This window comes from Glaciimonas sp. GG7, assembly GCF_052976905.1.
This window is the reverse complement of the sequence record NZ_JBRIIQ010000026.1, coordinates 1-48,154: the sequence shown is the minus strand read 5'-3', so window position 1 is coordinate 48,154 and position 48,154 is coordinate 1. Positions and strand designations below refer to the sequence as shown.

57 protein-coding genes and 2 pseudogenes are annotated in these 48,154 nt (G+C 49.8%); 13 read left to right on the top strand and 46 right to left on the bottom strand.

The features are described from left to right. Window positions 1–51: 51 nt before the first annotated feature. Window positions 52–615 (bottom strand): annotated as a pseudogene (locus tag ACVBEF_RS08785) (cation:proton antiporter domain-containing protein); the annotation flags it as partial. Window positions 616–920: 305 nt separating this feature from the next. On the opposite strand from ACVBEF_RS08785, the gene ACVBEF_RS08780 reads away from it, so the two are divergent. The 7 genes from ACVBEF_RS08780 (at window position 921) to hpf (ending at window position 6,492) form a co-directional block, all read left to right on the top strand. Next, on the top strand, window positions 921–1,940 hold the full coding sequence (locus tag ACVBEF_RS08780; RefSeq protein WP_447123557.1) for a KpsF/GutQ family sugar-phosphate isomerase: 1,020 nt from the start codon (window positions 921–923) through the stop codon (window positions 1,938–1,940). Further along, a complete protein-coding gene (locus ACVBEF_RS08775; RefSeq protein ID WP_447123556.1) occupies window positions 1,940–2,509 on the top strand; it encodes a KdsC family phosphatase in 570 nt (189 codons plus the stop codon). Before ACVBEF_RS08780 ends, ACVBEF_RS08775 begins: the two co-directional genes overlap by 1 nt. Before the next feature lie 16 nt (window positions 2,510–2,525). Continuing rightward, entirely contained in the window at window positions 2,526–3,125 is a 600-nt protein-coding gene (gene lptC / locus ACVBEF_RS08770) for an LPS export ABC transporter periplasmic protein LptC (RefSeq protein WP_447123555.1), read from the top strand. A 65-nt stretch (window positions 3,126–3,190) separates the two neighbouring features. Further along, a complete protein-coding gene (gene lptA, locus ACVBEF_RS08765) occupies window positions 3,191–3,730 on the top strand; it encodes a lipopolysaccharide transport periplasmic protein LptA (RefSeq protein ID WP_447123554.1) in 540 nt (179 codons plus the stop codon). 1 nt (window position 3,731) lies between these two features. Further along, window positions 3,732–4,481: an LPS export ABC transporter ATP-binding protein gene (gene lptB / locus ACVBEF_RS08760; RefSeq protein ID WP_447123553.1), complete on the top strand. Its 750-nt coding sequence runs from the start codon at window positions 3,732–3,734 to the stop codon at window positions 4,479–4,481. Between the two features lie 72 nt (window positions 4,482–4,553). After that, window positions 4,554–6,041, top strand: coding sequence for an RNA polymerase factor sigma-54 (locus ACVBEF_RS08755; protein WP_447123552.1), 1,488 nt, complete (start codon window positions 4,554–4,556; stop codon window positions 6,039–6,041). 100 nt (window positions 6,042–6,141) lie between these two features. Continuing rightward, window positions 6,142–6,492, top strand: a complete 351-nt coding sequence (hpf, locus tag ACVBEF_RS08750; protein ID WP_447123551.1) for a ribosome hibernation-promoting factor, HPF/YfiA family — start codon at window positions 6,142–6,144, stop codon at window positions 6,490–6,492. Between the two features lie 175 nt (window positions 6,493–6,667). Here the strand turns inward: hpf and ACVBEF_RS08745 are convergent, their stop codons facing one another. The 8 genes from ACVBEF_RS08745 to ACVBEF_RS08710 all read right to left on the bottom strand — a co-directional run bounded on the left by ACVBEF_RS08745 (window position 6,668) and on the right by ACVBEF_RS08710 (window position 15,795). Beyond that, window positions 6,668–7,363 (bottom strand): DUF4197 domain-containing protein, encoded by a 696-nt coding sequence (locus tag ACVBEF_RS08745; protein WP_447123550.1) that lies wholly within the window; start codon window positions 7,361–7,363, stop codon window positions 6,668–6,670. A 151-nt stretch (window positions 7,364–7,514) separates the two neighbouring features. Further along, entirely contained in the window at window positions 7,515–8,669 is a 1,155-nt protein-coding gene (locus ACVBEF_RS08740; RefSeq protein WP_447123549.1) for a deoxyguanosinetriphosphate triphosphohydrolase, read from the bottom strand. After that, entirely contained in the window at window positions 8,666–10,441 is a 1,776-nt protein-coding gene (aroKB, locus tag ACVBEF_RS08735) for a bifunctional shikimate kinase/3-dehydroquinate synthase AroKB (protein ID WP_447123548.1), read from the bottom strand. Before aroKB ends, ACVBEF_RS08740 begins: the two co-directional genes overlap by 4 nt. A 100-nt stretch (window positions 10,442–10,541) precedes the next feature. Beyond that, window positions 10,542–12,845: a type IV pilus secretin PilQ gene (pilQ, locus tag ACVBEF_RS08730; protein ID WP_447123547.1), complete on the bottom strand. Its 2,304-nt coding sequence runs from the start codon at window positions 12,843–12,845 to the stop codon at window positions 10,542–10,544. After that, on the bottom strand, window positions 12,842–13,390 hold the full coding sequence (locus ACVBEF_RS08725) for a pilus assembly protein PilP (protein ID WP_447123546.1): 549 nt from the start codon (window positions 13,388–13,390) through the stop codon (window positions 12,842–12,844). The genes pilQ and ACVBEF_RS08725 overlap by 4 nt, the downstream gene beginning before the upstream one ends. Next, a complete protein-coding gene (locus ACVBEF_RS08720; protein ID WP_447123545.1) occupies window positions 13,387–14,046 on the bottom strand; it encodes a type 4a pilus biogenesis protein PilO in 660 nt (219 codons plus the stop codon). The genes ACVBEF_RS08725 and ACVBEF_RS08720 overlap by 4 nt, the downstream gene beginning before the upstream one ends. A gap of 40 nt (window positions 14,047–14,086) precedes the next feature. Then, entirely contained in the window at window positions 14,087–14,716 is a 630-nt protein-coding gene (locus tag ACVBEF_RS08715; protein WP_447123544.1) for a PilN domain-containing protein, read from the bottom strand. Beyond that, entirely contained in the window at window positions 14,716–15,795 is a 1,080-nt protein-coding gene (locus ACVBEF_RS08710) for a pilus assembly protein PilM (RefSeq protein ID WP_447123543.1), read from the bottom strand. The genes ACVBEF_RS08715 and ACVBEF_RS08710 overlap by 1 nt, the downstream gene beginning before the upstream one ends. Window positions 15,796–16,343: 548 nt before the next feature. Here ACVBEF_RS08710 and ACVBEF_RS08705 point away from each other — a divergent pair. Continuing rightward, on the top strand, window positions 16,344–18,659 hold the full coding sequence (locus ACVBEF_RS08705) for a penicillin-binding protein 1A (RefSeq protein WP_447123559.1): 2,316 nt from the start codon (window positions 16,344–16,346) through the stop codon (window positions 18,657–18,659). 95 nt (window positions 18,660–18,754) lie between these two features. Here the strand turns inward: ACVBEF_RS08705 and cyaY are convergent, their stop codons facing one another. After that, entirely contained in the window at window positions 18,755–19,087 is a 333-nt protein-coding gene (cyaY, locus tag ACVBEF_RS08700) for an iron donor protein CyaY (protein ID WP_447123542.1), read from the bottom strand. 62 nt (window positions 19,088–19,149) lie between these two features. Here cyaY and lptM point away from each other — a divergent pair, with 62 nt between their 5' ends. Together lptM and lysA are read left to right on the top strand one after the other, a co-directional pair. After that, window positions 19,150–19,362 carry an LPS translocon maturation chaperone LptM gene (lptM, locus tag ACVBEF_RS08695; RefSeq protein WP_447123541.1) on the top strand — a complete coding sequence of 71 codons (213 nt, stop codon included), beginning with the start codon at window positions 19,150–19,152 and terminating at the stop codon, window positions 19,360–19,362. A 25-nt stretch (window positions 19,363–19,387) separates the two neighbouring features. Then, window positions 19,388–20,677 carry a diaminopimelate decarboxylase gene (lysA, locus tag ACVBEF_RS08690; protein ID WP_447123540.1) on the top strand — a complete coding sequence of 430 codons (1,290 nt, stop codon included), beginning with the start codon at window positions 19,388–19,390 and terminating at the stop codon, window positions 20,675–20,677. Window positions 20,678–20,783: 106 nt separating this feature from the next. Here lysA and msrQ read toward each other — a convergent pair whose 3' ends face one another. The 6 genes from msrQ to ACVBEF_RS08660 form a co-directional block, all read right to left on the bottom strand. Continuing rightward, window positions 20,784–21,443 (bottom strand): protein-methionine-sulfoxide reductase heme-binding subunit MsrQ, encoded by a 660-nt coding sequence (gene msrQ / locus ACVBEF_RS08685; protein WP_447123539.1) that lies wholly within the window; start codon window positions 21,441–21,443, stop codon window positions 20,784–20,786. A 16-nt stretch (window positions 21,444–21,459) separates the two neighbouring features. Further along, window positions 21,460–22,440: a protein-methionine-sulfoxide reductase catalytic subunit MsrP gene (gene msrP / locus ACVBEF_RS08680; protein WP_447123538.1), complete on the bottom strand. Its 981-nt coding sequence runs from the start codon at window positions 22,438–22,440 to the stop codon at window positions 21,460–21,462. 153 nt (window positions 22,441–22,593) lie between these two features. Then, complete coding sequence (locus tag ACVBEF_RS08675; protein WP_447123537.1) at window positions 22,594–23,253, bottom strand: HAD-IA family hydrolase; 660 nt, start codon at window positions 23,251–23,253, stop codon at window positions 22,594–22,596. Between the two features lie 14 nt (window positions 23,254–23,267). Continuing rightward, entirely contained in the window at window positions 23,268–24,413 is a 1,146-nt protein-coding gene (ccsB, locus tag ACVBEF_RS08670) for a c-type cytochrome biogenesis protein CcsB (protein ID WP_447123536.1), read from the bottom strand. Between the two features lie 60 nt (window positions 24,414–24,473). Beyond that, window positions 24,474–26,630, bottom strand: coding sequence for a cytochrome c biogenesis protein ResB (locus ACVBEF_RS08665; protein WP_447123535.1), 2,157 nt, complete (start codon window positions 26,628–26,630; stop codon window positions 24,474–24,476). 73 nt (window positions 26,631–26,703) lie between these two features. After that, window positions 26,704–27,363, bottom strand: a complete 660-nt coding sequence (locus ACVBEF_RS08660; RefSeq protein WP_447123534.1) for a c-type cytochrome — start codon at window positions 27,361–27,363, stop codon at window positions 26,704–26,706. A gap of 254 nt (window positions 27,364–27,617) precedes the next feature. Between ACVBEF_RS08660 and yihA the strand changes: the two genes are divergently transcribed. The 3 genes from yihA to ACVBEF_RS08645 all read left to right on the top strand — a co-directional run bounded on the left by yihA (window position 27,618) and on the right by ACVBEF_RS08645 (window position 30,996). Then, on the top strand, window positions 27,618–28,358 hold the full coding sequence (gene yihA / locus ACVBEF_RS08655; RefSeq protein ID WP_447123533.1) for a ribosome biogenesis GTP-binding protein YihA/YsxC: 741 nt from the start codon (window positions 27,618–27,620) through the stop codon (window positions 28,356–28,358). A gap of 364 nt (window positions 28,359–28,722) precedes the next feature. Further along, window positions 28,723–29,748, top strand: coding sequence for a porphobilinogen synthase (gene hemB / locus ACVBEF_RS08650; protein ID WP_447123532.1), 1,026 nt, complete (start codon window positions 28,723–28,725; stop codon window positions 29,746–29,748). A gap of 105 nt (window positions 29,749–29,853) precedes the next feature. Continuing rightward, window positions 29,854–30,996 (top strand): magnesium transporter CorA family protein, encoded by a 1,143-nt coding sequence (locus ACVBEF_RS08645; RefSeq protein ID WP_447123531.1) that lies wholly within the window; start codon window positions 29,854–29,856, stop codon window positions 30,994–30,996. Window positions 30,997–31,066: 70 nt separating this feature from the next. Here ACVBEF_RS08645 and ACVBEF_RS08640 read toward each other — a convergent pair whose 3' ends face one another. The 30 genes and pseudogenes from ACVBEF_RS08640 to ACVBEF_RS08495 all read right to left on the bottom strand — a co-directional run. Further along, window positions 31,067–31,705, bottom strand: coding sequence for a peroxiredoxin (locus tag ACVBEF_RS08640; protein WP_447123530.1), 639 nt, complete (start codon window positions 31,703–31,705; stop codon window positions 31,067–31,069). 269 nt (window positions 31,706–31,974) lie between these two features. Continuing rightward, window positions 31,975–33,759, bottom strand: a complete 1,785-nt coding sequence (dsbD, locus tag ACVBEF_RS08635) for a protein-disulfide reductase DsbD (protein WP_447123529.1) — start codon at window positions 33,757–33,759, stop codon at window positions 31,975–31,977. Between the two features lie 67 nt (window positions 33,760–33,826). Then, entirely contained in the window at window positions 33,827–34,156 is a 330-nt protein-coding gene (gene cutA, locus ACVBEF_RS08630; RefSeq protein ID WP_447123558.1) for a divalent-cation tolerance protein CutA, read from the bottom strand. 188 nt (window positions 34,157–34,344) lie between these two features. Beyond that, window positions 34,345–35,121, bottom strand: a complete 777-nt coding sequence (locus tag ACVBEF_RS08625) for an ABC transporter permease (RefSeq protein WP_447123528.1) — start codon at window positions 35,119–35,121, stop codon at window positions 34,345–34,347. 1 nt (window position 35,122) lies between these two features. Next, the gene (locus tag ACVBEF_RS08620) at window positions 35,123–36,073 is read right to left on the bottom strand and encodes an ATP-binding cassette domain-containing protein (protein WP_447123527.1); all 951 of its coding nucleotides are present in this window, start codon (window positions 36,071–36,073) and stop codon (window positions 35,123–35,125) included. Between the two features lie 211 nt (window positions 36,074–36,284). Continuing rightward, window positions 36,285–36,680: a 50S ribosomal protein L17 gene (gene rplQ, locus ACVBEF_RS08615; RefSeq protein WP_447123526.1), complete on the bottom strand. Its 396-nt coding sequence runs from the start codon at window positions 36,678–36,680 to the stop codon at window positions 36,285–36,287. 166 nt (window positions 36,681–36,846) lie between these two features. Next, window positions 36,847–37,824: a DNA-directed RNA polymerase subunit alpha gene (locus tag ACVBEF_RS08610; protein ID WP_447123525.1), complete on the bottom strand. Its 978-nt coding sequence runs from the start codon at window positions 37,822–37,824 to the stop codon at window positions 36,847–36,849. A gap of 99 nt (window positions 37,825–37,923) precedes the next feature. After that, a complete protein-coding gene (rpsD, locus tag ACVBEF_RS08605) occupies window positions 37,924–38,547 on the bottom strand; it encodes a 30S ribosomal protein S4 (protein WP_447123524.1) in 624 nt (207 codons plus the stop codon). Between the two features lie 169 nt (window positions 38,548–38,716). Next, window positions 38,717–39,121: a 30S ribosomal protein S11 gene (gene rpsK, locus ACVBEF_RS08600; RefSeq protein WP_014004417.1), complete on the bottom strand. Its 405-nt coding sequence runs from the start codon at window positions 39,119–39,121 to the stop codon at window positions 38,717–38,719. 42 nt (window positions 39,122–39,163) lie between these two features. Continuing rightward, window positions 39,164–39,529, bottom strand: a complete 366-nt coding sequence (gene rpsM, locus ACVBEF_RS08595; RefSeq protein WP_108441471.1) for a 30S ribosomal protein S13 — start codon at window positions 39,527–39,529, stop codon at window positions 39,164–39,166. 27 nt (window positions 39,530–39,556) lie between these two features. After that, window positions 39,557–39,670, bottom strand: a complete 114-nt coding sequence (gene rpmJ, locus ACVBEF_RS08590) for a 50S ribosomal protein L36 (RefSeq protein WP_108441472.1) — start codon at window positions 39,668–39,670, stop codon at window positions 39,557–39,559. Between the two features lie 40 nt (window positions 39,671–39,710). Further along, entirely contained in the window at window positions 39,711–39,929 is a 219-nt protein-coding gene (gene infA / locus ACVBEF_RS08585) for a translation initiation factor IF-1 (protein ID WP_005663428.1), read from the bottom strand. Window positions 39,930–39,964: 35 nt separating this feature from the next. Continuing rightward, a complete protein-coding gene (secY, locus tag ACVBEF_RS08580; RefSeq protein WP_447123523.1) occupies window positions 39,965–41,293 on the bottom strand; it encodes a preprotein translocase subunit SecY in 1,329 nt (442 codons plus the stop codon). 26 nt (window positions 41,294–41,319) lie between these two features. Further along, window positions 41,320–41,751 carry a 50S ribosomal protein L15 gene (rplO, locus tag ACVBEF_RS08575; RefSeq protein WP_447123522.1) on the bottom strand — a complete coding sequence of 144 codons (432 nt, stop codon included), beginning with the start codon at window positions 41,749–41,751 and terminating at the stop codon, window positions 41,320–41,322. Window positions 41,752–41,777: 26 nt separating this feature from the next. Beyond that, the gene (rpmD, locus tag ACVBEF_RS08570) at window positions 41,778–41,960 is read right to left on the bottom strand and encodes a 50S ribosomal protein L30 (protein WP_447123521.1); all 183 of its coding nucleotides are present in this window, start codon (window positions 41,958–41,960) and stop codon (window positions 41,778–41,780) included. Between the two features lie 7 nt (window positions 41,961–41,967). Next, the gene (gene rpsE, locus ACVBEF_RS08565) at window positions 41,968–42,486 is read right to left on the bottom strand and encodes a 30S ribosomal protein S5 (RefSeq protein WP_447123520.1); all 519 of its coding nucleotides are present in this window, start codon (window positions 42,484–42,486) and stop codon (window positions 41,968–41,970) included. Window positions 42,487–42,498: 12 nt separating this feature from the next. Next, a complete protein-coding gene (gene rplR / locus ACVBEF_RS08560; protein WP_108441477.1) occupies window positions 42,499–42,861 on the bottom strand; it encodes a 50S ribosomal protein L18 in 363 nt (120 codons plus the stop codon). Window positions 42,862–42,873: 12 nt separating this feature from the next. Further along, window positions 42,874–43,407: a 50S ribosomal protein L6 gene (rplF, locus tag ACVBEF_RS08555; RefSeq protein ID WP_447123519.1), complete on the bottom strand. Its 534-nt coding sequence runs from the start codon at window positions 43,405–43,407 to the stop codon at window positions 42,874–42,876. 10 nt (window positions 43,408–43,417) lie between these two features. Further along, window positions 43,418–43,813 (bottom strand): 30S ribosomal protein S8, encoded by a 396-nt coding sequence (gene rpsH / locus ACVBEF_RS08550; RefSeq protein WP_447123518.1) that lies wholly within the window; start codon window positions 43,811–43,813, stop codon window positions 43,418–43,420. Window positions 43,814–43,827: 14 nt separating this feature from the next. Next, complete coding sequence (gene rpsN, locus ACVBEF_RS08545; protein ID WP_447123517.1) at window positions 43,828–44,133, bottom strand: 30S ribosomal protein S14; 306 nt, start codon at window positions 44,131–44,133, stop codon at window positions 43,828–43,830. Between the two features lie 7 nt (window positions 44,134–44,140). Next, window positions 44,141–44,680 (bottom strand): 50S ribosomal protein L5, encoded by a 540-nt coding sequence (gene rplE, locus ACVBEF_RS08540; protein ID WP_447123516.1) that lies wholly within the window; start codon window positions 44,678–44,680, stop codon window positions 44,141–44,143. A gap of 6 nt (window positions 44,681–44,686) precedes the next feature. Continuing rightward, window positions 44,687–45,001, bottom strand: a complete 315-nt coding sequence (gene rplX, locus ACVBEF_RS08535; protein WP_447123515.1) for a 50S ribosomal protein L24 — start codon at window positions 44,999–45,001, stop codon at window positions 44,687–44,689. A gap of 9 nt (window positions 45,002–45,010) precedes the next feature. Further along, a complete protein-coding gene (gene rplN / locus ACVBEF_RS08530; RefSeq protein ID WP_108441483.1) occupies window positions 45,011–45,379 on the bottom strand; it encodes a 50S ribosomal protein L14 in 369 nt (122 codons plus the stop codon). A 203-nt stretch (window positions 45,380–45,582) separates the two neighbouring features. Beyond that, window positions 45,583–45,855: a 30S ribosomal protein S17 gene (gene rpsQ / locus ACVBEF_RS08525; protein WP_447123514.1), complete on the bottom strand. Its 273-nt coding sequence runs from the start codon at window positions 45,853–45,855 to the stop codon at window positions 45,583–45,585. Next, on the bottom strand, window positions 45,852–46,046 hold the full coding sequence (gene rpmC / locus ACVBEF_RS08520) for a 50S ribosomal protein L29 (RefSeq protein ID WP_447123513.1): 195 nt from the start codon (window positions 46,044–46,046) through the stop codon (window positions 45,852–45,854). Before rpmC ends, rpsQ begins: the two co-directional genes overlap by 4 nt. A 12-nt stretch (window positions 46,047–46,058) precedes the next feature. Beyond that, the gene (gene rplP, locus ACVBEF_RS08515; RefSeq protein WP_447123512.1) at window positions 46,059–46,478 is read right to left on the bottom strand and encodes a 50S ribosomal protein L16; all 420 of its coding nucleotides are present in this window, start codon (window positions 46,476–46,478) and stop codon (window positions 46,059–46,061) included. A 2-nt stretch (window positions 46,479–46,480) separates the two neighbouring features. After that, complete coding sequence (rpsC, locus tag ACVBEF_RS08510) at window positions 46,481–47,323, bottom strand: 30S ribosomal protein S3 (protein ID WP_447123511.1); 843 nt, start codon at window positions 47,321–47,323, stop codon at window positions 46,481–46,483. 9 nt (window positions 47,324–47,332) lie between these two features. Then, window positions 47,333–47,662, bottom strand: coding sequence for a 50S ribosomal protein L22 (gene rplV / locus ACVBEF_RS08505; protein ID WP_447123510.1), 330 nt, complete (start codon window positions 47,660–47,662; stop codon window positions 47,333–47,335). An 8-nt stretch (window positions 47,663–47,670) separates the two neighbouring features. Further along, window positions 47,671–47,946, bottom strand: coding sequence for a 30S ribosomal protein S19 (gene rpsS / locus ACVBEF_RS08500; protein ID WP_108441488.1), 276 nt, complete (start codon window positions 47,944–47,946; stop codon window positions 47,671–47,673). Window positions 47,947–47,956: 10 nt separating this feature from the next. Beyond that, window positions 47,957–48,154: pseudogene (locus ACVBEF_RS08495) on the bottom strand (50S ribosomal protein L2); the annotation flags it as partial.

The window sequence follows — 48,154 nt, the reverse complement described above, 5'->3', positions numbered from 1 at the left end:
GGCAGTCGGTGATAGCTTCTCTAAGCGCCCGGTTCATCGAGCACGAATCGATCCCAGCGTTGCCATCAGGTTGCCAGAGTCCTTGGCTAGCGCCGGGACGATGATCAGCAGGGGGACTAACGCCAGATCTTGAAAGAGCAGAATGCCGATGATGCGGCGACCGTGTTCGCTCTCTAATTCCAAGCGCTCGGTGAGGAGCTTGGAGACGATGGCGGTGGAGGACATGGTCAGCGCCGCACCGAGCGCAAAGGCGGCTTGCCAGCTGATGTTGGTGAGTTGCGGCAGGATGTACGCCACGGCCCAGCCGAACAGCATGGCCGCGGCAATCGTCAGCAATACCTGCGCCATGCCTAGCCCAAAGACGATGCGGCGCATGGCCGATAGTTTGGAGAGAGAAAACTCAAGGCCGATCGAAAACATCAAAAACACGACGCCGAATTCGGCCAATGCGTGGGTGGTGGCGTTGTCTTCGGCAAAACCGAGGGCGTGCGGGCCGATCACAATCCCGACCGTCAGGTACCCCAACATCGGTGGCAAATGTAGCATCCGAAACGCTACGACGCCGAGGACGGCTGAGCCAAGTAGCAAAATCGTGAGTTCTAATCCTGAGAGCATAGTTATTCAATTCGTAGTTAATTCACAACACATTGCGCTTTTGCGAACGCGACATTCTTGGCTAAAAGACGGCTCTGCTTTGGGCGGCGAATTGAAAAAGTGGCGCAATGCGATCGCGATTTGGCTGATTTTTCGCTGCAATTGTGACTATTGGGCGAAAAATCTGTGAAATAGTGACCGCTTAGACACTTAAGCAGTCTATCCGTCTTCAGTCAGACAATTTCTTTAAATAGAGTGTTTGGATTAAATGCACCAGAATGAAACTGGCAGGTTTTTTGCTTTGGGAATTCGTTTATACTTTCGCGATGCGTAAAACCAATGCCACAATCTTGCCAAATTCTTTCAACGCCCTACGCGCGCTAGCGCTTGCACGTCAGACGCTGCAAATCGAAGCGGACGCCATTCTTGCCCTGAAAAACCGTATTTCTGACGATCTCGACGCACCTTTTGCACAGGCGGTGGAACTGTTGCTTCATTGCACTGGCCGCGTGGTCGTCTCAGGAATCGGAAAATCTGGGCATATTGCTCGCAAAATAGCCTCCACGCTGGCCTCCACCGGGACCCCGGCGATGTTTATTCATCCCGCTGAGGCCGCCCATGGCGACTTGGGCATGGTGACCAAACATGATGCGTTTATCGCCATTTCCAACTCCGGCGAAACCGCTGAGTTGATGGCGATTGTGCCGATTATCAAACGCATGGGTGCCACCCTGATTGCGATGACGGGCAACGATGCGTCCGGGTTGGCGCAACTGGCGACGGTGCATCTCAATGTGCAGGTGGCACAAGAAGCCTGCACGCTGAATCTTGCGCCAACGGCCAGCACGACGGCGACGTTGGCGCTGGGGGATGCGTTGGCGGTGGCATTGCTGGACGCACGCGGCTTTCGTGAAGAAGATTTTGCACGATCCCATCCTGGCGGCGCGCTTGGCCGACGTTTACTGACCCATGTGCGCGACGTCATGCGCAGCGGTGATGCGATTCCGGCCGTGACTGCCGAAGTATCACTATCGGCGGCATTGCTTGAAATCACCCGCAAGGGTCTGGCGATGACGGCGATCGTTGACGCGACATTTCATCCGATTGGGGTGTTCACCGATGGCGACTTGCGGCGTTTGATTGAGCACGTTCAAGACTTTTCCAAGCTGACCATCGCCGATGTGATGCACGCCCATCCGCGCACCGTCGGGCCTGATCAACTGGCTGTTGACGCGGTCCAGATCATGGAAGAATTCCGCATCAATCAGTTACTGGTAGCAGAAGCCGACGGTACCTTGGTCGGCGCGCTGCACATCCATGACCTGACACGCGCAAAGGTCATTTGATGACGGTTGCTAACACCAGGATGAGCGTGCCGTCGGAAGTATTGACCCGCGCTGCCCAAGTCCGGATGATGATCTTTGACGTCGATGGCGTGCTGACTGATGGCGGCTTGCTATTTGGAGCCGATGGCGAGGCGCTTAAGCGCTTTAATGTTCTTGACGGACTCGGCATTAAATTGCTGCAACAAGCGGGCATCGCCACCGCCATTATTAGTGCGCGCACATCGACCATCGTCAGCCGCCGTGCGAACGATCTCGGGATCGTGCACATCGTGCAGGGGGCGCATGACAAATACGCAGCATTTCTTGCGTTATTGGCGCAAACCAATCTGACAGCCGATGTGTGCGGTTTTATCGGCGACGACATTATTGATTTGCCGATTTTGTCTCGCGCCGGGTTCGCCGTCAGTGTTTCGAATGGTCATCATGAAGTCCGCTCTCGCGTGCATTACGTCACGCAAGCCGGCGGCGGCCAGGGTGCGGTACGTGAAGTCTGCGATTTAATTCTTCGCGCACAAGGTAAGTATGACGCCGCGCTGGCGCAGTATTTACCCGGCGTTTCTGCGCAATAAGGCGAATTAAAACCATATGAAAAACCTGCGATCGACCTTTCGCCTCCGGTTCATGCTGCTACTGACGCTGTGTATCGCGCTGGCGTTAGCTAGCTTCTGGATCATGGAAGTCATGAATAGAAATACAGAAAAAATGCTGCCCGGTGCACCGCGTGTCGCGCCTGACTATTACGTCGAAAATTTCAACTACGTCCAACTGGCCCCAAATGGTCTGCCGCGCTACAACATTGCAGGCCAGCGCCTCACGCATAACCCAAGCGACGACTCCTTTGACGTCAAGCTGCCGGTGATCCATAGTCTTGACAAAGAAAAACCACCGATGTCCTTACGCTCAAACACCGCCAGGATTGAAGACAACAATAGCAAGGTCAATATGTACGGCAATGTCGTTGCCGATCGCCCGGCAACGCCGACCTCGTCAAAACTGCATCTGGAGTCTGAATACCTGCTGCTACTGCCGGACGACGATATTATTAAAAGCGATAAACCGGTCGAGATTACGATAGATCAATCGAAAATGACCGGCACTGGTATGGTTGCTAACAATGCCACACTGGAATTGCGCCTGCTCAGCAATGTCCGCGGCACTTATCGCGCAACACCGCGCCAACCTTAAGCGATGCCGAATCTGTCGAGATCGTGCTCTGCCCCGTCATACCGTTATTTATTTCCAGGATTTTTATGAAACGTATTCTTTTTTTATCGCTACTGGCACTACAACTGACCTTCATGTCAGGTGCGCAGGCAGAGAAAGCTGATGCCACCAAGCCCTCCAATGTCGAAGCAAACCAGTTCACGTTAGATGACGTGAAACAAGTCAAAATATTTACCGGGAATGTTATTTTAACCCGCGGCACGCTGATCATGAAGGCGGAAAAAGTGGTCGTCACGACGGATCCGGCTGGTTACCAATTCGCGGTCTTGTACGCGGCACCGGGCGGACTGGCGACCTTCCGCCAAAAGCGCGACGGCGGCCCTGATTTGTGGATCGATGGCGAAGCGGAACGCATCGAATACGACGACAAAACCGAAATCGTTAAATTGTTTTCGAAGGCCCAGATGCGACGCCTGCAAGGCACTAAACCTACCGATGTCGTCAATGGCGCATTTATCTCCTACGATAGTCGCGCTGAATTTTACTCGGTCAATAATGATGTTTCCGGCACCAGCTTGCCGGGTGGCGGCCGTATTAAAGCGGTCATCGAACCGAAAGGGAAATGAGATGACTACCGCTTCCAGTACGCTGATTGTCAAAGGGCTACAAAAGAGTTACGGCGCGCGCCAGGTCGTGCGTGACGTATCGTTGAACGTCAAAAATGGCGAGGTAGTTGGTCTGCTTGGACCCAATGGCGCAGGTAAAACGACCTCGTTCTACATGATCGTAGGGCTAGTGCCAGCCGATGGCGGTGCGATTGATCTTGATGGCGTCGATATCTCGCGCTTGCCGATTCACCAACGGGCGGTGCTTGGTTTGTCTTATTTGCCGCAAGAAGCGTCAGTATTTCGTAAACTAACGGTAGAAGACAATATCCGTGCGGTGCTTGAGCTTCAGCGCCCGAACGGCGTGGCCCTCACCAAGCAGGAGCTCTCGGACAAGCTTGAGTCCCTTCTACAAGAATTACAAATTGAAAAGCTACGCGATAGTCAGGCACTGTCCCTGTCGGGCGGTGAGCGACGACGGGTAGAAATCGCCCGCGCTTTAGCCACCAATCCGCGCTTCGTGCTGCTTGATGAGCCATTCGCAGGGATTGATCCGATTGCCGTGATTGAAATTCAGCGCATCGTCCGTTTTCTGAAAGAACGCGGTATCGGCGTCTTGATTACTGACCATAACGTGCGCGAAACGCTCGGCATTTGCGACCGGGCGTACATCATCAACCAAGGTAGCGTGTTGGCCAGCGGCAGTCCGGACGACATCATCGCCGATGAATCTGTACGACGCGTGTATCTGGGCGAACATTTCCGCATGTAGTTTTGGCATCTAGCTTCCATGTAGTTTCATCATGTAACGCAGGCAACGCACTACCAGGAACCCTCAGGGCCCATGAAACAATCGCTCCAACTCCGTACCTCCCAGCATCTGGCGCTGACACCGCAGTTGCAGCAATCGATACGATTGTTGCAATTGTCTACGCTAGAGCTGCATCAGGAACTGGAACATATTCTGTCCGAGAATCCGCTGTTGGAGCGTCTCGACGATCCACTCGACAACTCAGTCAGACTGTTGGCTGATGGTGCCATTAACACAACGACGTCAACGATGGATGCCCCGACGGGGGACAGCGAAGTCAGCAGTTCACCGATCGAGCCAGAAGGTAGCAGCGAAGTTGCCGATACCGGCGATAACAATCAGGATAAAGATAGCGGCGACACCGAATGGAGTTTTGACGATGTTGCCCGTACCTCCAAGGCACCCGACGATGAGGATGCGCGACCGCAGCTAGAAGCCTGCGTCACAACCTTGCGCGAACATTTGCTCAAGCAGATGCAAGAAGTAGTCGATCTCCAACGCGACCGCGCACTCATCGAATTAATCATTGATGCAGTCGATGAGAACGGCTACCTGGAAGAGTCGCTGGAGGATATCTACGCACGTCTGCCTGAGCAACTTGAGATCGACATCGACGAATTATCGATGGCGCTGAAGATGGTCCAAAGTTTTGATCCGACAGGCGTCGGCGCTCGGGACGCCTCTGAATGTCTGGCGCTGCAAATTAAAGCGTTTCCAAAAATACCATTCGTCACGCGTCGTCTGGCGCTGACAATTGTGCAAAATTTTCTGACTTTATTTGCCCAACGCGATTTCAATAAAATCAAAAAAGCGCTGGAGTGCGATGACGAAGATTTACGTGAAGCGCAAGTCGTTATCAGACAATGCAATCCGCATCCTGGCGCAACTTTCGCCGGAAGCGCCTCAGATTATGTCGTGCCGGACGTGATTGTGAGAAAAACAAAGAATGGCTGGCAAGTCATGCTCAACAATGACGTGATGCCCCGACTGCGCGTTAATGCCCTCTACGCCAATATTCTTAAGCAAAGCAAAACCGAAGGATCACTCGGTTCTCAACTGCAAGAGGCGAAGTGGTTGATCAAAAATATGCGTCAGCGCTTCGACACTATCCTCCGTGTCGCCCAGGCAATTGTAGAGCGTCAGAGGAACTTTTTTTCGCACGGCGCGGTCGCCATGCGGCCTCTTGTGTTGCGTGAAATAGCTGATACACTAGGATTACACGAGAGCACTATCTCGCGTGTAACGACTCAGAAATACATGCTCACCCCTCACGGGATGTTCGAATTAAAGTATTTCTTCGGCAGCCATGTTGCTACAGAGGCAGGTGGAGAGGCTTCCTCAACGGCAATACGGGCTTTGATCAAACAACTCATAGGAGCGGAAGATTCTAAAAGCCCTTTCTCTGACAGCAAGATTGCCGACATGCTCGCGGAACAAGGTATGGTGGTTGCTCGCCGTACGGTCGCAAAATATCGCGAAGCACTCAGAATTCCGCCAGTCAATTTACGCAAATCTCTTTAGCTGTTTGCTCGTTTGCATAACCGTCGCTGTGTTCTGACTAGTCGACTCAACAAATTGATCACTGTCCGAACCGCCAACGAAAACTTGATAGGAGCGCAGTATGAATTTCACAATTAGTGGGCATCACCTCGACGTAACTCCCGCCATTCGCGAACACGTGCTAAACAAATTAGAGCGTATCAAGCGCCATTTCGATCAGGTCATCGATATTAGTGTGATCCTGACAGTCGACAAAATCACCGAGAAAGAAAAACGCCAGAAAGCTGAAATTAATCTGCGCGTAAAAGGCAAAGACCTGCATGCCGAGAGCATTGCGCATGACCTTTACGCTGCCATTGATTTGTTGATCGACAAACTCGATCGACAAGTGATTAAATATAAGGACAAACTACAGAACCACCAACACTCCGCAATCAAACATTTGCCTGAGGATCTACCCGCAGCGACGTGACGGTAGTGGTTATCTGACATAGTCAACGCAAGTGTCTTTTCAACCATCAAACGAAAAAATACTACACTGACAAATGAGCAAGGGCGCAGTTAATGCGCCCTTTGTTATTTTAAATATCATCGAGATTGCCAGCGATGGCTTCAGGGCTAGTTGGTCCAACCAGCGCGGCGAATCATTATTTCATCGCCCCAAACACCTTCCCGATAATGGCACTGCCTGCCCCTATCGGATCGCGTCGAATCGCCTTCTCTTCCTCCCCGATCATGTAAAACAAGCCATCTAGCGCACGTTGCGTGACATAACCTTCCACCGTCGCCGCTTGCGCTGGCACCATACCGGTTTTACTGACCAATCCCATCGTCGCGTTGTATTGCGCCGAGACGCCGTTGCGGTCAGTGACTTGCTTCACTAACGGTAGAAATTTCACTTCCAATGGCGCGGCAGTTTTCTCTTTAAAAAAATCGGTCACCGATGTCTCTCCGCCACTCAGAATTTTTTTTGCATCCGTCACCGACATGGACTTCACTGCATTTAATAGTAAAGGCTTGGCCAAGGGCACTGCAGCCTCTGCGGCATGATTCATCGACACAACCAAGTCATCCAATTGCTGGCCTTTTCCGGTCATTTTCAAGAGCGGACGCGCCTGCTCCAATATGCCCGGCAATCCAATTTTCACTTTGTCGTTATTCAAAAATCCATTTTCAACACCCAGCTTAGAAACCGCAACAATTGCCCCTTTATCAAGTGCTGCTTTTAATCCGGAATTGGCATCCTTATTACTCAAATCAGCCAAAGAAACGGCCAATGCGGCAGAAGAAACAAGCGTGATGATTACGCCCAGACTGAACGCTGGTTGAGAAAGAAATTTCATGAGTGATCCCTTGAAAGGTGAGATGGATTAACGCGCGGGAATGCCCGACAAGAACCGGCTAATTCAGCACGCGCGGAGGCGATCTTGATCGTTATGCAGTGTGTGGACATTTTTGACAGAGCCGGAGTGACATCGTTCGCAATACTAAAGGTTATAGATGACCTTCATCGACTAAAAATAAACGTCGATGCTCACGAATCGCATAGCGGTCGGTCATACCGGCAATATAATCGGCGATCTGGCGCGCTTGTAGTTGCGCACCGTCTGCTTGCCCTGATGGCGTTAATTGATAATCTGGTGGCAGCAAACTCGGCTCATTGACGAAACAGTCAAATAATTCCACTACGATGCGTCGCGCCTTGCTGGTCATCCGATTGACCAGATAATGGCGGTACAGATTTTCTCGCAAAAATTGCTTCAGCGCGGCGGCCTCACGCGCCATTGGTTCTGAAAAAGCAATCAGCGGCGCAGCATTGCGCACGTCTTCGACTGTTTTTGGAGCTGCAGCCATAATCCGTAGACGCGATGTGTCGATCAGGTCGTTGATCAGTGCATTGATCATGCGACGCACCGTTTCGTTGATCGCTCGCCGCCCACGCAAACCGGGAAAGGTTGTTTCGACTTCACGACTGTGCCGTGCAAAAAAATCAATTTCCATCATTTGCTCTATCGTTAGCAAACCGGAACGCAGGCCATCGTCAATATCGTGATTATTGTAGGCAATTTCATCAGCCAGATTCGCCACTTGGGCTTCTAGCGTTGGTTGTTTACGCTGGAGAAAGCGCTGCCCGATATCGCCAAGTCTTTTAGCGTTGGCGGCAGAACAATGCTTGAGGATCCCCTCGCGGGTTTCGAACATCAGATTGAGTCCGTCAAATGCGCCATAACGCTGTTCGAGCTTATCGACTAAGCGCAAGCTTTGCAGATTATGTTCGAAGCCACCGAAATGTGTCATGCAGGCATTCAAGGCATCCTGACCAGCATGCCCGAAAGGCGTGTGACCGAGATCATGCGCTAACGAAATCGCCTCCACCAGATCTTCATTCAATTGCAGATTACGTGCGATAGAACGTGCAATTTGCGCCACTTCTATACTGTGGGTCAGCCGCGTGCGAAACAGGTCGCCTTCATGATTAACGAATACCTGCGTCTTGTATTCAAGCCGCCGAAAAGCCGTGCAATGCACGATCCGGTCACGATCCCGCTGAAACTCAGTACGGGTATTGGGTGCAGCTTCGCCGAACAAACGTCCTCGCGACGTCGCTGAATGGGCAGCATAGGGGGCGAGAAACGTTTCTGTATTCATCGTGAGATAACCGAATCTTGTATGGTCTGCGCTAATAACTCCTGCGGGGTGGTGGTGATCATGGATCCTCCAAGTTCTTTCATCAAAATAAATTTGATTTGACCATCTTCGTTTTTCTTGTCGATTTGCATCAACTCGAGCCAACGTGCCGTACCAAGATCCGGTGCCACATTCGGTAAGCCAGCGGCTTGTATCAAAGAAATAACGCGCTGACGTACTGCGGCATCAATATGACCAAGGCGATACGACAAGTCAGCAGCCATGATCATGCCGCAACCTACCGCCTCTCCGTGCAGCCATACGCCATAACCAAGGCCGGATTCGATTGCATGGCCGAAAGTGTGACCAAAATTAAGGATGGCCCGTAAACCGCCTTCGCGCTCATCTTGACGAACGACATCGGCTTTGATTTCGCATGAGCGTTGAATCGCATAGGTTAAGGCTGCGCTATCACGTGCTCTTAATTTGCCGATATTGGCTTCTAGCCAGGCAAAGAACGCCGCATCGATTACTGCGCCGTATTTAATCACTTCGGCCAGACCGGCGGACAACTCACGCTCCGGTAGCGTTTGCAATGTCGTTATGTCTGCGATCACGGCTTGTGGCTGATAGAACGCACCGATCATGTTTTTGCCTAGGGGATGATTAATGCCGGTTTTACCGCCGACGGAAGAATCAACCTGCGCTAACAACGTCGTCGGAATTTGTACGAACGGCACGCCGCGCATATAGGCGGAGGCGGCATAGCCGGTCAAATCGCCGATAACGCCGCCGCCAAGCGCAATGAGCGTCGTTTTACGATCGCATTTTTCGGCCAGCAAGCGATCGAAAATCACCATCAGGTTGGCCCAGTTTTTTTCCTCCTCACCATCAGGTAGGATAATTTCGATGACCTTTTTTCCTGCCGCCAGCAATGCTGTACGCAATCGGTCCAGGTACAGCGGTGCCACTATCGTATTGGTGACGATGGCGACTTGCTTGCCTTGGATGAGGGCCGCAATTCTCTCGTTATTGCCTAGCAGGGCTTGCCCGATCTCGATCGGATAACTGCGCTCCCCTAATTCAACCCGTAAGGTGACCGGTGTCAGGGGTGTTGCGCTGAATGGAGAATTGAAGGGCATTGTTTGAGTCATAGGAGTTAAATCAGGAGTTAAAGCTGAAATTGGAGCATCAAATGAAACCGGAATGTGATTGTCAATGCGGGAAGGATCTTCTTTTAGTGGATTCGTTGCCGCATCAGGCGTCGCACCCACATGAATACGCGTCATATCCAATTGAGACAAAATACTATGCACCAGAAATTGTACGTTAGGCCGTCCTGTATCGATGATGATATCGGCAATTTCACGATACAGTGGATCGCGCTGGCGCGACAACTCTTCTAGCCGTCTGCGTGGATCAGCCGTTTGTAATAAAGGACGATTTTTATCGCGACTTGTCCGTTGCAAAATATGATGGACACTGGCACGCAAGTAAATCACGATGCCGCTGCTTTTCAGATAAGCCCGATTGTCTGGATTTAAGATTGCACCGCCACCGGTTGCCAACACAATATTCTGGCGCGCGGTGAGATCCCGGATCACTTCGGCTTCACGCTGACGAAAACTAGGCTCGCCCTCAATCTCAAAAATCAACGGAATCGAAGCGCCAGTACGAGCTTCGATTTCGTGATCCGAATCGATGAACAGTTTATTGAGTTTTTTCGCCAGAGCGCGGCCAACTGTGGTCTTACCTGAGCCCATCAGGCCGACCAGAATAATATTGCCTTTCATGTACACCGTACCATTTCACCACTTAACCTTTTTCGCATGTACAAACACCGGCATATAGCCGGTGTCTGTGCGTCAGGTTGCTGAATTAACACTCAGCAACCTAGCTTCCAGCGATCCGGTCTATGACTACTTTTGGTGTCAGGAAAATCAATAATTCAGTTCTTTTATTAACAACTGACGTTTGTTTGAAAAGATACCCCAGAATCGGAATATCTCCAAGCAACGGCACCTTATTGACGTCGTTAGAAATGGTCTGGGTGTAAATACCGCCGATAACGACCGTTCCGCCATTTTCAACCTGAACCTGGGTCTGAACATGCTTGGTGTTGATCGAAACACCACCAGGGACAACTGCACCAACGCTGTCATTGGTGACATCAACCGTCAAAATGACATTACCGTCGGGCGTAATTTGGGGCGTTACTTCAAGCTTTAAGTTTGCCTTTTTGAATTCGACGGAAGTAGCGCCGCTGCTGGTAGCACTTTGATACGGAATTTCTGTCCCCTGCTCGATCAATGCTTTCTGCTGATCAGCAGTGACGACACGCGGGCTAGAAATAATCTTGCCTTGTCCGTCCGCTTCCAAAGCTGACAACTCAAGACTGATGAATTTGGTGGCTGCAGCGTTAAATAATGTGAGGGCCACGCTGCCGGCAGTTGCGCCATTAATACCTGCAGCAGGCAAGTTGACAGAATTGCCATTAACCGTTGCCAACGCAGATGAGTTCAATCCTACGGCGTTCGACGCGGTACCTCCGGCAGCCCCGACGGTACCTGTTTGCTGGCCGCCGACTTCGACGATGTTCCCTCCATGAAAACCAAACCCCAGCTTAGCCCCAAGATTACGGCTAAACCCATCGTTGGCCTCGACCATGCGCGCCTCAATCAAAACCTGACGTGAAGCAATGTCAATCTTTGCGACCAGAGTGCGGATATTGTCTAATACCGTAGGCGTATCGGTAATGAACAATTGATTCGTGCGAGGATCAATGACGGCACTTCCGCGCTTGGACAAAATGCTGTTCTTTTTCTCTCCACCACTGCCGCCGTCATCATTAATACCGAATACTTTCTTGAACGCTTCGGCCTTTTGGTAATTGAGTTGAAAGGACTCCGTACGCAATGGCTCGAGCTCGGCAATAGAAGCGCGCTGCTCTAATTCCAGCTTCTCTTTGGTCAGCAACTCATCTCTAGGTGCAATCCAGACGACCGAGCCATTTTTGCGCATATCCAATCCTTTGGATTGCATCACAATATCGAGCGCCTGATCCCACGGCACGTCTTTCAGACGCAGCGTCAGACTGCCGCTGACGGTGTCGCTGGTGATAATGTTCAGGCTGGTGAAATCAGCGATGACCTGCAGCAATGCACGTACTTCAATATTCTGAAAATTCAACGATAGTTTGTCACCGCGATAGTTCTGTACGCCCTGCCCTAATTTATTTGGTTGCTCCTTAATCGGTTTGACCTCAATGACCAATTGAGAATCGCTTTGATAAGCCGCGTGCTCCCATAGCCCTTTCGGCTCGATCACCATGCGCACATTTTCACCCTGCGGCATGGTGGTAATAGTACGTACGGGTGTGCCGAAATCGCCAACGTCGAGTTTGCGACGTAATGCCGGAGGCAGGCTTGTCTTCATGAAATCAACCACAATCGATTGTCCCTGTTGGCGTACGTCTACGACCACTTGCTTACTCGGGAGGTCGATCACAATGCGGCCTTCGCCAGCGCTGCCACGGCGGAAATCGATATCCCGCAATGCTGGTTTGCTGTCTTGCATCATGGTCACAGGATAGGCTACCGGGATCATCTTTGCCGGGGTTGAAGTTGGCTGCAGCGTCGGCGCAGTGGCAGCACCAAGGACGACAGCGTCTAGAGGGGCGATCGGCACAATCGGCACGATGGGCGCCCCCTCAGAACTCACCGCAGTGGCCACACCACCAGAGCCGTCTATCGTCACGACGACGGCGTTGCCCTCCATTGCCAAGGCATAATTGAGAGATCGTTTAAGATTAATCACCAGCCGTGCACGGTCGTCGTTTTGCGCCACAATCACATTACGCACATCGCCTAAACTCACATCCTGTACGGTCTTGCCTGTTGCGTTTCCTACGCGCGGAAAATCCAATGCGATCCGAGCAGGATTGACAATGACAAAGCCTGCCGGCAACGCACTCAAGGGATTTTTCAGATGAATCGTGACGATCGTGTTGGTGCCCTGATGATTGGCACTAATCGATGTAATGACATTGTCATCGGCCAAGACCGAGCGCCCAAAGCCGACTAACAAAACCAGTGTCGCCAACATAAAAGCATTGCGACGCATCATGCTCAGGCAGGCCAATGGCGCTCGCACTATTGCCTTTGCTGCGCTGCTTATTACACCCTTTGCTGTTCTCATTTCATGGTCTCCTGCAATGCTAACTTGGCTTCGCGCTCGACCCATTCGCCGGACGCATCTTGTACGATTTCTTTCAAATTCACTTCAGTCTCGCTAATGCTGGTCACCATGCCGAAATTTTGGCCGACATAGTTACCAACTTTGACCGGAAATACCGTCTTATCCATTTGCAGCAACGCATAACTCAGGCCGACTTTTTGTAACGTCCCCACCATCTTGACGGTATCGAGCGGAAAGCTTTCCAGCGCCTCGCGTCGACGCTCCATATTGGGTTTGAGACCATTACCGTTGTCTTGCATTGCCGCCAATACCACCAATAATTTGTTGGCATTAAAAGGATCAATGCTGGTCTTACTTGCATAGGAAAAAGGCGTGAATTTTTTAGGCTCTGTTAATTTAGGAATAAACACGTGCGTGTGCACTTTGACATCCGACATCCATTCTTTAATCTCCTGCACGCCACTATCACCGCAACCGGATAAGGTTAAAAGGAACCCTGCAATAGCAGAGGTTCGGAGCAACCTAACAATCAATGGAGGCATCATTTTCCATCCTTCGACTTGGCCGCATCAGTGATCTTGCGTTGCGCAGCCACCTCATCCGGGTCCAGATAGCGGAAAGTTTTGGCAATCGCCTCCAGCGACAACACACCATCTTTTCCAGTGCTGAGATTCATATTATTAAGAGTAACAATCCGGGGTAGATTGGCGATGTCGCTGGTGAATGAACCAACGTCGTGATAGCTCCCGGTCACCTTGATCTCGATGGGCAATTCGGCGTAATAATCTTTCACGACAACCTGGCCGGGCTTAAACAGTTCGAACTGCAATCCCCTTCCCAGCCCGGCCTGATTAATATCGGATAACAATGCATCCATTTCAGCCTTGCTCGGCAACTGTTTTTCGAGCGAAACAACATATTCGGCGACCTGCTTTTTTTGTTTCCGCAAACCATCGAGATTAATTGCTTGTTGAATTTTTCCTCTGTATTGCTCTTTTAATTGCAGCTCTTGCTGCTCGCCATTGGCGAGATCACTCTGCTCATCACTCCAATAAAAAAACCAGCCGAGAAACATCACCGCCACTAACACACCAACACCGCACAAGTTGCGCGGAACGGTTGGCCAAAGCCCCGGCGGACGTCCGTTAAGGCCCTGAAACTGGGCGCTAATTGAAGCAGTCCATTCTTTCAAATCCGTCATCGTGTCTCTCTCATCGCTATGCTGCTCTGTTAGTTCTCTGTTACCTGGCCGCTACTGGCGTTGGCGTATCTACGCCTGTTTTTTTGATGGCAGCGGTGTCACCAATACTCTCGCTCGGGCGCTTAATGCCTACATTGATAGTGAAATCAAACACCCGCTTGCTGTCCTTTCCACTGCCCAGATTAGCGGCACGAATTTCGATCAAGTCGGGGCGCTCTAACCATGCTGAGTTATTACTGAGATTGCGTAGCAGCCCTGACACCCGCTCATTCGATTGCGCATAGCCACTGACAACAACGCGTTGGCCGTCCTGTTTAAAACCGCGCAAGTAAATACCTTCGGGTACCTGCTTGACTAGCTCGTCCATTAAATACACAGGTTGATTGCGATCACTTTGCAGATTCTCAACGGCCTGCTGGCGCGCTTTGAGGGAAGCAATGTCTTGCTTGAGGCTGACGATTTCTTTGATTTCACCATCGAGACGTGTGTTTTCTGCTGCAATAAAATGATTGCGCGCATTTTGATTGGAAACACTGTTGGCAAAGTAAGCACCTAGCAACAACACCAGCAACAATCCAACAAACGCTGACAAGCCAAGCATGGTAAAAAAGGCATTCTTACGTTGCTTACGCTTTGCTTCGCGATGGGGTAATAGATTGATCTTAATCATCAGCCAAATCTCCGCATTGCCAACCCACACGCCACCAAATAAGCAGGGGCTTCATTTCGCAGCTGCTTTTCACGCACATTGGATGCCAGTTGCATGCCGGCGAAGGGACTGACGACGGAGGTGGAAATTTTGGCGCGACCGGCAACGGCCTCGACCATACCGGGAATGATCGCGCAGCCGCCTGCCAGATACAGCTGATCAACGCGCGTGTAAGGCGTTGAAGTGAAGAAAAATTGAATCGTGCGAGTCAACTCGATGGCGGCGCTCTCCAAAAATGGATTCAATATTTCTTGCTGATAGCTTTCGGGCAAACCACCGCTGCGTTTTTTAGCCTCTGCCTCCTCGTAAGACAATCCATAGGCGCGGACAATGTCTTGCGTCAGCTGATGGCCACCGAAAGGTTGTTCGCGTTCATAGATAAGTTGTCCGTTGAGCAAAGCAGAAACATGCGTACTTTGTGCACCGATTTGAAACAGCCCTATCATCTTGCCCTGCCCCTGCTGAGGTAATTGCGCGATGATTCGATTGATAGCACCGCGGGCGGCATAAGACTCGATGTCCATCACGATCGGCTTGAGGCCCGCCGCTTCTGCGATGGCCACACGGTCTTCGACCTTCTCTTTGCGGGTGGCGGCAAGCAATACTTCAACGTCATCGGGGGAATGTTGCGCCGGACCTACGACGTAAAAATCGAGACTGACTTCATCCAACGCAAAAGGAATATATTGATTGGCCTCAGACTCGACTTGCAGTTCGAGTTCGTCATCGCTCATGCCGCCGGGCAAAATAATTTTTTTGGTAATCACTGACGCTGAGGGCATTCCCAGAGCAACGTTGCGGGTAGTTGCGCCACTTTTTTTCCAAAGCCGCCGCACCACTTCCGTGACTTGGTCGATATTTTCGATATTGCCATCCACCACGGCCCCGCGTGGCAATGGTTCTGAGGCATAACGCTCCAGCCTTAACTGGTCATTGCCTGCGTCTGACAACTCAACAAGTCTGACGCTCAATGCGCTGATATCAATCCCTACTAACGGGGGGGACTTTTTATCGAATAATGATCCAATATCTAATACCAAGAGCATCTCTCCGTGAACGTATTTTTGAGGGAATATTTCGCGGATTGGCCAGCCTGATTACCTTGCCACCGCATCCAAATTCTGGAAAAAATCTAATTTATATTTGATATTTGATAGATTAGGACTTACGCAAAATTGTCCTGGTAAGGCATCCCTTTGAACCATTACAAACGTAAGGCCGGGAGGAATAACGCCGCTGGGGCGGTTTTGCGTAAGTCCTATAGAAATCGTAACAATAATCAACTAGTGCAGCAAAGAAATGTACCTCTAGGCAACCAAACCTGCTAAGTGCCAATTTTTGTCACATCTATGGTAAATAAATGTCAATGTAATGCTTTTCATCTTAGAAACTGTTTGTAAAGCGTCAAATTTAAGTATCACGCCTACTACCGCAAGTTTTGTGCCCTCTTGTTGCATCGACGTTGCAACTACGCGTGCCGTTATAATGCAATGCATCACCACAGAAAGTCCCCAAGCGCATGACACATCAAGTTCCAGATTCAAATCCCAACAATTCCGCCCAACCTCCCGAATCACAGCGTCGTCGCATGCCGCTGGTATTGAGGCTATTTTTGAGCTTTTTCGGCTTGCTTACAGGTTTGGTGGCGATTGCCGCGTTGACGTTCGGATTGATGCTGGCGATGGCCTGGCCCAACCTTCCAGCGCTCGACTCACTGACGGACTACCGCCCTAAAATTCCACTGCGCATTTTTTCCGCAGATGGCGTTCTGATCGGTGAGTTTGGCGAAGAGCGGCGCAACCTGGTGCGCATCCAGGACATCCCCGATGTTGTCAAGAAAGCTGTTCTCGCCATTGAGGACGACCGCTTTTATCAGCACGGCGGCGTTGACTATCAAGGCATCGTGCGCGCCACGTTATCTAATTTGACAGGCGGTGGCGGCGGAGCAAGTACCATCACGCAACAAGTTGCGCGGAATTTTTTCCTCACTAGCAATGAGCCGACATTTCTGCAAAAAGCTTCACGTAAATTTCTCTACGAAATACCGCTAGCGTGGAAAATTGAACAGAATTTAACCAAGGATCAAATTCTTGAGGTCTACATGAACCAGATTTATCTGGGACAACGCTCCTATGGATTTGCCTCAGCTGCGCAGGTTTATTTTGGCAAAAAATTGCAAGAGCTGAGCATTGCCGAGGCCGCCATGTTGGCCGGTTTACCTAAAGCCCCATCGGCCAATAATCCTGTCGTGAATCCTAAACGTGCCCAAGCGCGTCAACAGTATATTTTGTTGCGCATGCTGCAATTGGGTTACATCACACAGGCGCAATATGATGAGGCCAAAAATGAGCCTCTGCGCCTGAAAACCGGTGCGACCGAATTTGGTATTCATGCTGAATACGTCTCCGAAATGGCGCGTCAAATGGTCTACGAACAATTCAAAGATGCGACGTATACACGCGGCCTCAATGTGTTCACCACCATCACTAAGGCCGATCAGGATGCCGCCTACTTTGCTTTGCGACGCGGCGTCATGAATTACGACAAACGGCGCGGTTATCGCGGCCCTGAAGGCTATATGACCTTCCCGGATGGCCCCAAAGAAGCGATCGAAGCGGCCATCGAAGTCGAGCTGGCCGACCATCCGGACAGCGATGATATCGTCGCCGCCGTGGTCCTCGACGCCAGTCCCAAAAGTGTGCGCGCAGTACTTTCTTCCGGCGAGGAAATCACCATCACCGGCACCGGCCTGAGCATCGCCACCAACTTACTCAGCGATAAAGCGCCGCCACAGCGCAAAGTCAAACCCGGCGCGATCATTCGTGTAATACAAAGCGAAAAGAACTGGAGCATCACGCAAATGCCAGCGGTTGAATCGGCCTTGATATCGACGTCCACCAGTGACGGCGCGATTCGGGCATTAGTTGGCGGATTTGACTTTAACCGCAATAAATTCAATCACGTCACGCAAGCATGGCGTCAGCCGGGCTCTGCTTTCAAGCCGTTTATTTATTCAGCCTCCCTTGAAAAAGGCCTGTCCCCGGCAACCATCATCAACGATGCACCGATCAGTTTTGGCGGCGGCCTGACCGGCGGCCAGGTCTGGCAACCCAAAAACTACGGGAATAAATATGAAGGCCCGATGACCATGCGCCGAGGATTGATGAAATCTAAAAACATGGTATCGGTGCGTATCCTCGATAAAATCGGCGCGCAGTACGGGCAAGAGTTCACCACCCGCTTCGGTTTCGATTCTGAGAAAAATCCCCCTTATTTGACCTTAGCGCTTGGCGCTGGCGCAGTCACACCTTTACAACTGGCAGCCGGTTTTGCGGTATTCGCCAACGGCGGCTTTAAAACCAGCCCGTATCTGATTAGCAAAATTCTCGATGCCAATGGCGTGGTACTCGCTGAAGCACACCCAGCCAAAGCGGGCGACGAAGCAAACCGCGTCATCGATGCACGGAATGCTTTTTTAATGGATAGCATGTTGAAAGATGTCGTGCGTGCCGGTACGGGTGTCAAAGCGATGGCGCTCAAACGGACCGATCTGGCAGGCAAGACCGGTACTACTAATGATTCGATGGATGCCTGGTTTGCCGGTTATCAACCGACTTTAGTCGCCGTTACCTGGATGGGTTTCGATCAGCCGAAAAATATGGGCGATCGCGAGACTGGCGGCGGCTTAGCACTACCGATCTGGATCGACTATATGGAAAAAGCCTTGAAGGGGCTACCAACTGTGGAACGCGAAGTTCCAGAGGGTTTATTGCATAGCGGCACTGAATATTATTACGCCGAATATCCACCCGGCACGGGAATACAAAGTATTGGCGGCGGCAGCGCTGATGCGCTTGGTAAGGAAGACAAGACGCGCGATGAGGTCAAAAATCAACTTTTTTAGTCACAATAGACGGAAGTAACCGCACAATATTGAGAATATACCGCCGGGTATATTCTCAATCAGAGTGAGTCGCTTCGCCTGGGAGCCTGTCGAACTTAAGGCCGCAATTGCAAAGTAGTGCCTCCCTGCTCACTGACCATCGCCGATAACGCGGCAAAAAACTCGGAACCATCTCGTGTATTACGCCATGCATCGCCTTGCAACTTATAATGAAAACCGCCGGATTTGGCAGCAATCCATAACTCTTGCATCGGTGCCTGGCTGTTGACGATAATTTTCGAGCCATTGTCGATGAATTCAATTTCCAAAACGTTGCCTCTCCGACTACACTCAACATCTACCTCGTCGGCGTCGCAGGCCCGCTCTAATGCTGCTTCAAGCGCACCCAAAGTAGCCTCTGCCGCCACCAGGAATTCTGATTCTGTCATGCTAAACTCCAATCCATTCCATTTCGTTAAACTTAGTCAAACTTACACTGCGATTCTAATCCGTGAAACCATCATTTGATTTGCCCCGCGTAGCAATTATCGGTAGCGCGCTTGCATTCTCGCTCTTGCTGAGCGCCTGCGGTCAAAAAGGACCGCTTTACATGCCAAAAATACCGCCATTGGCGACGACACCGGCCGTATCCGGCACCGACACATCCAAGAAACCAGAAACACCCGCAGTGCCGCCCGTCCCGACACCCTCCTCTACGCAATAACCCACTTTCTCTAAGCAATTTTCTTATGTCCTATTTTTCGTATCAAAACGGTACTCTGCAAGCAGAAGACACGCCTCTGTCCACCATTGCCCAGCAATTCGGCACGCCGACTTATGTGTACTCTAAAGCGGCACTGGTGGATCACTTTTCTGCCTACGCCAACGCCTGCTCAGCCGGAGGGCGGGATTCGGCCGACACGCTGGTCTGCTATTCGGTCAAATCCAATTCCAACCTTGCCGTATTACAAGTGCTCAATCAACTGGGTTCCGGTTTTGACATTGTGTCCGGCGGAGAATTATTGCGTGTGTTGGCCGCTGGCGGCGATCCGCGCAAGGTAATTTTTTCCGGCGTCGGCAAAACCGTTGATGAAATGCGCCTCGCGTTATCGCACGACATTTTGTGCTTTAACGTCGAATCGATTCCTGAACTGCATCGCCTCAACCAGGTTGCCAGCGAGATGGGAAAACGTGCCGCGATTTCATTACGCGTTAATCCGAATGTTGATGCCAAAACCCATCCCTACATTTCCACCGGACTCAAAGACAACAAATTCGGCGTGGCTTATGAAGACGCGCTGGCGTGTTATCGCACCGCTGCTGCGCTGCCGAATATTGACGTTACTGGCATTGACTGCCACATCGGCTCGCAATTATTGGACGACGCCCCATTGCTAGAGGCGCTCGACAAACTCATTGAGCTCATCGACCAATTATCCAGCGAAGATATCCATTTGCACCATTTGGATATTGGTGGCGGTATCGGCATTACCTACGATGACGAAAAACCGGTCGCGGTCAGTGCCTATCTGGAAAAATTATTCGCCCGCATCGATCACTGGCGTGCAGAAAAATATCAAGGCCTGCCAATGAAAGTGTTGTTTGAACCCGGTCGCTCGGTCGTCGGCAATGCTGGTATTTTGCTCACCGAGATTCAATACCTCAAACACGGTGCGAGCAAAAATTTTGCCGTAGTCGATGCAGCAATGAATGACTTGATGCGCCCCGCAATGTACCAAGCCTGGCATGGCATCCAAACCGTTACCGAGCAGAACCCCAACGCCAGCAGCCATACCTACGATGTCGTCGGACCGATTTGCGAGTCGGGAGATTGGCTGGCACGGGAACGCGCGTTAGCCGTCGAGCAAGGCGACTTGCTGGCATTCCAATCTGCCGGTGCATATGGCATGACGATGGCGTCCAATTACAACACCCGTGGACGTGCGGCTGAAGTCATGGTGGATGGTGATCGCGTACATCTCATCCGCAAGCGTGAAGAGCCGCGTGACTTGTTTTCTCTGGAATCGTTACTGCCTTAACCACAGAAAAAATTTCGGATACTGAATATGCAAATCGGCACGGTAGAAACACTGTGTCGATTTGCATTTGATCCAGAAATCTACAGACTGATATGACCCAACCTTTTTAAGACGTCACTTGCCGCTTTTGCGGCACACCCGCCTGACGACCTCGCGCACTACGTTTTTGCTTAACATACCAATACACCCGTAATAGCAGCAGCACCGCCACTATCGTGCCAAACACGATCGGTTTTTCAAAGTTGTGCTTACCGGCACGCATCCACCAGAAATGCAAAATTCCCAGCATCGCAATGCCATACACCGTGCGGTGCAGCCATTGCCAGCGCTTGCCGCCGAGGCGTTTGATCATGCCGTTAGTACTCGTCACAGCCAGTGGAATGAGCAACACAAAGGCAATAAAGCCTACCGTAATAAACGGCCGTTTGTAGACGTCTTTAAGCATTGCTGCGACATCAAAAAAATGATCGAACCAGAGGAAAGTGGTGAAATGCGACGCCGCATAAAAGAACGCAAACAGCCCAAGCATGCGGCGTAATTTGACTAGCCAATTCCAACTCGTCAAGCGTCTTAATGGCGTCACGGCTAACGTGATGCACAAGAAATACAGGGTCCAGTCGCCGGTACTGCGCGTGATGAATTCAATCGGATTGGCGCCGAGTTGATCTGTAAACGCAAACACCACCAATCGCACAAAAGGAAGCAGCGCCAGCACAAACAGCGCCGCCTTCAGAATCCGGAATTGCTTCGGGCTGGGATTGATCATCTTTCGCTTTCGGTCATCAGTAAAACTTCTTTAAATCCATGCCGGTATATAACGATGCGACGTCGTTATAGCCGTTAAACATCAAGGTCTTACGTTTCTTGGTGAAAAACCCATCTTCACCGATACGGCGCTCCGTGGCCTGCGACCAACGCGGGTGATCGACGTTGGGATTAACGTTGGAATAAAAGCCGTATTCGTTTGGCGCGGTCAAACTCCAGGCGGTCTTCGGTTGCTCTTTCAAGAAACGAATTCTGACAATCGACTTGGCCGATTTAAAGCCATATTTCCAAGGCAACACCATCCGTACCGGCGCGCCATTCTGGTTGGGCAGGACTTCGCCATACATACCGAAAGTTAGCAACGCCAACGGGTGCATCGCTTCATCCATGCGCAGGCCTTCAACGTAGGGCCATTCGAGCACTGGACTACTCAGACCGGGCATTTGTTTTTTGTCGGCAAGGGTCGTGAATTCGATATATTTAGCGTTACTGTTTGGCTCAACTTTTTTGATTAATGCCGATAACGAATAGCCGATCCACGGAATCACCATCGACCAGCCTTCCACGCACCGCAAGCGATAAATCCGCTCTTCCAGCGGGGCCAGTTTCATCAACGCGTCGAGATCAAGCGTCATCGGTTTTTTGATTTCACCTTCGATCGATACGCTCCAGGGCTTGGTTTTTAGCGTACCCGCGTTTTGTGCAGGGTCCGACTTATCGGTTCCGAATTCATAGTAATTATTGTAAGTCGTCGCGTCTTTATAGGGCGTCGCCTTATCCATCACAACGTAGGCGTTATTGGCCTTGGCGACCAGTTTTTGCGCCCCCGAACTCTGTGCGAAAGCTTGCTGCGAGGCCAGCTCCAGAATCGACCCGGTCGCCATCGAACCCACCGCCAGCTGACGAATAAAGCTGCGACGGGACTCAAACACGGCGCGCGGTGTGATTTCGGATGCTTCAGGAATATCTATGACATTTTGGCTACGGCGGATCAACATGTGAATCTCCTGTGAAGATCGGTAAGGCGATATGTCTAAAGGCTACTTAGAAGATGGATGGCTGTTGGTCGGTGGACGTAGCAGATCCTTACAACACTATAGTGTTATACGCAAAAAATGGTGCGGCAGATGCAGATGGATCTCGCGGGAGGATTACAAACCAGGACTACTGAAGTGATGATGCAACTCTGATAACCGAGTAATCACTGTTGCTTCCGATGGCATGCCCGGCTCGACAGCGCCGACTTGCAACGCAAACACGCGCATCCCGGCAGCAACGCCCGCCTGTGCGCCGGGAACGCTGTCTTCGACGACAACGCAACGCGAGGGAGTAGCGCCCATATGTTCGGCTGCGTGTAAAAATAATCCTGGTTCCGGTTTCCACACGCCCAGTTCATAAGCACTAAAAATACGTTGCTCAAAATAGGGTAATAATCCGGTAATGCCGAGGCACAATTCGATTTTTTCGCGGGGGCCATTTGAGGCCAGACAGAATGGAATGTTGAGAGACTGCAACAACTCCAGCGCCCCTTCTATCGGCTGCAAGCGCTGCTCGAATAAAACCGCGGTGCGTTCCCGCACCATCGACTCAAACGACGCTGGCACGACGGCACCGCTGAGTTCTTCGATGACGGCAATCCAGTCAGCCATCTTGCCGCCCTTGAAACGTTCAAGGACTTCAGCCGCAGTAAACGCCACACCAAATTCGCCAGCCGCCGTGGCAATTGCTTCGGCAGCCAGCAACTCGCTATCAACCAGCGTACCGTCTGAGTCAAAAATGATCAGGTCGATATCTGCGTGCTTAGAAATCATTAGAAGTCATCCGATTACAGCTCGCCGTAAGAATGCAAACCAGACAGGAACATATTGACGCCAAGGAAAGCAAAGGTCGTCACCAGCAGACCGATCAACGCCCACCATGCGGCAACCCGACCACGCAGGCCCTTCATCAAGCGCATATGCAACCAGGAGGCGTAGTTGAGCCAGACGATCAGCGCCCAGGTTTCCTTCGGATCCCATGACCAGTAACCGCCCCAGGCATCCGCAGCCCACAACGCCCCCAGAATCGTCGCAATGGTAAAAAATGTGAAGCCGACCGCAATCGCCTTGTACATCACATCGTCGAGCAGTTCCAAGGTAGGCAGGCGATCCACCAGATAGCCATGCGATTTCAGCAGATACGCCATCGCCACCATGGCCGACATAGAAAAGGTGCCATAACCGATGAAATTGGCTGGTACGTGAATTTTCATCCACCAGCTCTGTAATGCCGGGACCAAAGGTTGGATTTCAGCAGCATCGCGTGCGACGGTGTACCACAGCAAAAAACCGACCGCAGCGGAAATCACGAGCATGACAAATGCACCGAGCTGGCGCGTGTTGTAGCGTTGTTCGTAATACAAATAGAACAGTGCAGTAATGAGGCTAAATAAAATGAACACTTCGTACAGATTCGAAATAGGGATATGGCCAACATCGGCACCGATTAAATACGACTCATACCAGCGCACCAGCATCCCGGTGAAGCCCAGTATGACGCCCGCCCAGCACAACTTGGAGCCGATCGAAGAGCCGAAGTCCGAGCGAGCGATCAAGCCAATCCAGTAAAAGAAGGTCGAGAGAAAAAACATCGTCCCCATCCACAGAATCGCGGATTGGCTGGAAAGAATATATTTGAGGAAAAATTTCTTGTTCGCCATATCCAGCACGCCGCCGTACATCGCGATCGCCGACAGTGCCAACACGGCCAGCAAGGGCATCAGCCAACGTACTGATTTCCAGTTCCAGCCGACTAAGGCGAAGGTCGGTGCGGCTAAGACCAGGACTACTTTTTCGTAGTAGTCCATATGTGCGCCGTAGCGATTTAAGGCAAATAGCGACCCGGCTACCAGCGCCAGAGCGAATAGCCAGTCCAACACCGACAGCCGCTTGAAAAAGCCGTCAGGTGGTGAATACGTTTGGGTCAATTCCATTGTTGTCTCCGTATCTTTCTTGGTACTACGCTTGCTGCATCAACTCTGCTACCGATAGCTTCAACTAGCTTCCGATTGCATCAATTGCGTTTTCATTACTTCAAATTCTTTTTCAAAGTCCAGCGTCTTGCGCTGGGTACTCATCGCCATCAATATATGCGACTGATCTTCAGTCTGAGCATCTGGCCGTATCCACACCCACAAGCGTCTTTCGCGTATGTAAAGCATGGAGAACACCCCAAGAACGAGGAATAAGCAGCCCAGATAGACGACCTTCTTGCCCGGCGAGCGCGTCACCTGGAATACCGAGGCCTTGATCTCGTCGAAACCGTTGAGCTGAAGATATACCGGTGCATTATAGAAGCTTGCGTCAGAGAGCGCATTGCTACTCAATTGTAGGAAGCGGCCGTGTTTTTCATCGGCTGGCATATCTTTCAAACCATCCTTTTCACGCGCAACTTGCCACAAATCCCACAGGCTGCCGTTGAGGATTTTCATGAAAATATCTGCAGCTTTTTCTTGCTGCTGGACGGGAACCTGCTCGAGGAATTTCGACACTGCCAGATAACCAGCCTGCTTACCATCGCCCGCAAACAACGACAAACCACGCAAGGCCGATTGTTGCAATTGCTCACGCAAGGTAGCGATCCCGGCCCGGCTCTCGGGTATTGCCCGCTGCGCATAGCGCTGTGCCGCAAGACTGCGCATTTCCGGGTTCATCAATGCCGAGCGTAAGCGCATCCATTCGTCTACCGAGTCATTTTCATCAGCCGGGATGCGCAGATAACGGAACGGCTCATCCGGCGTATCGCGCACACCGGCCAGAAACACATAATCCTCATCAACTTTCACAGGCTGCATGTAATTGCTGAATTCACGCGCTTGCCCGGTTTTGTCGCGCAGCTTGTATTGCACACTCGGACCGACGTTTTTCAAATCTTTGTTATTGGCATTTTTTGCCCCGGAACCCATATGTTTGCCGAGATCGTCAGACAATTTCTGGTGCAAACTTTTCGGCGTCGAGACGGCGCGCAAATCCTGCCCCTGCTGCACCATATTTTCTACGTTAAACGGGCGAAAACCAGTCCATTCAACCGTATATGCATTATTCGTATCAGTCGTCAGCGGCGTCGTTCCATTGACCTCACCGGCCAATGGAAAAGCGGTCCTGTTGACACCCGCCATTGGAAACGCGGTCAGCCTTAATTTACTGCCACCATCTTCAAAACTGGATTGATAAATGGCGACGCCTTTATAAATCAACGGCTCATTGACCTTGACGGTCGAAGTGATGGTCTCGCCTGTCAGGTTGTCGCGCAGAACGACGTCGCTGGCGAACAACTTAGGCATACCGGTACTGTAATAATCGATGACAAAGCGCTTGAGTTGCAGCGTGAATGGCAAATCCTGAATCAAGACGCCATTTTGTTGCGGAATGATGGCCGTACTACTGACCGATCCTTCAGGGATCAGCGTGTTGCCGCGAAATGTCGGGTTGTTGACACTTAATCGATGCTCCGGACCAATCTCCGCGATGATGCCGCTACCGCTGAACGGTGTTTTATGGAAGATTAATTTTTGCGCCCGAATCAGTAAGTCGGAGTCCAACAATCCACCAATACAAATAATCACAATCGCACTATGCGCAAATATATAGCCCCATTTGTTGGCTGCGCCTTGCTTGGCCGTGATCAGCACGGCATTTTCTTTTTGGACGACTTTTGTCTTGTAGCCCTTGGCGGCAATTCTGGCCAATAGCTGTTGCGTCAACGTTGCCGGCGCTACTGCGACGGTCCATTCCGCTTTGTGATGAAAATTGCGTAATGATTGCTCGCGGACATTTTCTTTCCAGCTGCGCATATCCTTTAGCATCTTCGGGCCGTTGCGGCTGATGCACAGTGACGTCGAGAGGACTAAAAATCCCATAATCAGCAAAAACCACCACGTCGAATAGACCGCGTATAAGCCGAGTTTTGCAAAAACATCAAACCAGAATGGTCCGAACTGGTTGACGTAGTTCGGCATCGGTTCATTTTGCTTGAGCACCGTACCGATGATGGAAGCGATCGCAATGAGGGTCAGCATGCTGATGGCAAACCGCATCGACGACACTAACTCGACCGATTCGGCCAGCCATCGATGTCTGGTCTTAAGCTCAATACCGCCGGTACGCGTCGGTTCGTGGGTGTCGGGCGTTGCTTTGTTACTGGTACTCATAAGCAATTTGCTCTTTAAAAGAAAAAGGGACGGCATGCGCCGCCCCCCGTATTCGCGAATTAACTATGTTGGATTACTTCAAACCAGCTATGTAGTCCGATACCGCCTTAATTTCATCATCCGACATACGTTTGGCGATGGTGATCATTTGCGGATTGTTTTTACGAATACCGCCACGGAAATTAGTTAATTCAGCAGTCGTGTAATCCTGATGCTGTCCGCCAATACGCGGGAATTCGTTCGGGATACCAGCGCCGGTAGGACCATGACAGGCGGCGCAAGCTGGAATGTTCTTTTCTGCGACACCTGCGCGATAGATTTTTTTGCCCATATCGAGCGTATCTTTATTCTTGGCGGCACCTGGCTTGGCTTTTTGCGCATCAAGATAAGCGGCGATGTTTTTCATTTCGTCATCGGTCAGCGCCTTCGCCATCATCGACATGATGGGATTGTTTCGATCCGGACCCTGAAAATCTTTGAGCTGCTTGTAGATATAGGCCGCATGCTGGCCGCCGAGCTTTGGGTTTTGGCTGATTGACGAAGCGCCGGCCGCACCATGGCAAGAAATACAGGCAACAATATTACGTGTAGCGTCGCCGTTAGTGAACAGTGCTTCGCCCTTTGCCAGATCAATCTTGGGCGCTGCCGGGGCATCTGCTGCACGAGCAAAAGACGAGAATGCCAGCATGGCAATAAACAAGGACTTTACAACGGAGAGAAACGCACGGTTCATTCAAACACCCTGAGACTTAATATTAAACTTGGGAATAAATTCTGCCCTGACGGCGACCAATTATTGCGGATTGTGCTGATTGTCCTGATTATTGCGGCTAATTAAGTCTCACTATCAATCTGACAAAACTCCATTGCATCTGTGCCGAGTTAGCCGCATTTGATTGATTTACGCAATGCCACAATGCACAACCCCTTATTGTACAATAGCTTTCCGGCATTTTCGCCGCATCTACCGCATTTTCTGCTCACTCCATGTCCCTACTCTGGCAAGCCCGTTTTTTTACTACGGTTAATCACCTCCGTGATTTGCCCACCCTCCAATGTCCTGAGATCGCCTTTGCCGGTCGCTCAAACGCAGGCAAATCTACCGCTATCAATTTGTTGTGCAATCAAAAGAAGCTCGCTTTTGCCTCCAAAACACCGGGACGTACGCAACACATCAATTACTTTTCGATCGGTGGCGCACAAGTCGGCCAACATCGCAAAGATGTCACCAAAGTCGATGAAATTCGCGCCATGCTGGTCGATTTGCCCGGCTATGGCTACGCGCAGGTATCAGGATCGGCCAAGTTGCACTGGCAAGAACTGCTGGGCGACTATGTCCGCCGTCGTGCGCAATTAGCAGCATTGGTACTGATTGTCGATTCGCGTCGGCCGTTTACAGACCTCGACGTGCAAATGATTGAGTGGTTTGCCCCTACCGGAAAACCTATTCATTGCATATTGAGCAAAGTTGACAAATTGAATCGCAACGAAGCGACTAATGCATTGCGTGAAGCCCATACTTTTCTAGGCAGTTACGTAGACGAAAATAACCAACCGCTACCATTCACCGCGCAGTTGTTTTCGGCGTTGAAGCGTACCGGCGTCGAGGAAGCCAATCAGCGTATTCTTGAGCTATCCGGACTAGTGGGCGGCAATAAGGATGCTGTAAGTGAGGAGTCTGGCGTTGATGTAACGGATGATCCAAACAACAAGAGCGATCAGAAATAAAAAAGCCCTGAAGAAAGGGGATTATCTTCAGGGCAAATGCCTTATCACTGAAAGCGATACGGCCCCGCTCAGGGAGGGAAGCGGGAGGTGAATAATGCACCTCTTGCTATGAGGCGACTAACCTTGAAAAGTTCAAGAGTTTTGGATTTTTTCCAACATTTTCTGTCCAGGCCAACTTCCTTCGCAATAAATATACGGCTCATTCAAACCTGCCCTCGTCACGCTTGTAAAAACCTACAAACGAATACGGTACACATGGTCGACTAGAAGATATAACGCCACTGGGATGTACGTAAGTTTCGTACCTCTCAGGAATCCCAACACTTCAGGATGAACAACACACTTGAAAACACTCGGAGCAGATATGCAAAACACGCCTAAATCGACCCAATTGGTTGCCCCTTTTCCAGCATTGCGGATGCGCCGTATGCGCAAAGATGCCTTTTCGCGCGCGATGATGCGTGAAAATACAATCACTGTGGCCGATCTGATTTATCCAGTATTTGTCGTCGAGGGCAGCAATCATCGTGAGAAGGTGGCCTCTATGCCCGGCGTTGAACGCCTCTCCATCGATCTTCTGTTAAATGTTGCGGAAGAGTGCGTGGAATTGGGCATTCCCGTCATTGCGTTGTTTCCCGTCATTAATCCTGCACTGAAAACCCCGGACGGTATTGAAGCAACCAATCCAGAAGGATTAATTCCGCGCGCTGTGCGGGCATTGAAATTGCGTTTCCCGGAGCTGGGAATTTTGACTGATGTGGCGCTCGATCCGTACACCAGTCACGGCCAGGATGGCGTCATCAATGCCGATGGCTACGTACTCAACGATGAGACCTGCGCACTGCTAGTGAAGCAGGCGCTCACTCAGGCCGATGCCGGCGTCGATATTGTGGCACCGTCAGACATGATGGATGGCCGCATTGGTGCCATTCGGACCGCGCTTGAGGCGCATCGACACATCCATACCCGTATCATGGCGTACTCAGCCAAATACGCCTCTGCATTTTATGGCCCGTTCCGTGATGCAGTCGGCTCGGCTGCGAATCTTGGTAAGAGCAGTAAGAATACGTATCAAATGGACCCGGCCAACAGCGACGAAGCACTGCGCGAAGTCGCGCTGGACTTGGCTGAAGGTGCCGATATGGTGATGGTCAAACCGGGTATGCCATATCTGGATATCGTGCGACGCGTTAAAGAAACCTTCAAAGTGCCGACCTTCGCCTATCAGGTCAGTGGTGAATACGCGATGATTAAAGCCGCAGCGCAAAATGGCTGGCTCGATCATGACAAAGCGATGATGGAAGCCATGATGGCTTTCAAACGTGCTGGTGCCGATGGCGTACTCACTTACTTCGCGCTCGATATTGCACGTCATTTGCACAAAAATTAATTGGCCTGAAAAATGCGGTGGATGTAGTCAAACTGGCCTGGCCAACATCCCCGTATTGCCCATTTAAGTCTCCCTCTCCTTCAGATACTTCAGACCATCCCACTTATGGATATTTTTTTAATTGGCGACAATCAGGTTACCCAGACTAACGAATTGCCCGGCGAAGTACCGTCTCAGGGATTCTTATGGATCGATATGACCCATGAAGAAGTTGCCGCTAATCCCGAAGGTTGGCGCGACATGATCGCCCGTGCTACTGGCACCCATATCTACGATCCGCATTTATTAGACGCCGTCAACCCGACTCATCCGTCGTATTTTGATTCGACACAAGACTACGGCATGGTTGTGTTTCGCAAACTATCCATTCATGACAATAACAACGGCGATACGTCAATAGCGCCTGAAATGACATCTGCGACCAGTTCTGTGGCGAAAAATAGTAAACGTAAAATACCCGCCGCATTGAGCAATCTAAGTACCCAGCCAATCACATTTTTCCTTTTGGACAATGCATTAGTAACGGTACATGAGCATCACAGTCGCACCATCAATGCGGCCCGAACCCGCCTGCTCGACTATGCCAACAAAACCAGTAAGCCGCTACACAACGGTCGGCTACCGGCGTCACCTGAAGACTTGATGCTGCGGCTACTCAATGCAATGGTCGACAAGTATCTGGAACTACGCCAGCCATTAACCTCGCAGCTTGATCGCTGGCAGCGGGCGCTGCTTGATCCGGCACGGCCGTTTAAGGATTGGATGTCCTTGCTTGATGCCCGCATTGAATTGCGTAAGCTCGAAAGTTTATGTGAAGAGCAGCACGATGCCATCCAGGAATTACGCGATTATTTCGTCGATATGCATAGTAATGACGATGGTGCCACCATGAGTCGTGCGCGTGATTTGCTGCTAGTGCGGATCAACGACGTCATGGAACACATTACCCGTGTGCTCAATCATGCCAACCGGCTGGAGTCCTCCATCGAATCAGCCGTGCAAATCCATTTCTCAGCCGTCTCACATCGCACCAATGAAGTGATGCGCACACTGACCGTTATCACGGCATTATTCATGCCGCTAACACTGATTACCGGTATTTTCGGGATGAATTTCGCTGTGATACCACTGCTGCAAAACAAGATGGGATTTTGGCTGACAATGATCAGCATGGTCTTGATTGTGGTCGGGATGCTGGCGTTCTTTCATCGTCGTCGCTATCTGGAAAGTCCGCCGGAACGGCACTAAAGATAGTTAAGATGCTATAAAAAAACCGTCTCAAACAACTGTGTTTGAGGCGGTTTTTAAATCAACAACATTATTTATCAGGCTGGGGCGTCAGACGCAAATAAGGCCGTATCGCCTTATACCCTTTGGGAAACTTCTGCCTAATTACGTCTTCATCTTGTAAAGAGGGGACAATTACCACGTCATCGCCATCTTTCCAGTTACCCGGCGTGGCAACCGAGTGACTATCGGTTAATTGCAATGAATCGATCACGCGCAAAATTTCATCAAAATTACGCCCCGTGCTGGCCGGATACGTAATCATCAGGCGCACTTTCTTGGCCGGATCAATTACAAACAAGGAACGTACCGTTGCCGTTTCACTGGCGTTTGGATGGATCAAATCATATAACAGCGACACCTTGCGATCCGCGTCCGCAATGATCGGAAAACCGACGACGGTGTTTTGCGTCTCATTGATATCCTTGATCCACTCCCGATGTTTGTCGGCCGGATCGACAGAGAGTGCAATGACTTTGACGCCACGCTGTTCAAACTGCGATTTTAACTTTGATGTCAGACCCAATTCGGTCGTACATACGGGTGTGAAGTCAGCCGGATGAGAAAAAAGCACGACCCAGGATGAACCAGCCCAATCGTAAAATTGTATCTTGCCGAGCGAGGAATCTTGCTCAAAGTCAGGTGCAATATCACCAAGACGTAAGGTCATTTCATTCTCCTTTAAATGCAGGACTTACGCAAAACTGCCCTAGCGGCGTTACGCCCGCCTAGCCGTACTACAAGGTCTGCCTTGCTGGGACAGTTTTGCGTAAGTCCTAAAATGATACAAATAGCGCTCTGTAGCCGCACTCCGAATAAATTTAAAACTATAGTCTTCTTGCCAATTTTATCTAACGATTGATAACGACTATACAAATAACCTTAGTTCATGAAGAGAATAGCCTTTACAAACGCGGCACAAACAACCTTCGGTCAACCTTAATTGAGCTTGTCCAACACCGACAACGATTTCACAAATTTATCCGCGTTCTCGAAACCAATCACGCGGCCACCAGCAAACTCCTTACCCTCGCGATTAAACAGAATAATCCCCGGTGGACCAAATAAATTGAATCGCTTGAGCATTGCCTTGTCATCGGCATTGTTCGCCGTGACATCAATTTGCAGCAAGACGATATCGGCAAAACGCGCTTTTACGCGTGGATCAACAAACGTGAATTTCTCCATTTCCTTACAAGACACGCACCAGTCCGCATAAAAATCCAGCAACGCCGTTTTACCCTGCGTTTGTGCCAGCGCCGCGTCCAATTCAGCAACCGATTTAACCCTGATGAATTCAGTGTGCGCAACTTGCTGACCGGAGATATGCACCAGCGGCGTCAACACGTCGCGTCCACCCGTGGTCACACTGACGAGCTGCAATACCCCCAACACGGCGAACACAATACCGAAGGCTTTGGCGACCCAGCGCGCCGACTTATCCCACAACAAATACGCACCGTAACCAATCCCAAGCGCAGCCCAGCAAAGCATTTGTACGACCACCGGAATCACCGGCGACACCATCCATACGGCGACGCCCAGCATCAGCACGCCGAAGAAGCGCTTGACTGACTCCATCCATGCGCCAGCACGCGGCAACAAAGCACCGGCGGAGATGCCCACCAACAATAACGGCACACTCATGCCGACGGCCATTGCGAACAACGCACTGCCACCGATGAGCACGTTACGCGTCTGGCTGATGTACACCAATGCCCCCGCTAAAGGGGCCGCTACGCAAGGTCCAACGATCAACGCCGAAATCGCACCCATCATAAATACACCGGCGAGTTTGCCCGATGACTGCTTGTCCGACACTTGCGCCAATTTGGTTTGCATCGCGCCCGGCAACTGCAATTGATAGACATTAAACATGGACAGCGCCATCAACACCATGAGCAATGCAAATGCTGACAATACCCACGGATTCTGTAACGTCGCGGCCAATCCTTCGCCTGCCAGACCTGCTGCAACGCCAAGCGCTGTGTAGACAAGCGCCATCCCGAATGCATACGTGACAGACAATAAAAATGCACGTCGGCGCTTAACCTGAGTACCTTCGCCGACAATAATTGAGGACAAAATCGGCACCATCGGCAACACGCAGGGGGTGAACGACAAACCGAGTCCTAGCAATAAAAATAACGGCATGATGACGAGGAGCCTGCCGCCTTTTAATGACGATTCGATGCGGCCAACATCAGCATAGGTAGCAACGTCGGGCGGTAAAACTGCTGGGGTGGGAACTGAAAAATTGGAGGATACCGGACCATCTGACTTGGGCGTATCGATAGCACTGCTAGCCACTTTGGCCGCAGCGATTGCACCGAGCAATCCGCCACCGCTGGTCGTACCGTCAGGCGAGAGGCTCACGCGATGCTCCATCGGCGGATAGCACAAACCGCGATCGGCGCAACCCTGTCCGGCAACAATGAGCGTAAATGCGGCATCAGCTGTAACAGGGACTCTGATGGTCACGCTACGATGATACGTTTCAACATTTTTCTCGAAAGTTTTATCGTATTTAATGATACCGGTCGGTATGATCGGCTCCCCCAATGTCGCGCCCTCTGCGCTGAAATGGAACCGCTCGCGATACATGTAGTAGCCATCTGCAATCGCATAAGTCACCTCGGCCGTTTTTGGGTTAGCCATGCGCGCTGAGAATTTAAATGCGGCTTCCGGTGCGAGATAATCCTCTTCCGCACGCGCTGAAGACATCAGTAAAACCATCAGGCTTAGCGCTATGAAAAGTATGACTCGCGGCATCTCGCCCGGTTTAAAACATTTAAACATGTAAATCCTTTTTTGTTTCAGCGCCTATCCATGTGAGATAGGCGGGTAAGCCTTGCGCAATCGGAAGGGCAATAATTTCAGGAAGATCGTATGGATGCGCAGCTTGAATACATGCTTCAAGCCCGCTATAACGCACCGTTGTGGTCTTGATCAACAAGGTCACCTCCGTCGTCTCGGTTAATGTCCCGCGCCAAATAAACACTGAGTGTATCGCGGACAGGACATTGACACAGGCCGCTAGTTTGCGTTCCACAAGTTGATCGGTTAAGAGTCTGTCGGACTTAGGGAGTCGAAGCGAAAAATGTCCTGAGCGAGGATAGATTTTGCCGGATTCGCAGTGCCAATAGCTAGCTATTGGTCAAGAAACCGGTGAAATATGGACCGCTCAGGTTATTTTGCAGCCGACTCTCCTAAGTCCGACAGACTCCCGGCACCTTTGAGGCAGGAAATTCCGGCATATTCGTCATTACCAATATTGCATTCACCATAGTCGCCTCCAAAATTCGATTCTTACAACAAACGTCGGCGGGTCAAGACTACCGCCACATAAAAGCCGATACAGCAATAAGCAACCAAGATCGCCAAATCGGTTATCGGCGTCAAAGGCCACTTTCCTAGCAACAATGGACGCACCAAATTTACTGCTGCATTCAATGGCAATACATGTGCAATTGTTTGCAACCACGGCGGCAATTGAGCAGATGGATAATAGACGCCAGACAAAAAAATCATCGGCGTTAGCACTAACGTGAAATAGTAAGTAAAGAAATCATAGCCCTTCGCCAGCGCATTGAAAACCAAACCAAGGGAACCAAAAGTCATGCCGATGAGGAACAATAATGGCAACACTAACAACGTATGCGGATGCAAGCCTATCCCCAGGCAAAACATCACAACGAGTATGGCAACGCCAGAGAAAATAGACTTAGTGGCTGCCCATAACATTTCCGCTAACACTACGTCGTCAAGCACCAACGGAGCGTTCAACAATGCATCCCAGGTTTTCTGCACGTGCATCCGTGAAAATGCCGAATAGAGCGCCTCAAAAGAAGCAGCCCACATGATCGACATGCAGATAGAACCCGATGCCAAGAAATGTATGTAGGGAATACCATCGACTTGCTTTAACAAACTGCCAAGACCGTAACCGAACGCCAGCAGCGTAATCAATGGATCGGCAATATTGCCTAAAACACTAGCAATGGCCAGCTTTTTCCAGACCAAAAAATTACGCCGCCAGATCGGCTGAAAGCGTTTCGAAAATTCAGGGAGTGCGTAGATATTCATATCAATCTCGCATTTCACGGCCAGTGAGTTTTAAAAACAAATCCTCAAGATTGGCAGGGCGATGAATGTAACGCAGCCCTTGAACACCTTGCAGTTCACGTACCAGCGCCTGCGCGTCATTGGTATAACAAAAAATAGTTTCACCGCTGATTTCGATTCGCCCTGAGCGCGCTGAATCCGCACCACCGTTGCCATTGAGCCAAGCTTTGGCGCTTTCGCCATAGATCTCCACTACCTCGGCCTCAATGTGTTCGGCGATCAACGCACGTGGGGACCCTTCAGCGATCATTTTTCCATGATCAACGACAGCCAGACGGTCACATAGGCGTTCGGCTTCATCCATAAAATGTGTTGTAAGTAAAATGGTCTTACCTTGACTCAACAATGCCTTAAGGCGCTCCCAAATCATATGCCGTGCCTGTGGATCCAGGCCTGTCGTAGGCTCATCCATAAAAATAAGATCAGGATCATTGACCAACGCCCGCGCCAATGTCAAACGTCGGCGCATACCGCCCGATAACTCATTGATTCGCGCATGCTCCTTAAGACCCAGGTTGGCAAACTCCAACAATTTAGGAATTCTGGCATTGATCACCGCGTCAGCTATCCCGAAATAACGGCCAAATACCAAAAGATTCTCCGCAACCGTGAAATCGGGATCAAGATTATCCCCTTGCGGTACAACCCCAATCCGTCGACGCGCTAAGCGAGATTCGGCGGGTATAGGGTGACCGGCCAAACAAATTTCGCCACTATCGGCCGTAGTTAAGCCTAAGCACAATCGCAAAGTGGTTGTCTTACCGGCACCGTTGGGGCCTAGCAATCCATAACATTCCCCCGCACGTAATTGGAACGACAAACCATCAATTACGACAGTTTTAGTCGCTTTACTGCCGTAGGATTTACGCAGATTGGTAACACTTAGGATAGATGAGTCCGGTATCAAAGGCATAACTTGAACACTCAGATTATTGTGCATATTTGTCGGGCCACATTGCTTTGCTTGACTTATCAATCACATACCAGCAGATGTTCACAATTAATCATCGAGAAGATTGTGAAAACATCCCAAAACAAGAATTAAATGCAAAAGAGCCAGGCTATGCCTGGCTCTCATTTTAATGCAACGCATGGTATGCGTTTTCTATTACTTATAGTAAGTATTAGTCTGCTGTAGGTACTTCAGCTTCGTCGCTGACTTCAGGACGATCCATCAATTCGATGTAAGCCATAGGCGCGTTATCACCAACACGGAAACCCATTTTCAAGATACGCAAGTAACCACCATTACGATTTGCATAACGTGGGCCGAATTCAGCAAACAATTTCAAGACCATTTCGCGGTCACGCAGACGGGCGAATGCCAAACGCTTGTTTGCCAGTGTAGGAGTCTTGCCCAATGTCAGAATCGGCTCGATTACGCGACGCAGTTCTTTAGCTTTTGGCAATGTTGTTTTAATTGCTTCGTGACGCAGCAATGAAACAGTCATATTGCGCAGCATGGCTAGACGGTGGGAAGAGGTACGATTTAATTTACGTAGGCCGTGACGATGACGCATGGTAATTCCTTTCAGTTTTGAGTTTAGGTCCAGCTCTTCGATCGATTAAGGCAATCATGCCTAGTCGCGGGCCGGTTAAGATTAATTAACAACAGTATGGTCAAAATAACCAAAGAATGGCAACAAGGGCAAGATTTTACATCGCCCCCGTTACTTACGGCAAATATTACTTTTCTAAACCGGCAGGTGGCCAGTTTTCCAACTTCATACCCAGCGTCAAGCCACGCGAAGCCAGAACTTCTTTAATTTCATTCAAAGATTTACGGCCCAGATTTGGTGTCTTCAACAGCTCGTTTTCGCTACGTTGGATCAAGTCGCCAATGTAGTAAATATTTTCTGCTTTCAGGCAATTAGCTGAACGCACTGTCAGTTCCAGATCATCGACAGGACGCAACAGGATAGGATCGACTTGCGGAGCGCGTGATGGCGCTTCAGCAGCGGCTTCAGTACCTTCGAGTGCAGCGAATACATTCAACTGATCAACCAGTACACGCGCAGATTGGCGAATTGCTTCTTCTGGTGTAATCACGCCATTGGTTTCAATGTTAATGATCAGCTTATCCAAATCCGTACGTTGTTCAACGCGAGCAGATTCGACCGAATACGAAACACGACGGACTGGTGAGAAAGATGCATCCAGAATAATACGACCGATCGTCTTGTTAGAATCTTCCGACAGACGACGAACGTTACCCGGTACATAACCGCGACCTTTTTCTACCTTGATCTGCATATCCAACTCACCACCGCCAGTCAAATGTGCGATAACGTGATCCGGATTTACAAGCTCAACGTCGTGCGGCAGATCGATATCCGATGCCAGGACTGCGCCTTCGCCGCCTTTTTTCAAAGTCAGTGTGACTTCATCACGGTTGTGCAGTTTAAAAACCACACCTTTTAAATTCAAAAGAATATCAACAACATCTTCCTGCACGCCGTCTAGAGACGAATACTCATGCACAACGCCAGCAATAGTGACTTCAGTTGGTGCGTATCCGATCATTGACGACAATAGGACACGACGCAACGCATTACCCAAAGTATGCCCATAACCACGTTCAAACGGTTCCATGACGACTTTGGCGTGACCGGCACCCAGTGCTTCTACTTCAATAATGCGTGGCTTTAACAAATTGTTTTGCATGAAATGTCCTTTTCAATACCCTCGGCTCATTACACCGATAAGGCTGATGGCATGACGAAAAAAGCCCATCCGAGGATGGGCGGGAAAAATAATTACAAATTAACGCGAGTAGAGTTCGACGATTAACGATTCGTTAACATCAGCAGCGATTTCGTTACGATCTGGCAGGGCTTTAAAAGTACCTTCCATTTTCTTCGAATCAACTGATACCCATGAAGGCATGCCGATTTGCTCAGCAAGCGACAAAGCTTCAACGATACGTACTTGCTTTTTCGATTTTTCACGAACAGCAACAACGTCACCTGCTTTAACTTGGTAAGAAGCAATATTTACAACATTGCCATTCACTGTGAACGCCTTGTGCGAGACCAATTGACGGCCTTCAGCACGCGTTGAGCCAAAACCCATACGATAAACAACATTGTCCAGACGCGCTTCCAACAGCTTCAGCAAAGTTTCGCCAGTATTACCCTTACGACGATCAGCTTCAGCAAAGTAGCGACGGAACTGACGCTCCAAGATACCGTACATACGTTTAACTTTTTGCTTTTCGCGCAATTGGTTACCGTAGTCCGAAGTACGTGCACCAGAAGTACGACCATGTTGACCCGGCTTTGAATCCAGTTTGCACTTAGAATCCAAAGAGCGACGTGCGCTTTTCAGGAACAGATCCGTGCCTTCACGGCGTGAGAGTTTTGCTTTAGGTCCAATATAACGTGCCACAATAATTCCTTTGATGAGTGACGTCTGGAAGGCATATTTAGATGCCTATCACATGACGCTAGTCTGCTTTGCCTACACACAGACAGTGGGCTTAATAACAAAACCCGCCAAGGTCATTGGCGGGTCACTTGCAAACTGCTAATCCGAAAACTAACAGCGCAATAACGACTTAGATACGACGACGCTTTGGTGGGCGGCAACCATTGTGCGGAACTGGTGTCACGTCTTGAATTTGGGTAATTTTGATACCCAAATTATTCAAGGCACGTACTGCAGATTCGCGACCTGGACCTGGGCCCTTGATACGAACTTCCAGATTCTTAACACCACATTCAACAGCGACTTTACCCGCTGCTTCAGCTGCAACCTGCGCTGCAAATGGAGTCGACTTGCGGGAGCCTTTAAAGCCAGCACCACCAGATGTCGCCCATGACAACGCGTTACCTTGACGATCGGTAATCGTGATGATGGTGTTGTTGAAGGATGCATGAATATGTGCAATACCTTCAGCAACGTTCTTTTTAACTTTTTTACGCACACGTGCTGCTGCGGCGTTATTTGGGGACTTTGCCATAATAATTTCCTTGAATCCGACTACAAATCAACGCGAAGCGAATTATTTCTTCAGCGATTGAGCGGCTTTACGCGGCCCTTTACGGGTACGTGCGTTGGTACGTGTACGCTGACCACGGCAAGGTAGACCCTTACGATGACGCATACCACGGTAACAACCAAGATCCATAAGACGCTTGATGTTCATCGACAATTCACGACGTAGATCACCTTCAACGATGAATTTTGCAATCTCATCGCGCAGCTTTTCTAACTCGCTATCGTCTAGATCTTTGACCTTTTTACTGGTAGAGATACCCGTTGCATCGCAAATTTTCTGCGAACGTGGGCGGCCAACACCATAGATAGCTGTTAAGCCAATAACGGTGTGTTGATGGTTTGGGATATTTACCCCTGCAATACGTGCCATTCGTTATTCCTCGATCAATAACGTTAATTAACCTTGGCGCTGTTTATGGCGCGGTTCCGTACAAATGACGCGGAGAACGCCTTTGCGCTTAATGATCTTACAGTTGCGGCATATCCGCTTAACTGATGCGAGCACTTTCATGGTGGCCCTCTTTCTTTCAGCTTAAGTTCTAAATACTTGTTTATTTGGTTCGGAAAACGATCCGTGCCCGGCTTAAATCATAAGGCGTCAATTCTACCGTCACCTTATCACCTGGTAATATACGAATATAATTCATTCGCATTTTTCCAGAAATATGACCGAGGACAACATGTCCATTTTCCAACTTAACTCTAAATGTAGCATTAGGAAGATTCTCAAGAATCTCGCCTTGCATCTGGATAACGTCGTCTTTTGCCATTCGGTCTATTGGTTCCTATGGGCGCTCAATCCAACTCAACGCGTAGGAATTCCGCCCTTGAAATTTGCTTTACGAAGCAGCGATTCATATTGCTGCGACATCACATAATTTTGTACTTGCGCCATGAAGTCCATGGTGACCACAACGATAATCAACAGCGACGTACCGCCGAAATAAAATGGTACTTTCCAGCGTGCAATTAAGAACTCTGGCAATAAACACACCAGTGTAATATATACAGCACCGGCAAGAGTCAAACGCATTAAAATCTTATCAATATAACGCGCAGTCTGATCACCAGGTCGTATACCCGGCACAAACGCCCCACTCTTTTTCAAGTTGTCAGCAGTTTCTTTGCTATTAAATACCAAAGCAGTATAAAAGAAGCAAAAGAATACGATAGCTACTGCATACAACAGAGCGTGAATCGGTTCGCCAGGAGCCAATGAAGCGGCAAGATCTTTCAAAAATCGCACGACAGGATTAGTAGTATCACCAGAAATAAACCAGCTGGTAATAGTTGCCGGAAACAAAATAATAGATGAAGCAAAAATTGGAGGAATAACTCCAGCCATATTTAACTTCAATGGCAAATGACTACTTTGCCCGCCATAAATTTTGTTACCAACCTGCCGCTTTGCATAATTAACAAGAATCTTGCGTTGACCACGTTCAATAAATACCACTACAAATGTAACCGCAGCAACTATCAAACAAATCAAAATTGCAGATAATGCTGCCATAGAACCTGTACGTACCAGCTCAAACAAACCACCAACAGCATTCGGTAAGCCTGCAGCAATACCAGCAAAAATGATGATAGATATCCCGTTTCCAAGACCCCGCTCAGTAATTTGCTCGCCTAACCACATCAAAAACATCGTACCGGTAACTAATGTTACAACTGTAGTGAAGCGGAAAGCTAAACCTGGATCTAGGACCAAACCAGCTTGAGACTCAAGTGCTACAGCTATACCCAACGCTTGGAAAGTTGCTAAGAGCAACGTTCCATAGCGAGTGTACTGAGTGATCTTGCGACGTCCCGACTCACCCTCTTTTTTCAAGGCCTCAAGCTGGGGCGATACAATCGACATCAGTTGCATAATGATCGAGGCCGAAATATACGGCATGATCCCTAAAGCGAACACTGTAAAACGCGATAACGCACCACCAGAGAACATATTAAACATACCCAGGATGCCACCCTGATTTTGTTTAAATAACTGTGCTAACTGTGTCGGGTCTATACCCGGCACAGGTATGTGCGCGCCAATACGATAAACAATTAGTGCTGCAAGCAAGAACCACAAACGGCCCCAAGGGAAGCCGCTAGCAGCGCTCTTTGCAAGTGGAGTAGTCGCCAATTGAAGCTCCGAATCAATAAGCCAAATTAAGCAACAGAGCCGCCAGCAGCTTCAATTGCAGCTTTTGCGCCTTTAGTAGCAATCAAGCCTTTCAATGTTACTTTTCTAGTCAGCTCACCGGACAGGATAACCCGTACTACACGTGCTAGCTCACCGATAACACCGGCTTGCTTAAGGACCAAAATATCAATCTCAGTAACTGGCAATTGCTCCAATTCGGACAAGCGAACTTCTGCTTTGAACGGAGTTGCCATTGATTTGAAACCTCGCTTAGGCAATCGACGCTGCAAAGGCATTTGACCGCCTTCGAAGCCGACTTTATGAAAACCGCCCGAACGCGATTTTTGACCTTTGTGACCACGACCAGCGGTTTTACCGATGCCCGAGCCGATACCACGACCAACACGACGTTTGTAATGTTTAGCGCCGTCTGCTGGCTGGATAGTATTCAATTCCATAATTTGCTCCGTTCGTATGCCTAAGCTTACGAAACTACTTTCACAAGATAGGACACTTTATTGATCATTCCACGCACGGACGGGGTGTCTTGTAATTCAGAGATTGAATTAACGCGACGCAACCCCAGACCACGAACAGTCGCACGGTGAGTTTCACGCGTGCCGATCAAACCTTTGATCAATTGTACTTTTACAGTCTTTATCATCATGATCACCTTAGCCTAAAATGTCTTCAACGGACTTGCCACGCTTAGCAGCAATTTCCGACGCAGTGTTCATTTTTGCCAAGCCGTTCAATGTAGCGCGAACCAAGTTGTAAGGATTAGTGGAACCATTCGACTTCGCAACAACGTTGGTTACACCCATCACTTCAAAAATTGCACGCATAGGACCGCCTGCAATAACACCAGTACCTTCTTTAGCAGGAGCCATCAACACTGATGATGCACCATGCTTGCCGGTCAAAGTGTGTTGCAAAGTACCGTTTTTCAACGTCACCTTGATCATCTTACGACGGGCTTCTTCCATAGCCTTCTGTACTGCAACAGGCACTTCTTTCGACTTGCCCTTGCCCATGCCAATACGGCCATCGCCGTCACCAACAACAGCTAATGCTGCAAAACCCATGATACGACCACCCTTAACCACTTTGGTTACACGGTTGACCGCAATCATTTTTTCGCGCATGCCATCATCCGGCTTATCGCTTTGCATTTTCGATTGCATTTTTGCCATGACGATTTTCCCTTAGAACTTCAGACCAGCTTCACGTGCGGCATCTGCCAACACCTTGACGCGGCCATGATAACGGAAACCGGAGCGATCAAACGCAACCTCGGTAACCCCTGCTTTCAATGCCTTCTCAGCTACACGCTTACCAACCAGCGATGCAGCAGAAGTGTTTCCACCTTTGCCGGACTGACCAGCCAACTCTTGACGCACTTCAGCTTCTAGTGTAGAGGCGGAAGCCAACACCTTAGCGTCAGGGCCAATAATACTGGCATAGATGTGCAAGTTGGTACGATGCACTGCCAGGCGTGTCACCTTTAACTCTGCGATCTTGGCACGCGTTTGGCGTGAACGGCGCAGACGTGATTGTTTCTTATCCATCGTCAACCCCTATTACTTCTTCTTAGTTTCTTTAAGGATTACCACTTCGTCCGAGTAACGAACGCCCTTGCCTTTATATGGCTCAGGTTTGCGGTAAGCACGAACTTCGGCAGCAATCTGACCAACACGTTGCTTGTCGATACCCTTAATCAGGATCTCAGTTTGCGTCGGTGTTTCACACTTCACGCCTTCAGGCATTTGGTGTGCAACTGGGTGCGAAAAGCCGAGTGACAAATTTAATTTATCGCCTTGTGCTTGTGCACGAAAGCCAACGCCTACCAAAAGCAGCTTACGCTCGAAACCTTTGGTTACACCGGTGACCATGTTGTTGACCAGAGCACGTAATGTACCTGACATCGCATTGGCTTCACGGCTATCGTTAGCAGCAGCAAAATTAAGCGTGCCGTTATTGTTTTCAATAGTCACCAGGCCACTAAGAGACTGGAACAATGTGCCCAATGGGCCTTTTACTACGATCTGCTCTGCAGAGATGGTCGCTTCAGCGCCAGCTGGCAGAACAATTGGCATTTTACCTACACGTGACATGTTGGGCTCCTTAGGCGACGTAGCAAATAACTTCGCCACCGACACCGGTTGCGCGCGCTTTGCGATCCGTCATGACACCTTGAGGTGTCGAAATGATCGCCACACCCAAACCGTTCATCACGTTAGGAATATCATCTTTGCCTTTATATACACGTAATCCTGGACGGGATACGCGCTCAATGCGCTCGATGACTGGACGGCCGGCATAATACTTCAAACCGATTTTCAATTCTGCTTTGCCACCTTCTTCGGCAACGACAAAATCTTCTATGTAACCCTCGTCCTTAAGGACGTTAGCAATCGCAATTTTAACCTTCGACGATGGCATAGCCACGGCGGTTTTTTGAACTACTTGCGCATTGCGGATACGGGTCAGCATATCGGCGATAGGATCGCTCATACTCATTGCATATTCTCCTATTACCAGCTTGCTTTAGTCATACCCGGAATCTCACCACGCATGGCGATTTCACGGAGCTTAATACGGCCCAGACCGAACTTGCGGAAAGTGCCACGTGGACGACCAGTCAAGGCGCAACGGTTACGTTGACGTGTCGGATTCGAGTTACGTGGCAACGCTTGTAATTTCAAGCGAGCTTCGTAGCGCTCTTCTTCCGACTTCGATTGGTCATCAATGATTGCCTTTAACTCAGCGCGTTTACCGGAAAATTTCTTTACCAGGTCTGCACGCTTTTGTTCACGGTTAATCAGTGCCAGTTTTGCCATGGCAACCTCAGTTTCTGAACGGAAATTTAAATGCGGCGAGAAGCGATTTTGCTTCATCGTCGGTCTTTGCAGTCGTCGTGATACTGATATTCAGACCACGCAACACATCAATCTTGTCGTATTCAATTTCGGGAAAAATGATTTGCTCTTTCACACCGATATTGTAATTGCCACGACCGTCAAATGCACGACCAGATACACCTCGGAAGTCACGGACACGCGGTAACGCGACAGTAACCAAGCGATCCAAAAATTCGTACATATGAGCGCCACGCAGGGTGACCATACAACCAATCGGATAGCCTTCACGAATTTTAAAACCCGCAATTGCTTTACGCGCCTTGGTTACGACTGGCTTTTGGCCAGCAATCTTGGTCAAATCACCAACTGCGTGCTCAATGATTTTTTTGTCAGCTATAGCTTCGGATAAACCCATGTTGAGGGTAATCTTCAGAATACGCGGAACTTCCATTGCTGACTTGTAGGAATACTTCGCTACCAGATCAGCAACAACTTTTTCTTTATAAAACTCTTGGAGACGGGCCATGATCTCTTAAACCTTAACAACTTCGCCGTTGGACTTGAAAACGCGAACTTTTTTACCGTCCACGTCTTTAAAACCAACGCGATCTGCCTTGCCAGTTGCTGCATTAAACAATGCAACATTTGACACATGAATTGGCATCAACTTATCAACGATGCCACCAGTTTCACCAGTCATCGGATTTGGTTTAGTTGCTTTTTTAGCAATATTAATACCATCTACGACAACAAAGTTAGCATCAACGCGTTGCTTTACAACCCCGCGCTTGCCCTTGTCTTTACCAGTCAGGACGATTACTTCGTCACTTTTCCGAATCTTATCCATCTCGACTCCTTACAGCACTTCAGGCGCGAGTGACACAATCTTCATGAAGCGCTCTGTGCGCAATTCACGAGTGACTGGTCCAAAAATACGCGTACCAATTGGCTCCAGCTTTGCATTAAGCAATACAGCTGCGTTACCATCAAACTTAACCAACGAACCATCCGGGCGACGCACACCTTTAGCGGTGCGAACAACCACGGCGTTGTAGATCTCGCCTTTTTTAACACGGCCACGCGGCGCTGCAACTTTAACAGTTACCTTGATTACATCGCCAATACTTGCGTAACGACGCTTGGAACCACCCAGAACCTTGATGCACATAACTTCGCGCGCACCAGTATTGTCAGCTACTTCGAGCCGGCTTTCCGTTTGAATCATAATATTTTCTTTCCCAACTTAACTCGCGGCCGCACTATGCGGATTTACGGTCAGTCTTGGTCCCGTCAGAAACGCCTAGAAAAGCGTACTGCTTGGGTGGACGACTTCCAAAACTTCTTGCCAATTCTTTTCGTTCTTATTGAGGACCAACAAGAGCGAAGCCAAGCATTATTACACTAAAATGCTTGGCTCGCAACAATTACTTATAAAACTTGTCCAACCTGTACAACGCGCGTCACACTCCAAGCTTTAGTCTTAGAGATAGGACGACCTTCCTGAATCTCAACTACGTCTCCTTCCTTGCACTGGTTGGTTTCATCATGTGCATGGTACTTGTTAGTACGTATGATGATTTTGCCATACAGTGGATGCTTGACGTGGCGCTCGATCAGGACAGTTACAGTCTTATCCATTTTATCAGATACGACCTTACCAACTAGGGTGCGCTTCAGCGGTGTTTTTACTTCATCATTCATGACTGGGCGCCCTTCGAGTTGATGACGGTCTTTACCCGTGCTATATCGCGACGAACTTTCTTCAATTGCGACGTATTGTTAAGTTGCTGAGTACCGATTTGCATACGAAGACTAAACTGCGCCTTCAACAATTCTTTCAGCTCTTTGGCCAATGCCGCTTGATCTTTGTCGCGGAGTTCAGATGCTTTCATGATTCACTCCAATTATTGGCCAACTTGACGCACGACAAACGTGGTCAATAGCGGCAATTTAGCTGCAGCCAAACGGAACGCTTCACGTGCGATTACTTCTTCGACGCCATCCATCTCGTATAGCACCTTACCTGGCTGAATCTCAGCCACGTAGTACTCAGGATTACCCTTACCGTTACCCATGCGGACTTCGGCAGGCTTTTGTGAAATCGGTTTATCTGGGAAAATACGAATCCAGATCCGACCACCCCGTTTGATATGACGTGTCATTGCACGACGTGCAGCTTCGATCTGACGTGCCGTAATACGACCACGGCCAATCGCCTTCAGACCAAATTCGCCAAACGACACGGAAGTACCGCGCGAATGTGAAATGCCCTTGTTGCGACCTTTTTGCTCTTTACGAAATTTTCTGCGTGCTGGTTGCAGCATGGTTATTCTCCTGCTTTCTCAGCCGGCGCAACAGCAGCACCTTCAGCAGCACCATCCGGCTTTTTGGCACGGGCCGGGCGCGCAACTGCCGCGCCTGGTCCTGCTGCCGTTGTAGTTTTAGGACGTGGACGGCTAGACGGCTTACCATCATCACGACGTGGGCCACGACGCTTTTTATCATCGTCATTAGGGATATCAACTACTGGAGTTTCACCGTTAGGCAAACGATCACCCTTGTAAACCCAAACCTTGATACCAATGATCCCGTACGTGGTTTCAGCTTCACTAGTACCATAATCAATATCAGCGCGCAGAGTGTGCAGTGGTACACGACCTTCGCGATACCATTCAGTACGAGCAATCTCAATACCATTGAGACGACCAGCTGACATGATCTTGATTCCTTGCGCACCAAGACGCATTGCATTCTGCATTGCACGCTTCATCGCGCGGCGGAACATAATGCGCTTTTCGAGCTGCTGAGCAATCGAATCAGCAATCAGTTGTGCATCAGTTTCAGGCTTACGAATTTCTTCGATATTAACGTGAACTGGCACACCCATCAATTTAGTCAGCGCTGACTTCAAAACTTCGATGTCCTCGCCTTTTTTACCGATAACAACACCTGGACGTGAGCTGTAGATTGTGATACGGGCGTTCTTTGCAGGACGCTCGATGACAACACGGCCAACGGAGGCATTCTTCAGTTTTTTCTTCAGATATGCGCGTACTTTCAGGTCTTCATTGAGCATAGTGGCAAAATTACTATTGCCAGCATACCAGCGCGAACCCCAGTTACGCGTGACCGAAAGTCGAAAACCGGTTGGATGAATCTTCTGTCCCATCGTGACTCCTTAGTTTCCGACAGTCACGTAAATGTGACAGGATTGCTTCGAGATACGATCACCACGGCCTTTTGCACGCGCTGTAAAGCGCTTCAGGACCGAACCTTTTTCGACATAAATCGTCGTGATTTTCAGTTCGTCGATATCTGCACCATCGTTATGTTCGGCGTTCGCAATTGCGGACTCCAGAACACGTTTGATGATAGCAGCGCCCTTCTTTGGACTGAATGCCAAAATGTGAAGAGCCTGATCAACTTTTTTGCCGCGAATCAGGTCTGCGACCAGACGGCCCTTTTGGGCCGACAGACGCACACCGCGGAGGGTAGCTTTAGTTTCCATATCGGACCTTATCTCTTAGCCTTTTTATCGGCGGCATGACCTTTAAACGTACGGGTCAAAGCGAATTCGCCGAGTTTGTGACCGACCATATTTTCGGAAACATATACCGGGACGTGTTGTTTACCGTTATGCACAGCAATCGTCAAACCGATAAAATCCGGCATGATAGTTGAACGACGCGACCAAGTTTTAATTGGCTTTTTGTCTTTGATTGCCTGAGCAGCCTCAACTTTTTTCACCAGATGAGCGTCGCAGAACGGCCCTTTTTTCAATGAACGTGTCATGTGTTACCCCTTATTTCTTGCCACGGCGCGAGACGATCATTGAAGTAGTACGCTTGTTACGGCGTGTCTTCTTCCCTTTTGTCTGCTGACCCCATGGCGAAACTGGATGACGACCAGCTGCGGTCTTACCTTCACCACCACCGTGAGGATGGTCGACTGGATTCATTACCACACCGCGGACGGTAGGACGAACACCACGCCAACGCAT

Bases quoted from the DNA above. Each gene is read 5' to 3' on its own strand.
- ACVBEF_RS08780 (WP_447123557.1), top strand. From the start codon at position 921: ATGCGTAAAACCAATGCCACAATCTTGCCAAATTCTTTCAACGCCCTA.
- ACVBEF_RS08775 (WP_447123556.1), top strand. From the start codon at position 1,940: ATGACGGTTGCTAACACCAGGATGAGCGTGCCGTCGGAAGTATTGACC.
- lptC (WP_447123555.1), top strand. From the start codon at position 2,526: ATGAAAAACCTGCGATCGACCTTTCGCCTCCGGTTCATGCTGCTACTG.
- lptA (WP_447123554.1), top strand. From the start codon at position 3,191: ATGAAACGTATTCTTTTTTTATCGCTACTGGCACTACAACTGACCTTC.
- lptB (WP_447123553.1), top strand. From the start codon at position 3,732: ATGACTACCGCTTCCAGTACGCTGATTGTCAAAGGGCTACAAAAGAGT.
- ACVBEF_RS08755 (WP_447123552.1), top strand. From the start codon at position 4,554: ATGAAACAATCGCTCCAACTCCGTACCTCCCAGCATCTGGCGCTGACA.
- hpf (WP_447123551.1), top strand. From the start codon at position 6,142: ATGAATTTCACAATTAGTGGGCATCACCTCGACGTAACTCCCGCCATT.
- ACVBEF_RS08745 (WP_447123550.1), bottom strand. From the start codon at position 7,363: ATGAAATTTCTTTCTCAACCAGCGTTCAGTCTGGGCGTAATCATCACG.
- ACVBEF_RS08740 (WP_447123549.1), bottom strand. From the start codon at position 8,669: ATGAATACAGAAACGTTTCTCGCCCCCTATGCTGCCCATTCAGCGACG.
- aroKB (WP_447123548.1), bottom strand. From the start codon at position 10,441: ATGAAAGGCAATATTATTCTGGTCGGCCTGATGGGCTCAGGTAAGACC.
- pilQ (WP_447123547.1), bottom strand. From the start codon at position 12,845: ATGAGAACAGCAAAGGGTGTAATAAGCAGCGCAGCAAAGGCAATAGTG.
- ACVBEF_RS08725 (WP_447123546.1), bottom strand. From the start codon at position 13,390: ATGATGCCTCCATTGATTGTTAGGTTGCTCCGAACCTCTGCTATTGCA.
- ACVBEF_RS08720 (WP_447123545.1), bottom strand. From the start codon at position 14,046: ATGACGGATTTGAAAGAATGGACTGCTTCAATTAGCGCCCAGTTTCAG.
- ACVBEF_RS08715 (WP_447123544.1), bottom strand. From the start codon at position 14,716: ATGATTAAGATCAATCTATTACCCCATCGCGAAGCAAAGCGTAAGCAA.
- ACVBEF_RS08705 (WP_447123559.1), top strand. From the start codon at position 16,344: ATGCCGCTGGTATTGAGGCTATTTTTGAGCTTTTTCGGCTTGCTTACA.
- cyaY (WP_447123542.1), bottom strand. From the start codon at position 19,087: ATGACAGAATCAGAATTCCTGGTGGCGGCAGAGGCTACTTTGGGTGCG.
- lysA (WP_447123540.1), top strand. From the start codon at position 19,388: ATGTCCTATTTTTCGTATCAAAACGGTACTCTGCAAGCAGAAGACACG.
- msrQ (WP_447123539.1), bottom strand. From the start codon at position 21,443: ATGATCAATCCCAGCCCGAAGCAATTCCGGATTCTGAAGGCGGCGCTG.
- msrP (WP_447123538.1), bottom strand. From the start codon at position 22,440: ATGTTGATCCGCCGTAGCCAAAATGTCATAGATATTCCTGAAGCATCC.
- ACVBEF_RS08675 (WP_447123537.1), bottom strand. From the start codon at position 23,253: ATGATTTCTAAGCACGCAGATATCGACCTGATCATTTTTGACTCAGAC.
- ccsB (WP_447123536.1), bottom strand. From the start codon at position 24,413: ATGGAATTGACCCAAACGTATTCACCACCTGACGGCTTTTTCAAGCGG.
- ACVBEF_RS08665 (WP_447123535.1), bottom strand. From the start codon at position 26,630: ATGAGTACCAGTAACAAAGCAACGCCCGACACCCACGAACCGACGCGT.
- ACVBEF_RS08660 (WP_447123534.1), bottom strand. From the start codon at position 27,363: ATGAACCGTGCGTTTCTCTCCGTTGTAAAGTCCTTGTTTATTGCCATG.
- yihA (WP_447123533.1), top strand. From the start codon at position 27,618: ATGTCCCTACTCTGGCAAGCCCGTTTTTTTACTACGGTTAATCACCTC.
- hemB (WP_447123532.1), top strand. From the start codon at position 28,723: ATGCAAAACACGCCTAAATCGACCCAATTGGTTGCCCCTTTTCCAGCA.
- ACVBEF_RS08645 (WP_447123531.1), top strand. From the start codon at position 29,854: ATGGATATTTTTTTAATTGGCGACAATCAGGTTACCCAGACTAACGAA.
- ACVBEF_RS08640 (WP_447123530.1), bottom strand. From the start codon at position 31,705: ATGACCTTACGTCTTGGTGATATTGCACCTGACTTTGAGCAAGATTCC.
- dsbD (WP_447123529.1), bottom strand. From the start codon at position 33,759: ATGTCTTCAGCGCGTGCGGAAGAGGATTATCTCGCACCGGAAGCCGCA.
- ACVBEF_RS08625 (WP_447123528.1), bottom strand. From the start codon at position 35,121: ATGAATATCTACGCACTCCCTGAATTTTCGAAACGCTTTCAGCCGATC.
- ACVBEF_RS08620 (WP_447123527.1), bottom strand. From the start codon at position 36,073: ATGCCTTTGATACCGGACTCATCTATCCTAAGTGTTACCAATCTGCGT.
- rplQ (WP_447123526.1), bottom strand. From the start codon at position 36,680: ATGCGTCATCGTCACGGCCTACGTAAATTAAATCGTACCTCTTCCCAC.
- ACVBEF_RS08610 (WP_447123525.1), bottom strand. From the start codon at position 37,824: ATGCAAAACAATTTGTTAAAGCCACGCATTATTGAAGTAGAAGCACTG.
- rpsK (WP_014004417.1), bottom strand. From the start codon at position 39,121: ATGGCAAAGTCCCCAAATAACGCCGCAGCAGCACGTGTGCGTAAAAAA.
- rpsM (WP_108441471.1), bottom strand. From the start codon at position 39,529: ATGGCACGTATTGCAGGGGTAAATATCCCAAACCATCAACACACCGTT.
- rpmJ (WP_108441472.1), bottom strand. From the start codon at position 39,670: ATGAAAGTGCTCGCATCAGTTAAGCGGATATGCCGCAACTGTAAGATC.
- infA (WP_005663428.1), bottom strand. From the start codon at position 39,929: ATGGCAAAAGACGACGTTATCCAGATGCAAGGCGAGATTCTTGAGAAT.
- rplO (WP_447123522.1), bottom strand. From the start codon at position 41,751: ATGGAATTGAATACTATCCAGCCAGCAGACGGCGCTAAACATTACAAA.
- rpmD (WP_447123521.1), bottom strand. From the start codon at position 41,960: ATGATGATAAAGACTGTAAAAGTACAATTGATCAAAGGTTTGATCGGC.
- rpsE (WP_447123520.1), bottom strand. From the start codon at position 42,486: ATGGCAAAAATGCAATCGAAAATGCAAAGCGATAAGCCGGATGATGGC.
- rplR (WP_108441477.1), bottom strand. From the start codon at position 42,861: ATGGATAAGAAACAATCACGTCTGCGCCGTTCACGCCAAACGCGTGCC.
- rplF (WP_447123519.1), bottom strand. From the start codon at position 43,407: ATGTCACGTGTAGGTAAAATGCCAATTGTTCTGCCAGCTGGCGCTGAA.
- rpsH (WP_447123518.1), bottom strand. From the start codon at position 43,813: ATGAGTATGAGCGATCCTATCGCCGATATGCTGACCCGTATCCGCAAT.
- rpsN (WP_447123517.1), bottom strand. From the start codon at position 44,133: ATGGCAAAACTGGCACTGATTAACCGTGAACAAAAGCGTGCAGACCTG.
- rplE (WP_447123516.1), bottom strand. From the start codon at position 44,680: ATGGCCCGTCTCCAAGAGTTTTATAAAGAAAAAGTTGTTGCTGATCTG.
- rplX (WP_447123515.1), bottom strand. From the start codon at position 45,001: ATGGATAAGATTCGGAAAAGTGACGAAGTAATCGTCCTGACTGGTAAA.
- rplN (WP_108441483.1), bottom strand. From the start codon at position 45,379: ATGATTCAAACGGAAAGCCGGCTCGAAGTAGCTGACAATACTGGTGCG.
- rpsQ (WP_447123514.1), bottom strand. From the start codon at position 45,855: ATGAATGATGAAGTAAAAACACCGCTGAAGCGCACCCTAGTTGGTAAG.
- rpmC (WP_447123513.1), bottom strand. From the start codon at position 46,046: ATGAAAGCATCTGAACTCCGCGACAAAGATCAAGCGGCATTGGCCAAA.
- rplP (WP_447123512.1), bottom strand. From the start codon at position 46,478: ATGCTGCAACCAGCACGCAGAAAATTTCGTAAAGAGCAAAAAGGTCGC.
- rpsC (WP_447123511.1), bottom strand. From the start codon at position 47,323: ATGGGACAGAAGATTCATCCAACCGGTTTTCGACTTTCGGTCACGCGT.
- rplV (WP_447123510.1), bottom strand. From the start codon at position 47,662: ATGGAAACTAAAGCTACCCTCCGCGGTGTGCGTCTGTCGGCCCAAAAG.
- rpsS (WP_108441488.1), bottom strand. From the start codon at position 47,946: ATGACACGTTCATTGAAAAAAGGGCCGTTCTGCGACGCTCATCTGGTG.